Annotated in this window: 48 protein-coding genes, 1 pseudogene and 1 riboswitch (1 of these 50 only partly in view); of the genes and pseudogenes, 22 read left to right on the top strand and 27 right to left on the bottom strand. The window is 71.5% G+C overall.

The window, feature by feature from the left end; translation table 11 throughout:
* Positions 1–160 precede the first annotated feature (160 nt).
* From ASG60_RS09875 to ASG60_RS09840, 8 genes are all read left to right on the top strand, one after another.
* Positions 161–1,693, top strand: a complete 1,533-nt coding sequence (locus ASG60_RS09875; RefSeq protein ID WP_082531683.1) for a UbiA family prenyltransferase — start codon at positions 161–163, stop codon at positions 1,691–1,693.
* On the top strand, positions 1,690–2,121 hold the full coding sequence (locus ASG60_RS09870) for a GtrA family protein (RefSeq protein WP_056385271.1): 432 nt from the start codon (positions 1,690–1,692) through the stop codon (positions 2,119–2,121). The genes ASG60_RS09875 and ASG60_RS09870 overlap by 4 nt, the downstream gene beginning before the upstream one ends.
* Complete coding sequence (locus ASG60_RS09865) at positions 2,118–3,452, top strand: FAD-binding oxidoreductase (protein WP_056385268.1); 1,335 nt, start codon at positions 2,118–2,120, stop codon at positions 3,450–3,452. Before ASG60_RS09870 ends, ASG60_RS09865 begins: the two co-directional genes overlap by 4 nt.
* Positions 3,453–3,504: 52 nt before the next feature.
* Positions 3,505–4,260: an SDR family oxidoreductase gene (locus ASG60_RS09860; RefSeq protein ID WP_056385267.1), complete on the top strand. Its 756-nt coding sequence runs from the start codon at positions 3,505–3,507 to the stop codon at positions 4,258–4,260.
* Positions 4,261–4,426: 166 nt separating this feature from the next.
* Positions 4,427–8,053, top strand: coding sequence for an AsmA family protein (locus ASG60_RS09855; RefSeq protein ID WP_056385265.1), 3,627 nt, complete (start codon positions 4,427–4,429; stop codon positions 8,051–8,053).
* 95 nt (positions 8,054–8,148) lie between these two features.
* Positions 8,149–9,546: an ethanolamine ammonia-lyase subunit EutB gene (locus tag ASG60_RS09850; protein WP_056385263.1), complete on the top strand. Its 1,398-nt coding sequence runs from the start codon at positions 8,149–8,151 to the stop codon at positions 9,544–9,546.
* Positions 9,543–10,355 carry an ethanolamine ammonia-lyase subunit EutC gene (gene eutC, locus ASG60_RS09845; protein WP_056385261.1) on the top strand — a complete coding sequence of 271 codons (813 nt, stop codon included), beginning with the start codon at positions 9,543–9,545 and terminating at the stop codon, positions 10,353–10,355. Before ASG60_RS09850 ends, eutC begins: the two co-directional genes overlap by 4 nt.
* A 90-nt stretch (positions 10,356–10,445) precedes the next feature.
* The gene (locus ASG60_RS09840; protein ID WP_056170618.1) at positions 10,446–10,883 is read left to right on the top strand and encodes a hypothetical protein; all 438 of its coding nucleotides are present in this window, start codon (positions 10,446–10,448) and stop codon (positions 10,881–10,883) included.
* 77 nt (positions 10,884–10,960) lie between these two features.
* Here ASG60_RS09840 and fabI read toward each other — a convergent pair whose 3' ends face one another.
* The 3 genes from fabI to fabA form a co-directional block, all read right to left on the bottom strand.
* Positions 10,961–11,791 carry an enoyl-ACP reductase FabI gene (fabI, locus tag ASG60_RS09835; RefSeq protein WP_056170615.1) on the bottom strand — a complete coding sequence of 277 codons (831 nt, stop codon included), beginning with the start codon at positions 11,789–11,791 and terminating at the stop codon, positions 10,961–10,963.
* A gap of 409 nt (positions 11,792–12,200) precedes the next feature.
* Positions 12,201–13,427, bottom strand: coding sequence for a beta-ketoacyl-ACP synthase I (gene fabB, locus ASG60_RS09830; RefSeq protein WP_056170612.1), 1,227 nt, complete (start codon positions 13,425–13,427; stop codon positions 12,201–12,203).
* An 87-nt stretch (positions 13,428–13,514) separates the two neighbouring features.
* On the bottom strand, positions 13,515–14,081 hold the full coding sequence (gene fabA, locus ASG60_RS09825) for a 3-hydroxyacyl-[acyl-carrier-protein] dehydratase FabA (protein ID WP_056170607.1): 567 nt from the start codon (positions 14,079–14,081) through the stop codon (positions 13,515–13,517).
* 334 nt (positions 14,082–14,415) lie between these two features.
* On the opposite strand from fabA, the gene irr reads away from it, so the two are divergent.
* Positions 14,416–14,922: a Fur family transcriptional regulator Irr gene (gene irr, locus ASG60_RS09820; protein ID WP_056170762.1), complete on the top strand. Its 507-nt coding sequence runs from the start codon at positions 14,416–14,418 to the stop codon at positions 14,920–14,922.
* Between the two features lie 85 nt (positions 14,923–15,007).
* On the opposite strand, the gene ASG60_RS09815 is transcribed toward irr, so the two are convergent.
* Positions 15,008–15,622 carry an SH3 domain-containing protein gene (locus ASG60_RS09815; RefSeq protein ID WP_056385259.1) on the bottom strand — a complete coding sequence of 205 codons (615 nt, stop codon included), beginning with the start codon at positions 15,620–15,622 and terminating at the stop codon, positions 15,008–15,010.
* A gap of 291 nt (positions 15,623–15,913) precedes the next feature.
* Between ASG60_RS09815 and ASG60_RS09810 the strand changes: the two genes are divergently transcribed.
* Together ASG60_RS09810 and ASG60_RS09805 are read left to right on the top strand one after the other, a co-directional pair.
* On the top strand, positions 15,914–16,918 hold the full coding sequence (locus tag ASG60_RS09810) for a D-glycerate dehydrogenase (RefSeq protein WP_056170601.1): 1,005 nt from the start codon (positions 15,914–15,916) through the stop codon (positions 16,916–16,918).
* A gap of 228 nt (positions 16,919–17,146) precedes the next feature.
* On the top strand, positions 17,147–18,193 hold the full coding sequence (locus ASG60_RS09805) for a PAS domain S-box protein (protein ID WP_056361245.1): 1,047 nt from the start codon (positions 17,147–17,149) through the stop codon (positions 18,191–18,193).
* Between the two features lie 109 nt (positions 18,194–18,302).
* Here the strand turns inward: ASG60_RS09805 and ASG60_RS09800 are convergent, their stop codons facing one another.
* Complete coding sequence (locus tag ASG60_RS09800; RefSeq protein ID WP_056170594.1) at positions 18,303–19,994, bottom strand: flagellin; 1,692 nt, start codon at positions 19,992–19,994, stop codon at positions 18,303–18,305.
* 248 nt (positions 19,995–20,242) lie between these two features.
* On the opposite strand from ASG60_RS09800, the gene ASG60_RS09795 reads away from it, so the two are divergent.
* Positions 20,243–20,656 (top strand): flagellar biosynthesis repressor FlbT, encoded by a 414-nt coding sequence (locus ASG60_RS09795; RefSeq protein ID WP_056385257.1) that lies wholly within the window; start codon positions 20,243–20,245, stop codon positions 20,654–20,656.
* A 24-nt stretch (positions 20,657–20,680) separates the two neighbouring features.
* Here ASG60_RS09795 and ASG60_RS09790 read toward each other — a convergent pair whose 3' ends face one another.
* The 6 genes from ASG60_RS09790 to ASG60_RS09765 form a co-directional block, all read right to left on the bottom strand.
* Complete coding sequence (locus ASG60_RS09790) at positions 20,681–21,460, bottom strand: molybdopterin-dependent oxidoreductase (RefSeq protein WP_056385256.1); 780 nt, start codon at positions 21,458–21,460, stop codon at positions 20,681–20,683.
* Entirely contained in the window at positions 21,457–22,098 is a 642-nt protein-coding gene (locus tag ASG60_RS09785; RefSeq protein WP_056385254.1) for a cytochrome b/b6 domain-containing protein, read from the bottom strand. The genes ASG60_RS09790 and ASG60_RS09785 overlap by 4 nt, the downstream gene beginning before the upstream one ends.
* Positions 22,099–22,188: 90 nt before the next feature.
* Positions 22,189–22,788: a hypothetical protein gene (locus ASG60_RS09780; protein WP_056385252.1), complete on the bottom strand. Its 600-nt coding sequence runs from the start codon at positions 22,786–22,788 to the stop codon at positions 22,189–22,191.
* A gap of 102 nt (positions 22,789–22,890) precedes the next feature.
* Entirely contained in the window at positions 22,891–23,499 is a 609-nt protein-coding gene (locus ASG60_RS09775) for a hypothetical protein (RefSeq protein WP_056385249.1), read from the bottom strand.
* Between the two features lie 121 nt (positions 23,500–23,620).
* The gene (locus ASG60_RS09770) at positions 23,621–24,481 is read right to left on the bottom strand and encodes a universal stress protein (RefSeq protein WP_056170577.1); all 861 of its coding nucleotides are present in this window, start codon (positions 24,479–24,481) and stop codon (positions 23,621–23,623) included.
* Between the two features lie 50 nt (positions 24,482–24,531).
* Positions 24,532–25,641 (bottom strand): acyltransferase, encoded by a 1,110-nt coding sequence (locus ASG60_RS09765; protein WP_056385323.1) that lies wholly within the window; start codon positions 25,639–25,641, stop codon positions 24,532–24,534.
* A 188-nt stretch (positions 25,642–25,829) separates the two neighbouring features.
* Here ASG60_RS09765 and ASG60_RS09760 point away from each other — a divergent pair, with 188 nt between their 5' ends.
* Positions 25,830–26,525, top strand: coding sequence for a DUF4142 domain-containing protein (locus tag ASG60_RS09760; RefSeq protein WP_056170753.1), 696 nt, complete (start codon positions 25,830–25,832; stop codon positions 26,523–26,525).
* A gap of 294 nt (positions 26,526–26,819) precedes the next feature.
* On the opposite strand, the gene ASG60_RS09755 is transcribed toward ASG60_RS09760, so the two are convergent.
* The 3 genes from ASG60_RS09755 to ASG60_RS09745 form a co-directional block, all read right to left on the bottom strand.
* Positions 26,820–27,515 (bottom strand): carbonic anhydrase, encoded by a 696-nt coding sequence (locus ASG60_RS09755; protein WP_056260858.1) that lies wholly within the window; start codon positions 27,513–27,515, stop codon positions 26,820–26,822.
* Between the two features lie 14 nt (positions 27,516–27,529).
* Entirely contained in the window at positions 27,530–28,078 is a 549-nt protein-coding gene (locus tag ASG60_RS09750; RefSeq protein WP_056385247.1) for an NUDIX domain-containing protein, read from the bottom strand.
* Positions 28,079–28,220: 142 nt separating this feature from the next.
* Positions 28,221–28,985, bottom strand: coding sequence for a DUF429 domain-containing protein (locus ASG60_RS09745; protein ID WP_244476624.1), 765 nt, complete (start codon positions 28,983–28,985; stop codon positions 28,221–28,223).
* Positions 28,986–29,153: 168 nt separating this feature from the next.
* On the opposite strand from ASG60_RS09745, the pseudogene ASG60_RS09740 reads away from it, so the two are divergent.
* Together ASG60_RS09740 and ASG60_RS09735 are read left to right on the top strand one after the other, a co-directional pair.
* A pseudogene (locus ASG60_RS09740) lies at positions 29,154–30,111 on the top strand (DMT family transporter).
* Between the two features lie 341 nt (positions 30,112–30,452).
* Positions 30,453–32,117, top strand: a complete 1,665-nt coding sequence (locus ASG60_RS09735; RefSeq protein WP_056385245.1) for an OFA family MFS transporter — start codon at positions 30,453–30,455, stop codon at positions 32,115–32,117.
* Positions 32,118–32,325: 208 nt separating this feature from the next.
* Here the strand turns inward: ASG60_RS09735 and thiC are convergent, their stop codons facing one another.
* Complete coding sequence (gene thiC / locus ASG60_RS09730; RefSeq protein WP_056385243.1) at positions 32,326–34,242, bottom strand: phosphomethylpyrimidine synthase ThiC; 1,917 nt, start codon at positions 34,240–34,242, stop codon at positions 32,326–32,328.
* Positions 34,243–34,318: 76 nt separating this feature from the next.
* Positions 34,319–34,427: riboswitch (TPP riboswitch) on the bottom strand.
* A gap of 698 nt (positions 34,428–35,125) precedes the next feature.
* On the opposite strand from thiC, the gene ASG60_RS09725 reads away from it, so the two are divergent.
* Entirely contained in the window at positions 35,126–35,845 is a 720-nt protein-coding gene (locus ASG60_RS09725; RefSeq protein WP_056385241.1) for a BA14K family protein, read from the top strand.
* 89 nt (positions 35,846–35,934) lie between these two features.
* Here the strand turns inward: ASG60_RS09725 and ASG60_RS09720 are convergent, their stop codons facing one another.
* Both ASG60_RS09720 and ASG60_RS09715 read right to left on the bottom strand, forming a co-directional pair.
* Entirely contained in the window at positions 35,935–36,189 is a 255-nt protein-coding gene (locus tag ASG60_RS09720; RefSeq protein ID WP_056260944.1) for a hypothetical protein, read from the bottom strand.
* Positions 36,190–36,284: 95 nt separating this feature from the next.
* On the bottom strand, positions 36,285–37,058 hold the full coding sequence (locus ASG60_RS09715) for a site-2 protease family protein (RefSeq protein WP_056385239.1): 774 nt from the start codon (positions 37,056–37,058) through the stop codon (positions 36,285–36,287).
* 143 nt (positions 37,059–37,201) lie between these two features.
* Here ASG60_RS09715 and ASG60_RS09710 point away from each other — a divergent pair, with 143 nt between their 5' ends.
* From ASG60_RS09710 to ASG60_RS09700, 3 genes are all read left to right on the top strand, one after another.
* The gene (locus ASG60_RS09710) at positions 37,202–38,044 is read left to right on the top strand and encodes an alpha/beta hydrolase (protein WP_056385236.1); all 843 of its coding nucleotides are present in this window, start codon (positions 37,202–37,204) and stop codon (positions 38,042–38,044) included.
* Positions 38,045–38,054: 10 nt separating this feature from the next.
* Positions 38,055–38,429 carry a hypothetical protein gene (locus ASG60_RS09705; protein WP_056170534.1) on the top strand — a complete coding sequence of 125 codons (375 nt, stop codon included), beginning with the start codon at positions 38,055–38,057 and terminating at the stop codon, positions 38,427–38,429.
* 134 nt (positions 38,430–38,563) lie between these two features.
* A complete protein-coding gene (locus tag ASG60_RS09700) occupies positions 38,564–39,670 on the top strand; it encodes an acyltransferase family protein (protein ID WP_056385233.1) in 1,107 nt (368 codons plus the stop codon).
* Here the strand turns inward: ASG60_RS09700 and ASG60_RS09695 are convergent.
* Positions 39,655–40,521, bottom strand: coding sequence for a type 1 glutamine amidotransferase (locus ASG60_RS09695; protein ID WP_056170528.1), 867 nt, complete (start codon positions 40,519–40,521; stop codon positions 39,655–39,657). The genes ASG60_RS09700 and ASG60_RS09695 overlap by 16 nt on opposite strands.
* A 211-nt stretch (positions 40,522–40,732) precedes the next feature.
* Between ASG60_RS09695 and ASG60_RS09690 the strand changes: the two genes are divergently transcribed.
* Positions 40,733–42,928, top strand: a complete 2,196-nt coding sequence (locus ASG60_RS09690; protein WP_056385231.1) for a transglycosylase domain-containing protein — start codon at positions 40,733–40,735, stop codon at positions 42,926–42,928.
* A 91-nt stretch (positions 42,929–43,019) separates the two neighbouring features.
* Here ASG60_RS09690 and ASG60_RS09685 read toward each other — a convergent pair whose 3' ends face one another.
* Complete coding sequence (locus tag ASG60_RS09685; protein WP_056385229.1) at positions 43,020–43,859, bottom strand: aldo/keto reductase; 840 nt, start codon at positions 43,857–43,859, stop codon at positions 43,020–43,022.
* Between the two features lie 242 nt (positions 43,860–44,101).
* Between ASG60_RS09685 and ASG60_RS09680 the strand changes: the two genes are divergently transcribed.
* Positions 44,102–45,175, top strand: coding sequence for an adenylate/guanylate cyclase domain-containing protein (locus tag ASG60_RS09680; protein ID WP_056170519.1), 1,074 nt, complete (start codon positions 44,102–44,104; stop codon positions 45,173–45,175).
* A complete protein-coding gene (locus tag ASG60_RS09675; protein ID WP_082502575.1) occupies positions 45,172–45,723 on the top strand; it encodes a YaiI/YqxD family protein in 552 nt (183 codons plus the stop codon). Before ASG60_RS09680 ends, ASG60_RS09675 begins: the two co-directional genes overlap by 4 nt.
* A gap of 57 nt (positions 45,724–45,780) precedes the next feature.
* Here the strand turns inward: ASG60_RS09675 and ASG60_RS09670 are convergent, their stop codons facing one another.
* The 8 genes from ASG60_RS09670 to ASG60_RS23435 form a co-directional block, all read right to left on the bottom strand.
* On the bottom strand, positions 45,781–46,047 hold the full coding sequence (locus tag ASG60_RS09670) for a BrnA antitoxin family protein (protein WP_056304557.1): 267 nt from the start codon (positions 46,045–46,047) through the stop codon (positions 45,781–45,783).
* A gap of 23 nt (positions 46,048–46,070) precedes the next feature.
* Entirely contained in the window at positions 46,071–46,301 is a 231-nt protein-coding gene (locus ASG60_RS09665; protein ID WP_056088527.1) for a hypothetical protein, read from the bottom strand.
* Between the two features lie 377 nt (positions 46,302–46,678).
* Positions 46,679–47,608: a DMT family transporter gene (locus ASG60_RS09660; protein WP_056385227.1), complete on the bottom strand. Its 930-nt coding sequence runs from the start codon at positions 47,606–47,608 to the stop codon at positions 46,679–46,681.
* Between the two features lie 77 nt (positions 47,609–47,685).
* On the bottom strand, positions 47,686–48,954 hold the full coding sequence (locus ASG60_RS09655) for an arsenic transporter (RefSeq protein WP_056385225.1): 1,269 nt from the start codon (positions 48,952–48,954) through the stop codon (positions 47,686–47,688).
* 54 nt (positions 48,955–49,008) lie between these two features.
* Positions 49,009–50,133, bottom strand: coding sequence for a metallophosphoesterase (locus ASG60_RS09650; RefSeq protein ID WP_056385223.1), 1,125 nt, complete (start codon positions 50,131–50,133; stop codon positions 49,009–49,011).
* 10 nt (positions 50,134–50,143) lie between these two features.
* Positions 50,144–51,481, bottom strand: coding sequence for an MFS transporter (locus tag ASG60_RS09645; RefSeq protein WP_056385221.1), 1,338 nt, complete (start codon positions 51,479–51,481; stop codon positions 50,144–50,146).
* Between the two features lie 185 nt (positions 51,482–51,666).
* Complete coding sequence (locus ASG60_RS09640; RefSeq protein ID WP_056385219.1) at positions 51,667–53,220, bottom strand: hypothetical protein; 1,554 nt, start codon at positions 53,218–53,220, stop codon at positions 51,667–51,669.
* A gap of 7 nt (positions 53,221–53,227) precedes the next feature.
* On the bottom strand, positions 53,228–54,683 hold the 3' portion of the coding sequence (locus tag ASG60_RS23435; RefSeq protein ID WP_056385217.1) for a WecB/TagA/CpsF family glycosyltransferase. The gene runs 557 nt beyond the window's last position; the window shows 1,456 of its 2,013 coding nt (coding positions 558–2,013); the start codon falls outside the window, past its right edge — the gene reads right to left on this strand; it ends in the stop codon at positions 53,228–53,230.

The following is a 54,683-nucleotide window of genomic DNA, read 5'->3' as shown; positions in this document are numbered from 1 at the left end:
AGGCCGCCCCACAAAAGGGCGGCCTGTTCGCGTTCGGGCGACCGTTTTCATCCGCGGCGCCGGGCGTGCGCCCGCACCCGACCCTTCGCCTGCAACTGTTACGATCCCTTAAGGCTCCTGGGCGAAAGCTGTTCCGGAATCCGGACTCGAGCGAGCGCGCATGGACAGGGTATCGCCCAACCCGGCATTCGGGCTTCCCGGCGAGGACAGGCAAGCCCGTCTTCGGATCCGGAGGTCCGAGGTTGCGCGCGCGCCGCGTCGCGCGGCCGACACGGGCCTGCCCCTCGTGGTCGACCTCGACGGCACCCTGATCCGCAGCGATCTCCTGGTCGAGAGCTTCTTCTCAGAGATCGGTGGCGCGCCCCGCTCCGTCCTCGCCCTGGCGCGGGTGGTGCCGGGCGGCAAGGCGGCGATCAGGCATCACCTCGGCGGGGCCGACCTCGATGTCGGGCGCCTGCCCTACGATACCGAGGTGCTGGGCCGCATCGCCGAGGCGAAGTCGTCCGGCCGGCGGGTCTACCTCGCCTCGTCGAGCAATGCGGCCCTGGTCGAACGGGTCGCCCGCCATCTCGGCCTGTTCGACGGCTGGTTCGCCTCCGACATACACCGCAATCTCTCCGGTGCCGCCAAGGCGGAGCGCCTGGTCGCGGCGTTCGGGGAGGGCGGGTTCGACTACCTCGGCCATGACGGCGACGATCTGCCGGTCTGGGCCCGGGCGAACCGGGCCGTCGCCGCGCGCCCCGCGCCGGCCACGCGCCGGCGGCTCCTGGCGCTGGCGCCGGACGCCACTTTCCTGTCCGAGAGCGGGACCGGATGGGCGCAGCGGGCGCGGATCTGGGCCCGGCTCCTGCGGGTCCACCAATACGCCAAGAACACCCTGGTGTTCGTTCCTGCACTCATGGCCCATCGCTTCGACGGGCCGGCTTTCCTCGCCGCGCTCCTCGCCTTCGTGGCGTTCTCCCTCTGCGCGTCGAGCGTCTACCTCGTCAACGATCTCATCGACCTCGAGGCCGACCGGGCGCATCCGACGAAGCGCCACCGCGCCCTGGCCGACGGCCGGGTGCCCCTGCGGGCGGCCATGGGCGCGGTGCCGCTCCTGCTCGCCGCGGCCCTCGGGGTGAGCCTCGCCGTCTCGACGGCGTTCGCCGGGGTGATCCTCGGCTACTTCGCCCTCACCCTCGCGTATTCCCTCGTCCTCAAGCGCAAGATGCTCATCGACGTGGTGACGCTGGCCGGGCTCTACACCGTTCGGGTGGTGGGCGGCGCCGTCGCCGTCGGCGCCGTGGTGTCCGATTGGCTGCTCGCCTTCGCGCTGTTCATGTTCATGTCCCTGGCGCTGATCAAGCGCTACACCGAACTGACGGCGCGCCTCGACCGCGGGCTGCCGAGCCCGGCCAACCGCGATTACGAACTCTCCGACCTGCCCATCGTCGCCGCCCTGGCGGCGGCTTCCGGCTACAATGCCGTGGTGGTGCTGGCGCTCTACCTGTCTTCGGACGCGGTGACTCAGCTGTATTCGCGGCCCAAACTGCTGTGGTGCGTCGGACCGGTGATCCTGTACTGGATCTCGCGCGCGCTGCTCCTCGCCCATCGCCGGATGATGCACGACGATCCCATCGTCTTCGCCCTGCGCGACCGCGTCAGCCTGATCGCGGCGGCGACCGTGGGCGCCCTGGTGCTCGCCGCCATATGAGCGCCGCCGCCGCCGTCGCCCCCGCGCCCTTCGTCCTCGGTCTGCGCTATCTCGGCTTCGCGGTGCTGGCCACGGCGGCCAACCTGCTGGCGCAGGAAGCCACCGTCCGGATCGCCCCGGCGGCGCCGCTCCTGGCCTCCCTCGTCATGGGCACGGGCGTCGGGTTCGTGGCCAAGTACCTCCTCGACAAGCATTTCGTGTTCTTCGCCGCCTCGCGGACCCATACGGAAGAGGCCCGCAAGGTCGCGCTCTACGGCCTGTTCAGCGTGGCGACCACCCTGGTGTTCTGGGCCTTCGAGTTCGGATTCTTCGCGGTCTGGGGCACCGCGCAGGCCAAGTATGCGGGCGCCCTCGTCGGACTCGGCCTCGGCTACGCGGTGAAGTACGGCCTCGACCGCCGCTTCGTGTTCGGGCCGCGCGCCCCATGAGCACGCAGGAGCTGGCGGGCTGGGGCCGCACCCCGCGCCGGGCGACGCGGCTCCTCGCCGTGCGGGCATCGGGCGACGTGGCGCCGATCCACCGGGCCGAGACCGGGTTCATCGCCCGCGGCAATGGACGGGCCTACGGCGACGCCGCGCTCGGCTGCACCACCACCCTGGCGCTCCGCGGGCTCGACCGGATGATCGCCTTCGATCCGGAGACCGGGCACCTCGCCGTCGAGGCCGGGGTGCTGCTCGCCGACATCGTCGACGCCTTCCTGCCGCGCGGGTTCTTCCCCGCCGTGGTGCCGGGCACGCGCTTCGTCACCGTGGGGGGCGCCATCGCGGCCGACGTCCACGGCAAGAACCACCACGGCGCCGGGGGTTTCGGCGCCCACCTGCGCGACCTCACCCTGGCCCTGCCGGACGGGACGGCTCGCACCTGCGAGCCGGGCTCGGACCTGTTCGCCGCCACCATCGGCGGCATGGGGCTGACGGGCACGATCCTGCGCGCGACCCTCATCCTGCGCCGGATCGAGACTGGCTGGATCCGCCAGAGGACCATCGCGGCGCCCGACCTCGACGCCGCCCTGGCGGCCCTGGAAGCCGCCGACCGCTCGACCTACGCCGTCGCCTGGATCGACGGCCTCGCGCGCGGGGCGGCGCAGGGACGGGCCCTGATCTATCGCGGCGAGCATGCCACCCTGGCCGACCTCGCGGATTTGGCCCCCGATGCACCGCACCTGCCGCCGGCGCGGCGCTGCGCCCTGACGGTGCCGTTCGACCTGCCGGCTCGGACCCTCAACCGCTGGAGCGTCGGAGCCTTCAACGCCCTCTACTACGCGCGCGGCCGTGCCGGCGCTGGGCCGGACCGCCTGGTCGGCTGGGCGCCGTACTTCTTCCCCCTCGACGGGATACGCGACTGGAACCGCATCTACGGTGCGGGCGGCTTCCTGCAGCACCAATGCGTGATCCCGAAGGCGCGCAGCCGGGACGCCCTCGCGGCGATCCTCGACCGGGTCTCCCACGCAGCGCCCTCGTTCCTCGCCGTGCTGAAGCTCCTCGGACCCGGGGGCGGGCTGATGTCGTTCCCGCTCCCCGGCTACACCCTCGCCCTCGATTTTCCGGCCAATCCCGCCAACCGCGCCCTCCTCGACAGCCTCGACGCCATCGTGCGGGCGGCGGGCGGGCGGCTCTACCTCGCCAAGGACGCCCGCCAGAGCCGCGACACCTTCGAGGCGGGCTACGGCGCGGCCGCGACGCGGTTCCGCGCCCTGCGACGGCAGATCGATGCCGAGGGCCGGATCGCCTCCGCCCTGTCGCGGCGCCTCGGCCTGTGAGCGGGGTTCCGCCGGGCCGCCGTACTTCCCCGTCCAGCCCGTCCGAGGCCGCATGACCCAAAGCTCTCCCGCCAACAAAGCCATGCTCCTTGTCGGCGCCACGTCCGACATCGGCCATGCCACGGCCCTGGCCTATGCCGGGGCCGGATGGGACGTGATCCTGGCCGCCCGCGATGCGGCGGGCGCCGCCCGCAACGCCGCCGACCTCACGGCGCGCACGGGCTGCCCGGTTCCCTTCGTCGCCCTCGACATCACCGACACAGCGGCCTTCCCGGCCTTCGTCCGCGATCTGCCGCGCCTGCCCGACACGGTGGTGAGCGTGGTCGGGCTGCTCGGCGATCAGGCGCGGGCGCAGTCCGATCTGGCGGACGCCGCCCTTGTGATGCGGTCGAACTTCGAGGGGCCGGCCCTGCTGCTCGGCCTGTTCGCCGAACACTTCGCCGCGCGGGGCTCCGGCACCCTGGTGGGCGTCTCCTCGGTGGCGGGCGAGCGCGGGCGGGCGTCGAACTACGTCTACGGCGCGGCCAAGGCCGGGTTCACCGCCTTCCTGTCGGGCCTGCGCAACCGCCTCGCCGCGCGCGGCGTCCACGTGCTCACGGTCAAGCCCGGTTTCGTCCGCACCCGGATGACGGCGGGGATGCCGCTGCCGAAGCCGTTGACCGCCGAGGCCGCCGAGGTCGCCGCCGCCCTGTTTCGCGGCGCCGAGGTGACCCGGCGCGACGTGGTCTATGTCCGCCCGGTCTGGGCCCTGGTGATGATGGTGATCCGCGCCATCCCCGAGTCGGTGTTCAAGCGCCTGAAGCTGTGACGCGCCGGCGCCGACGCCGCGTCCCGGTGGGGCGGCGTCGGGAGCGGGCGCCTGCACCCGCCACGGGTACGCACAAGCCCGGCGGGTGTGGTATGCCGCCCCTCGGACGGGACGTGGATCCCGTGGAACGGCCCCGCCTCCGGGGGCGCTGCGGAACGAGACGCGCGTGCGTGACATCCTGACCGCGCTGGCGGGACTCATCGTCCTCCTCCTCGTCGCGGCCCTCGCGATCCCGCCCTTCGTGGCCTGGGAGGGGCAGCGCAGCCTCATCGACGGCCTGGTGTCCCGGTCGCTCGGCTTGCCGGCCCGCAGCGCCGGCCGTCTCGAGGTCCGGCTCCTGCCCTCGCCGCGCCTGCGCTTCGACCGCCTGCGCCTCGGGCAGGCACCGAACCGGCCCGCCCTCGACCTGCATTTCGTGAAGGCCGAGGTGGCGCTCACCCCGCTGATCACCGGCGCCGTGCGGTTCACGGAGACCCGGATCGGCCGGGCCGAGATCCGCCTGCCCGTCACCGAGGGCGAGGCGATCCTGGTGCCGGCCGATCTCACGGGCGGGCTCGGCGACCGCGACCTCGCCATCGAGGACCTCCAGGTCCGCCAGCTCCTCATCACCACCCAGGTGCCGGCGACGGGCCGCACCGACCAGATCTACGCGGAAGGCGTGCGGGTCTCCGCCCCGCGCCTCACCGGTCCGTGGCGGGCGGAGGGCACCAGCCGGGGCGTGCCGTTCCGGGTCGCCACGGGCGAGCCGACGCCGGAGGGCGTCCTTCCGGTCAAGCTCTCGGCGGGCGGCGACACCCAGCCCTATGCGGAGATCGACGCGAAGTTGTCCCTCGCGGAGGCCGGCGCGGAGGCCGCGGGGCCGGGCGAGCGCGCCGTGATCCCGCAGGCCGAGGGCACGGCCCGCCTCGTCATCGGTCCGCCCGCCCAGGCGGCGGGCGCCTACCTGCCGGTGTCGCTCGCCGGTGCGTTCACGGCGCGGGGCACCACCGCGCGGTTCAAGGCCCTCGGCCTCGACATCGATCCGGGTGGCCGCGCCCTGCGCCTGTCGGGCTCCGGCAGCGTCGATGCCCGCAACGGCCGCGCCGCCCTCTCGCTCGGGGCCCGCCGCCTCGACCTCGACGCGTTCCTGCTCTCGGCCGCGGGCCAGGCCCTCATCGCGCGGGGCCCGCCGAAGGCCGGGATCAGCCTGCCGGTGAGCGTCGATGTCGAACTCGCCATCGACAGCCTGTCGCTCGGCCTCGACGACTGGTCGAACCTCGCCCTGGCCGGCACCTTCGAGCGCTCGGGCGGCCTCCTCCTGAAGCGATTCTCCGTCACCGCCCCGGGGGCCGCCGCCCTGACCGCGTCGGGCGAGATCGACGCCGATCCGGGGCTCCGCTTCACCGGGCGCCTCGGTCTCGACGCGCCGGCCTCGGAGGCCTTCGGGCGCTATCTCGGCAAGCTCGGCGTGGAGGGTCCGGGCGTCGCCCTCATGGACGGGCGCCCCATCGTCGCCTCCGCCGACCTCTCGGCCGCGCCGCTCTCCGTGTCCCTGCGCAATCTGCGCCTCGACCTCGGCACCGCACGCATCACCGGCAACGCGCGCTACCGCGCCGCCGAGCCCGGCGCCCGCGGGCGCGTCGATGCGCAACTCGCCGCGCAAGGCGTCGACATCGCCGCCCTGCCGTCGTTCAGCGGCACCCTGGCCGACCTCCAGGGCCACGATTTCGGCCTCGTGCTCCAGGCCCGCGACGTGCGCTACGGCCCGGCGGGCGTGGCCTCGGGCAACGGCACCATCGCGGCGAGCATCCAATCGGACGGGGCCAGTCTCGCCATCGACAGCCTCGACGTGACGGATCTCGCCGGTGCCAACGCCAGCCTGTCCGGCCGGATCGACGCCGACGGGGCCGGGCGCATCGCCGGCCGCGTCTCGGCCCCCGTGGCCGCGCCGCTGATGGCCCTCCTCGACCGGGTGTGGATCGCGGAAAGCCGGCTCGTCCCCCCGGCGTTTCGCGACCGCGCCCTCGATCTCGACCTGACCCTGCAGCGCGACGCGGGCGCCCCCGACACCCTGCGCACCACCGCCAAGGGACAGGCGGCGGGCGGCAGCCTCGACCTCGACCTCGTGAGCCGCGCCGGCCGCATCGCGAGCCTCGACCTCACCCTGGCGGCCCCGTCCGCCGCCACCTGGTTCGGCCGTGCCGACCTTCCGGCGCTGGCCCGGCCCGCCCGTCTCCATCTCGCCGGCACCCGCGCCGCCGGCCCCGAGGGCGAGGCTGCCGGGCTCGTCCTCTCGGTGACGGGAACGGTGGCCGACCTCACCCTCGCCACCACCCGGCCGATCCTGCTCGGACCCGAGGCCGGGGCCGGGGCCGGGTACGGCGCTGCGCGGAGCGGCGAGATCCGCCTCGGCAGCCCCGACATCGCCCCCTTCGTGCCCCTCGTCTCCGGTACCGCGCCCCTTCCCATCGGCCTGCCGGCCGACCTCACCGTCGCCCTGTCGCGGGCCGGCGACGAGGCCCGCCTGGGCGTGACCGGGCGGCTCGCCGGAACCGCCGTCTCGGCCGAGATCGGGATCGCGCCGGAGGGTCAGATCTCCGGGCGCGCCAAGCTCGGGCGCCTGTCCCTGCCGGCGCTCGCCGCCGCCCTGGTGATCCCCACGGAGGTGAAGGCCGGTGCCGACGCGGCGTTCGTGCGCTTTGCCGCCCCGCCGCCCGTCCGCCCCCGCATCGACCTCGCCCTCGCGGTGGACAGCCTCGACCTCGGACGCGGCCACGTCGCCACCGGCACCACCCTCACGGCGCGCTGGGAGGACGGCACCCTCGGCCTCACCGACCTCGCCGGCACCCTGGCGGGCGGGCGGCTCACGGGCGCCGTCACCCTGTCGCGCCAGGGCGGCGCGGCCGCCGTGGCGGGGGAGGGGACCCTGAGCGAGGCGGGGCTCGCCGGCCTCGTCGGCACCGGTCCGGTCTCCGGGCGCCTCGGCGCGACCCTGCGGTTCGGCACTTCCGGCGAGACCCTCGCGGCCCTGGCCAACAACCTCGGGGGCAGCGGCACCCTCACCCTCGCGGACCTGACTCTGCCGGGCGCCGACTCCATGGGCCTGACCCGTGCCCTCGACCGGGCGCTCGCCGAGGACGACCCCTTGCGCGAAGGCCGTCTCCAGGCCCTCGTCACGGAGGAACTCGGAAAGGCGCCGCTCATCGCCCCCGGCCCCGTCACCACGCCCGTCACCCTGGTGGGCGGGACCCTGCGGGGCGGCCCCCTGACCCTCGATCTCGGGCCCGCGCGCTGGAACGGCACCCTCGGCCTCGACCTGCGGACCGGCCGCCTCGACGCGCGCGGCACCCTCACGGCGGCGTCGGCCCCGAAAGCCTGGACCGCAGGACCGCCGGCGATCCAGCTCGGCTTTTCCGGGCCGGTGGCGAACCCGGAACGCCAGGTCGATGCGGGTCCCTCGACCAACGGTCTCGCCACCCTCGTGCTGCAACGCGAGCTCGAAAGCATCGAAGCGATGGAGGCCGACCAGACCGAGCGCCAGCGCCGCCGCGCCCGCGTCGAGATGGACCGGGCCCGTGCCGCCGCCGAGAAGGCTTATGCGGACAAGCTGACCGCCGAGAAGGCGCTGGCCGAGAAGCTCGCGGCGGAGGAAGCCGCCCGTCAGGCCCGCCTCAAGGCCGCCGCGGAGCGCGCCGCCGAGGCCGCGCGTCAGGCCCGCGCCCGCGAGGCCGAGGAAGCGGCCCGACGCCAGGAAATCGAGGCGGCCCGGCGCCAGGAGCCGGCGGTCGAGCCGGCGCCCGCCCCGCAGCCCTGAAGCCGCGCGCGCCGGACGCACGGGATCGCGTGGGGCGACCTCGACACCCCGCCCGGGTTGTGGCTTCGTACGGTCTCGGCGCGGGGGAAACGGCCATGGCCTACCGGTGCGATCTCGGCGGCGAGCGCCACACCTTCGCCGACCTGAAGCAGGTGCTCGCCGCCGCCTCGCCCCTGCGCTCGGGCGACGAGCTGGCCGGGTTGGCGGCCACCAGCGATGCCCAGCGCATCGCCGCGCGGCGCGTGCTCGCCGACCTGCCGCTGCGCGTGTTCCTCGCCGAGGCCCTGGTGCCCTACGAGGCGGACGAGGTCACCCGGCTCATCCTCGACACCCACGACGCGGCGGCCTTCGCCGCGATCGCGCACCTCACCGTGGGGGGCTTTCGCGACTGGCTCCTGTCCCATGCGGCCACGCCCGAGATCCTCGCCGCCCTGGCGCCGGGCCTGACGCCCGAGATGGTGGCGGCGGTCTCGAAGCTCATGCGGGCGCAGGACCTCATCGTGGTGGCGCGCAAGTGCCGGGTGGTTACGGCGTTCCGCACCACCCTCGGCCTGCCCGGCCGCCTCGCCACCCGGCTCCAGCCGAACCACCCGTCCGACGACCCGCGCGGCATCGCGGCCTCCGTCCTCGACGGCCTGCTGTTCGGCGTCGGCGACGCCTGCATCGGCATCAACCCGGCCACAGACAGCGTCGAGAACGCCCGCGACTTGATGGTGATGCTGGACGAGCTGCGCCAGCACTACGACATCCCCGCCCAGACCTGCGTGCTCACCCACGTCACCAATGCCCTGCCGATCCTGGAGCGCGGCGCGCCCGTCGACCTCGTGTTCCAGTCCGTGGCGGGCACGGAAGCCGCCAACCGGGGCTTCGGGGTCGATCTCGCGGTGCTGGCCGAGGCCCACGACGCGGCGCGCGGCCTCAAGCGCGGCACGGTGGGCGACCACGTGATGTATTTCGAGACCGGCCAGGGCGCAGCGCTCTCGGCCGACGCGCATCACGGCGTCGACCAGCAGACCGTGGAGGCCCGCGCCTACGCGGTGGCGCGCGCCTTCCGGCCCCTCCTCGTCAACACCGTGGTGGGGTTCATCGGCCCGGAATACCTCTACGACGGCAAGCAGATCGCCCGCGCCGGCCTCGAAGACCATTTCTGCGGCAAGCTGCTCGGCCTGCCGATGGGCTGCGACGTCTGCTACACCAACCACGCCGAGGCCGACCAGGACGACATGGACGGGCTGATGACCCTGCTGACGGTGGCGGGCTGCAGCTTCCTCATCGCCGTGCCGGGCTCCGACGACATCATGCTCAACTACCAGAGCCTGTCGTTCCACGACGTGCTAACCTTGCGCGCCACCCTGGGCGTCCGGGCGGCCCCCGAATTCGAGGCGTGGCTGGACCGCATGGGCCTGACCACGCCGGAGGGCGGCATCCGCGAACTCGAACCCCGGCATCCGAGCCTCGCCCGGCTCATGGACCGCGCGAGCCGGGTCGCGTGAGCGACGACGCGCCCGTCCCCGCCGGCGATCGCTGGGCGACCCTGCGGGCGGCGACCTCGGCCCGCATCGGGCTGGGGCGCCGGGGCGACGCGATGCCGTTGGACGCGGTCCTCGATTTCCAGCTCGCCCACGCGAAGGCCCGCGACGCCGTCCACGCCGCCCTCGACACCGAGGCCCTGGCGGCGGCGTTGCAGCCCCATTCCGTCTTGCAGGTCCGCAGCGCCGCGCCCGACCGGGCGACCTACCTGCGCCGGCCCGACCTCGGCCGGATCCTCGACCCCGACACGCCCCTCCGAGGCGGGGCGGGTCCGGTCGATCTCGTCTTCGTGGTGGGCGACGGCCTGTCGGCGATCGCGGTGCAGGCCCAGGCCGCGCCCCTGGTCCAGGCCTGCCTCGCCCGCCTCGACGGGGTGTCGGTGGGGCCCATCGTGGTGGCGTGCCAGGCCCGCGTCGCCCTCGGCGATCCCATCGGGCAGGCGCTTGGCGCGCGCCTCTGCGCCGTCCTCATCGGCGAGCGTCCGGGCCTCAGCGTCGCCGACAGCCTCGGGATCTACCTCACCCACGCGCCACGGCCGGGCCGCCGCGATTCCGAGCGCAACTGCATCTCCAACATCCACGGCCGGGGCGGCCTGTCCCCGGAGCGGGCGGCCGACACCCTGGTCTGGCTCGTCCGCGAAGCCCTGCGGCGCGGGATGACGGGCGTCGCCCTGAAGGAGAGCGCTGCCCTCGCAACCGGACCGAGCAAGGCCCCCGCGATTTCACCTGTGGCGAACGGCGACCCCCCGGCCTCGGAACCGACGGAGGGCTGAAAACTTGAGACGGGGTAGCGTCCTTCGAAGGACGGACGCCGCAACAGATCACCTGAGGGGGTGGTTTGCTCAACCTATGGTCTACGCTCCATGATCCTCTCCCGTACCGCTCCGTTCGCACTCCTGGCCGCGCTGGCCCTGCCCGCGACCCTGGCCTCCCCCGCCACGGCACAGCCCGCCGCCGGCCTCGACCGCCCCTTGCTGGTCCACGGCAACTATTGCGGCCCCGGCAACAACGCGCCGCTGCCGCCCATCGACGCCCTCGACGCGGCCTGCGCCCGCCACGACGCCTGCACGCCCTCCGGCGGTCTGCCGTCCCGGGCCTGCAACGTCCGCCTGGAGCGCGAGGCATCCGCCGTCGCCCGCGACCCGCGCCAGACCGACGAGCTCCGCGCCATGGCGGGTCTCGTTTCGGCCAGCATCACCCTGATCCCGTCGGACGATCTCATCCGGCCCGCGGCCCATCGCTCGGTCGTGACGCTGCCGGCGGCCCCGACCATCGAGCGTCCGTCCGACGCAGAGGACTGAGCGGGGGACCGGACCACGTCCCTGTTCCCCCTTTGCAGGACAGGGGCCGAGTTCCGCGACCTCCCGCTGAACCGAGCCTAGACGGCGTCGATCAGGCCGGCCTCGTCCTGGGCCTGAAGCACGTCGGGGCGCGGCATCGAAATGATGTTGTAGCCGGAATCGACGAAGTGGACCTCGCCGGTGACGCCGCCGGAGAGGTCCGACAACAGGTAGACGGCCGAGCCGCCGACCTCCTCCTGGGTCACCGTGCGGCGGAGCGGGGCGTGGGCCTTCTGGTGGTTGAACATCAGCCGCGCATCGGCGATGCCGGCGCCGGCGAGCGTCCGCATCGGGCCGGCCGAGAGGGCGTTGACCCGGATCCCGTCGGGCCCGAGATCGCCCGCGAGGTAGCGCACCGAGGCTTCCAGAGCGGCCTTGGCCACACCCATCACGTTGTAGTTCGGCATGACCCGGGTCGAGCCGCCATAGGTCAGGGTCAGGAGCGACCCGCCGCGCGGCATGCGCTTGGCCGCGCGCTGGGCGATCTCCGTGAAGGAGAAGCACGAGATCGTCAGGGTCCGCGAAAAATTCTCGCGGGTGGTGACGTCGACGTAGCGGCCCTTGAGCTGGTTCTTGTCGGAGAAGCCAATGGCGTGGACGACGAAATCGATGCCCTCGGGAAACCGCTTGTCCAGGGCCTCGAACACGGCGTCGACGGAGGCGATGTCCTCGACGTCACACGGGATCACGGTGTCCGAGCCGAGGGAGGCTGCCAAGGGAGCCACCCGGCGGCCCAGGGCCTCGCCCTGATAGGTGAACGCCAATTCGGCGCCATGCTTGTGCAGGGCGGAGGCGATCCCCCAGGCGATGGAGTGATTGTTGGCGACCCCCATGATGAGGCCGCGCTTCCCCGTCATCAAACCCGTCATGCGTTTCCCCGTGGGCGTGGCCCGTTCCGGCCGTCGCTCTGATCCCTGTCACGGGAGCTTAGAGCGTTTCGCGGTCCGGTGGACCCGACGAACGTGGGGAAAACGCGGCCACCCAACGACAAAGAGCCGATTCCGTCGTCACGGAAGCGGCTCTCACGGGAAAATATGAATTTGGGTCGCCGTGCGCCGAGCGAACGCGGCTAGAAGTACCCGTTGGTGTCGGCGCGCGCCCAATCGATCAGGGCCTGCTTGGCGTAGACGGCCGCCAGACCGGTGACGGCCAATCCACCGACGGTGCCCAGGGTGAACCACAGCATGCGTTTCGTCCTTGCGTGTTGCAGGGAAAACGCAGTCCGACTCTTTCGGTTCCCGGACGTTGGAACTCCGACATCCGGGGGACGGCGAAGTGTCAGGCGTCGACGTTCTTCAGCACCAGAGTGGCGTTGGTGCCGCCGAAGCCGAAGGAGTTCGACAGGACGTGGCCGAGCTTGGCCCCGTCCCGGCGCTGGCGCAGGATCGGCATGTCAGCGAAGGCCGGGTCGATCTCGTCGATATGCGCGCTCTCGCAGATGAAGTCGTTGTTCATCATCAGGAGCGAGTAGATCGCCTCCTGCACGCCCGTGGCACCCATGGAATGACCGGTCAGCGATTTCGTCGCCGAGATCGGCGGGCAGGCCTCGCCGTTCCCGAAGACTTCGCGGATCGCCTCGATCTCCTTGGCGTCGCCCACCGGCGTCGCAGTGGCGTGCGGGTTGATGTAGTCGATGGGGGCGCCCTTCAGGCCGCCGATGGCCTGCTGCATGCAACGCACCGCGCCTTCGCCCGACGGCGCGACCATGTCGTGCCCGTCCGAGGTGGCGCCGTAGCCGGCGATCTCGCCGTAGATCGTCGCGCCGCGTGCCTTGGCGTGCTCGTATTCCTCCAGCACCAGCACGCCGGCCCCGCCCGCGATGACGAAGCCGTCGCGGTTGACGTCGTAGGCGCGCGAGGCCCGGGACGGGGTGTCGTTGTACTTCGACGACATGGCGCCCATGGCGTCGAACAGCACCGACAGGGTCCAGTCGAGGTCCTCGCAACCGCCCGCGAAGATGATGTCCTGGCGGCCGCCCTGGATGATCTCGGCGGCGTTGCCGATGCAATGGTTCGAGGTCGCGCAGGCCGAGGCGATGGAATAGTTCACGCCCTTGATCTTGAACCACGTCGCCAGGGTCGCCGAGGCGGTGGAGGACATGGCCTTGGGCACCGCGAACGGGCCGACGCGCTTCGGGCCCTTGTCGAGGGCGATGGCGGCGGATTCGACGATCACCTTCGTCGACGGGCCGCCCGACCCCATGATGATGCCGGTGCGGTCGTTGGAGATGTCGCCCGGCTCGAGGCCGGACTGGCGGATGGCCTGATCCATGGCGACGTGGTTCCAGGCGGTGCCGCCACCGTGGAAGCGCATGGCGCGGCGGTCGACCACGCCTTCGGGGTCGAGGCTCGGCCGACCCTCGACCTGGCTGCGGAAGCCGTGCTCGGCATAGGACGCCGAGTGCCCGATGCCGGACTTGGCCTCGCGCAGGGAGGCCAAGACCTCGTCGGTGTTGTTGCCGATGGACGAGACGATGCCCATCCCGGTGATCACGACACGCCGCATGGACCGCTTCTACTCCGCCGGTGCTTCGGTCGGCACCCTGTTGATGGTCAGTTAAGACGGGGCCGCCCCGATCTCAACGGGAAGGCGTCACGCGGCGGCCGAGCCCTGCGCCTGGAACAAGGCGACGCGCAGGTCCTTGGCCTCGTAGATCCGTGTGCCGTCGGCTTCGAGCCAACCGTCGGCGATGCCGAGCACCAGCTTGCCGAGGCGCACCCGCTTGATGTCGATGCCGTAGACCACCTTGGTGACCGTGGGGAGCACCTGATCGGTGAACTTCACCTCGCCGACGCCGAGCGCACGGCCGCGTCCGGGGGCGCCGAGCCAGCCGAGGTGGAAGCCGACGAGCTGCCACAGGGCGTCGAGGCCGAGGCAGCCCGGCATCACCGGATCGTTCTTGAAGTGGCAGCCGAAGAACCAGAGGTCCGGCCGGATGTCGAATTCCGCCAGGACGTGGCCCTTGCCGTGGGCGCCGCCCTCGGAGCCGATGGAGACGATGCGGTCGAACATCAGCATGGGCGGCAGAGGCAGCTGGGCGTTGCCGGCTCCGAACAGCTCGCCGCGCCCGCAGGCCAGCAAGTCCTCGTAGGAGTACTGCGTCGCCCGGGCGGGGGCCGGGGTGCCGGTGGGGGCGGTGGGATCGGAGACGGAAGACATGATGAGGGGATCGGTCCTCGAGGATGGGGTGTCCGCCGGGCGCGACGCGCAGCCTCGCGAGGCCGGACCGGGCAGGAAGGCGGCGCTTCGTTAACACAGCGTCACAGCGCCTCAAAGGTGCGTGCGTCCCCCATGCGGATTTCGCCGGCCCGGGGCGATCCCGCGTGCAGCCGGGCTCGGGTCAGGGCGGCTCCGGGCTGCCCCGTGCCCGTCATGCGTCCACAGCTTGGCCGGCGTGGAGCGAACGCTGCGGCTTCGGGTTGCGGCCCTGACGCGGGTTCCGTATAAATGACTCTGCGAAGACCGAAGTTTGGGTGAAATGTCAGCCACCGCGATTCCCAACATGCTGCCGCTGCAGGCCATGCTGAACGCACGGACCTCCAATCCGTCGGGCGATGTCGCCGGACGGCGCGGCTGCCCGCTCTCCGACCTGCGCGATCGCCTGCGCCGGGCCGGCCTGCGACCGACCCGCCAGCGCCTGTCGCTCGGCTGGCTCCTGTTCGGGCGCGGCGACCGCCACCTCACGGCGGAAATGCTGTACGACGAGGCGATGCGCGCCAAGGTGCCGGTGTCGCTGGCGACCGTCTACAACACCCTGCACCAGTTCACCGAAGCCGGCCTCCTGCGCCAGCTCGCCCTCGACGGGTCGAAGGCTTACTTCGACACCAACCCGAGCGAGCACCACCATTTCTTCCTCGAGGACGAGGGCCAGGTTCTCGACATGCCCGATTGCGGCATCACCGTCGATTCGCTCCCCGACGCCCCCGAGGGCATGGAGATCGCCGGCGTCGAGGTGATCGTGCGCCTGCGCCGCCGCGGTCCGGTCGCCCGCAAGGCCTGATCGGTTTCAGGCATCTTTCCCGTTCACGAAAAAGGCCCGGTTCGCCGGGCCTTTTTCGTTGGCTGTCCGTAGGTCGTGGCTGGGCCTACTCCACCTTCTCGTAGGGGTAGACCCCCCACAGCCGTTCCTGGCGGACGTAGCCGTCGACGTTGCCGCCCTTCTGGGGCAGGGCGACGACGACGCGGCACCACGCGCCGGTGCAGCTCTTCACGCTGCCGATGACGCCGGCCTGCAGGCGGGCCTGCTCGCCGGACGCGTCGTCGGCGCGGGCGTAGAGGGGCGTCTCGGGCCTGGTCTCGCCTTTCGCGCCCGCTTTGGCCGCCGTGACGATGGAGGTGCGCCGCCCCGACAGCAGCGAATGCAACACCCAGCCCTCCGTGCCCTCGGAGTCGCGGATGCGGCGCCAGGTCTCGAATTCGGCGACGATCTCCACGGGCAGGCCGGCGCGCTGGAACACCCACAGGGTGCGGTGATCCTTCGACGGGCCTTCCCGCAGGTTCACCCGGTCGGTCTTGAGACTGGCGTAGCGCGGCAGGGGCAGGCCGGTCTTCGAACCGACGCCGGCGCCCGGCGTGGGCGGTGGCGGCGGTGCCGCGTTGGCGCTTCCGGCCGCGAGTGCGAACCCGAGGAGCAGGGCCGGGGCGAAAGCACGGGCCGGCGTGTTGGAAAGCGTTCTGAAAAGGGTCTCGGCAGGCGCCATCGTCCATGTCCTCGAACCGCGCGGACGGGGCCGGGCCGACGCCCCCGGCCGCCGTGGCGCGCATTGTGTTCCGTCGCCTCTCTGGTAGAGAGGCCGTCGGGGCTGGAGAGCGGGTTGCCGCCCATTCCAACCCCCGTCGCGTCTATCCGTCCGGATCGATACGTGGTTCTGGCCGATGCGTGGTTAACGCGCGGTAAGCCGCCACCCCGGTGCCGGGCCGGAACATGGACGAGCCGACCCGACCGGACCCGAGCAGGGCGCGCCGGGGATCGCTCGCATCGAGGAGGGTGCATGCAGTCGCTCAAGCGCAAGCCGCTGGTCGTGATCACCCGGCGTCTCCCGGAGGTGGTGGAGACGCGCATGCGCGAACTCTTCGAGATCCGTCCGAACACCGACGACAAACCCCTGAGCCACGAGGCCCTCGCGGCCGCCCTGCGCGAGGCCGACGTCCTCGTGCCGACGGTGACCGACGAGATCGATTCGGGGCTCCTCGCCCAGGCCGGCCCGAACCTGCGCCTCATCGCGAATTTCGGCAACGGCGTCGATCACATCGACGTGGCCGCCGCCCTGGAACGCGGCATCACCGTCACCAACACCCCCGGGGTGCTGACGGAGGACACCGCCGACATGACCATGGCGCTGATCCTGGCGGTGGCCCGGCGGGTCACCGAGGGCGCGCGCATCATCCCCGACGACGCCTGGGATTCGGGCTGGTCGCCGACGTGGATGCTGGGCCGGCGCATCACCGGCAAGCGCCTCGGCATCGTCGGCATGGGCCGCATCGGCCAGGCGCTGGCACGCCGCGCCAAGGCGTTCGGCCTGCAGATCCACTATCACAACCGTCGCCGGGTGCCGGGCACCATCGAGCGCGACCTCGACGCGACCTACTGGGAATCCCTCGACCAGATGCTGGCGCGCGTCGACATCGTGTCGGTGAACTGCCCGCACACGCCGGCGACCTACCACCTCCTGTCGGCCCGCCGCCTCAAGCTGCTCAAGCCCGAGGCCATCGTGGTCAACACCGCCCGCGGCGAGGTGATCGACGAATCGGCCCTGGCCCGCCTCATCGAGGCCGGCGACGTCTCGGGGGCCGGCCTCGACGTGTTCGAGCAGGAGCCCGCCGTCAGCCCCCGCCTCGTCAAGCTCGCGCGCGCCGGCAAGGTGGTGCTGCTGCCGCACATGGGTTCGGCTACCCACGAGAGCCGCACCGACATGGGCGAGAAGGTGATCATCAACATCAAGATCTTCATGGACGGCCACCGCCCGCCGGACCGCATCCTGCCCAGCATGCTCTGAGGCCCCCGGGGCCGGACCTGCCGTTCGGCGCTTCTCTTGCAAGGGCCTCTCTTGCAAGGGCCTCTCTTGCAAGGGCCTCTCTTGCAAGGGCATCTGCAGGGGCTTTCCCGTGTTCGACGGGGACAACCGCCGAACCCGCAGGGCGAATCGGAACGGGGCGGGGGACGGCACGTTGACCGGCGTCTGGCGCGTGGTGGGGCCAGTGTGCAACGGTAGATCGGGACGAACATGGCCGCGGACACCCCGTTGAGCGAGGCAGGGCCGGGCCACGCGGTGGCGGGCGACCCTTTCGGACGCTTCGCGGATTTCGTGCCTCTGATGATGTGGCGCACGGACACGCGGGGCCACGCCGTCCACCACAACGAATCCTGGCTCGCCTTCACCGGCCGTGACGCGGCCGAGGAGCGGGGCCGGGGCTGGCGCCGCGGCCTCCATCCGGACGACGAGGCCGCCCACGCGTCGGTGTTCGAGACGGCGCTCGCCGCCCGGGACCCGTTCACGGTGGAGTTTCGCCTGCGCCGCCACGACGGCGCCTATCGCTGGCTCCTCGACACCGGCCGCCCGCTCCACCGCGACGGGGCGTTCGAGGGCTACATCGGTACGAGCTTCGACATCACCGAGCGCAAGGAGGCGCGGGAGCATTCCGAGCGCGCCCTTGTGGAGAAGGAGGCGCTCCTCGCGGAGGTCTACCACCGCGTGCGCAACAATCTGCAGGTGATGGTGAGCCTCATCGGCCTCTACGGACGGGCGGCGCCGCCCCCCTGCCGCGGCAGCTTCGAGGCCCTGGGCCAGCGGGTGCGGGCCATCGCCCTGGTCCAACAGCACCTGCACGAGGCGCCCCACATCGCCTCCATTGACCTACGCGACTATCTCCACCGCCTCGCCTCCGGCCTTGGCCAGCTGCGGCGCGCCGGGCGCATCGGCGTCACCATCGGCGGAACCGGCACCAGCCTCGTCGAGCCGCGCACTGCGAACGCCCTCGGGATGATCGTCGCCGAGGTGGTGTCGGAGTGCCTCGACACCACGTCCGAATCCGTCGCCTGCGCCATCAGCCTCGCCATCGACGCGCCGGTGGGCGGACCCGTTCGGCTGACCATCGTCTCCGGCAGCAACGCCGAGGGAGCACCCTCGGGCAAGGTCGAGGTGCCGAACCTCGGCCCCCGCCTCATCGCCGCCTACGCCGCCCAGGCCGAGATCGCCGCGCGCGGCCTCGGCACCCGGGACGACCCGCTCCACCTCCAACTGCCCGAGGTGCTGGTGTCGCCGGTGGAGTAGGCGGACTTTTCCGTCGACGCCGGTCCTCGAACGCGAAAAGGCCGGGGCGCACCGCCCCGGCCTTTCGTCGTCGTCCGGACCGCCGGCCCGAAGGCCGGTGGCGTTTGGCTTAGCGGAGCAGCTGCAGGATGCCCTGCTGGGCCGTGTTGGCGAGCGAGAGCGCCGAGATGCCGATGGACTGGCGGGTCGACAGGGCCTGGGAGTTGGCGGCTTCCTCGTTGAGGTCCGCGTTCGTCAGGTTGGCCGAGCCGGTGTCGAGGATGTTGATCAGCTGCTTCGAGAAGTCCTGACGGTTCTGCACGACGGTGAGGTTCGAGCCGAAGGTCGAGGACTGGGTGCGGAGCGCGGCCGAAGCGTTCGTCAGCTGGGTGAGGGACGCCTTGATGTCGTCGTCGCTGGCGAACCCGCCGGAGACGCTCTGCAGTCCGAGGCCCGTCGCGTCGAACTTGACGCCCTTGATGTCCAGGGAGCTCGTGTCCTTCTCGTTGAACGACAGGTGCAGGGTGTTCTCCTTCGCGTCCGAACCGGCGCGATAGAGCAGGTTGACGCCGTTGTAGCTCGAGTCCTGTGCCTGCTGGGTGATCTGAGTCAGGAGTTCGTTGAACTGCTGCGCCAGGGCGGTACGGGCATTGGTTCCGTTCGCCGAGGTCGAGCCGGTGCCGGATGCGGTCACGCCCGTGCTCGGCGCTGAACTGGTTCCGGTCCCGAACCCGATATCGGTTGCGCCGATGGACTTCACCGTCACCTTCTGCTCGGGACCGCTATCCGTCGACCGGATCGTCAGCTGGTTGTTCGTCACGCTTGCGGTCAGCTTACCCTTGAGGCCCACATCGGCAGCAATCTGGTCGTTGATCTGGGTGACCAACTGCGCGCCGGTCTGTCCGGTGCCGGTGAAGGTCAGGGTCTTGGCCGGGCTGTTGCCGAGCTGCACCGTGATGCCCGAAGTGGCACCGGCGACACCGGCGCCGCCCAATGCAGCCACCGCCGTGCCGGTCGCGCGCGCCTTCGTGGAGCCGTCGGTCGGATCGACACCCGTGGCGACCGTCGCGGCGCTGGCGGTGGTGCCAAAGCCGATGTCGGTATCGCCGGGGACGGCACCCGTGGTGATCGTCACCTTCGAATCGCTGCCCGTCGCGGTCGAGGTGAAGTTCAGGCGACCGTCCGTCGTCAGCGACGCCTGAACCTGGGCGCCATTGCCACCGGCTGCGGTCAGCTGGCTGTTGATCTGCGTCAGGATCTCGCCGGCGCTGACCTTGGTCAGGTCGCTGACCGTATTGCCGAAATTCGCAGCGTTGAGGGTGATGGTGGTCTCAGCATTCGTTCCGTCCTTGACGACGAAGACCGAGGAATGGGAGCCGGAGAAGTTGTGCGTGCCGTCTGCTGCGGCACCGGTGCCGCCGCCGGCGCCGGCTGCAGCCGTCGCGGTGGAGGATGTCAGGGAAGCCGCTGCGGTCGCGACGGCGCTGGTCGCGCTGGCGCCGGTTGCGGTCGACTTGGTGGAAAGGGCCTGACTGGCGGTGGATTTTGCCGAGTCGACAAGCTTCTGGATCGAGGTGATGCCCTGGTTGGCGGCCTGGATCGTCTGGACGCCGTTCGAGATGCTGTCGAGGAGGCCGCCGAGATCCGACGAGCGGTTGGTCAACGCCTGGGACGTGAAGAAGCTGACGGGGCTGTCGAGGGCCGAATTGACCTTCTTGCCCGTCGAGAGGCGGTTCTGGGTGCTGGACAGGAGGTCCGCGGTGCCCTGCAGCGAAAGCAGGTTCTGGCGGGTCGCGGCGGTGAGGGTGACGCCTGAAGACATTGGTTTCGATCCATTCTGATCGGTGCGTCTCCGTTTTTGGAGACAGCGCCACAGAACCACGCCCCCCTTGCGATCCTGTTAAATGTTGTGATGAACACGGCGTGTCGTGCGTCGGTCGAATGCCGTGGACCTGGATGAATCCATCGATCCATCAAAGGTTTAGCCGGATCGGCGTGGCGGCGCCTTCAGGCTTTGTTAACCATGATCGCCGAGGAAGGAGGTTGACACCCCGCCGCCCGTGAGACGCCATGCCCCTCAAGATCGAACTGAAACCGTTCGAGCGCCTGCTGATCGGCGGCACGGCGATCCGCAACGGATCGCGGCGCTCCTCCTTCGTCATCGAGACGGTGACGAACTTCCTGCGCGGGAGCGACATCATCCTGGAGAGTGAGGCCGACACGGCCTGCAAGCGCCTCTACCTCACCTTGACGGTGCTGTACCTCGCCGAGCCGACGCCGGAGGCCGAGGACATCTTCGTGCGGCAGGCCAACGCCCTGCTGGAAGCGGTGCCGACGACGGCGCCGTACATCCGCGACATCCACGAGTTCGTGGCGGCCCGCGAACTCTATCGCGCGCTCAAGCGCTGCAAGGACCTCATCCAGTACGAGCAGTCGCTCAGCGACCGCCTCGCCCAGCCGCCCGCCACCGGCGGGACGACGTGACGGGAATCCGCTCGTACGCTCGGCTCAGATCCCACTGAACCAATTGTAGCCCTGGTCCTCCCAGTACCCGCCCGGATAATCGTTGGTGACGAACACGCTTGCGATGTATTTCGGGCTCTTGAACCCGAGCTTCGTCGGCACGCGCACCCGCAGCGGGTAGCCGTATTCGGGGCTCAGTTCCTTGCCGGCGAAGTCGAGGGCCAGGACGGTCTGGGGGTGCAGCGCGCTCGGCATGTCGAGGCTGCCGTAATAGCGGTCGGCGCATTTGAAGCCGACGTATTTCGCCGTCAGATCGGCGCCGATCCGCTCCAAGAACGCCCGCAGGGGGACGCCGCTCCATTGGCCGATCTGGCTCCAGCCCTCGATGCAGACGTGGCGGGTGATCTGGCTCTCCTGCGGCAGGGCACGGAGCTTCTGCAGGGTCCAGGGGGTCTTGTCGGCGACGAGGCCGGTGACCTCGAGCTTCCAGTCGGCGCCCTCGACCTCGGGGATGTTGTCCGGCGGGTAGTAGGCGTTGAACCGGAACGGGGTGTCGATCATCGCGGCCGGGTAGGTCGGCGCGAGCTTGGTCGGGTCGAACAGCCAGCCCTGGACCCGGTCGTTGAACTTCGACATGGCCCACAGCACCCGGTCGGCGGCGTTGCCGTTGGAGCCCGTGGAGAGGTCGCAGCCCGTGAGCAGCGTGAGGGCGCCGAGTGACAGGCCCGAGCGCAGGAGCGCCCGGCGCTCCAGTTTCACCAGCTCGGGCTGCAGGTCGGCGCGCAGGGCCTTGAGGCGGGCGGCGGTTTCGGGGTCGCGGGTCATGCTTGCGTCTCCGAAGGGGTCACGCGGGCGCGACCGGTGATCATCGCCCGGAGGGTGCTGGGCACGACCAGCACCAGGGCGAGGTGCAGGACGATGAAGCCGACGAGGCCCGCCATGGCCCCGAAATGCACCCAGCGCGCCCATTCGTAGCCACCGAACAGGGCGGCCAGCCCCTGGAACTGCACCGGCTTCCACAAGGCAAGGCCCGAGGCGAGCAGGAGGGCGCCCAGCAGGAACGCCACCGCGTAGGCGAGGCGCTGCACGGCGTTGTACTGCCCGAGCCGGTGGGCGAGGCGGAAGGTCAGCGCGGCCTTCGCGTCGCGCCACACGGCGCCGGGGCTCAAGGGCAGGAACGTCCGGGCGACGTGCCGGCTCGCCAGCCCGTAGGCGACGTAGACGAGGCCGTTCAGGGCGAACAGCCACATGGCGGCGAAGTGCCAGGCGATGGCCCCGCCGAGCCAGCCCCCCAGGGTCGCCCATTTCGGGAAGGCGAAGGGGAAGAGCGGCGACGCGTTGTAGATCGCCCAACCGCTGAACAGCATGCAGAACACCGCCACCGCGTTGATCCAGTGGGTGAGGCGCACCACCAAGGGGTGGATCACCACGACGCGGGCGGGGGGCTCAGGAACCAGGGTCATCGGGGGCTCGGTCGACAGGACAGGCCGCGCTCGGTGACGCGGAGCGCAGGTCCCTCCCCCCTTTGCGGGGGAGGGTTCTACGTTGGTGCCTCACATGGACGGCACGGTGCCGTTGCGGCCGACGATGAGGATCGGGGCCGTGAGGGTGCCGTCTGCGCCCTTCTTGGTGAAGGCGACGAGCTTGGAGCCGGGCACCAGGTTGCTCTTCTCGCCGGGGTCGACGAGGGTCACGGGCACGTCTTCCGGCACCGTCACCTTCTTCTCGCCGCCCTGGTACTTGACCAGGAGGGTGCGCCCCTCGGTGCCCGAGAGGGTGCCCACCGCGCCGTTGGTCATGGTGGAGTTGGTGCCGAGATCCCACGGGTAGTGGCCGTCGGCGGTGCCGCGCAGGGAGGAGGCGAACACCGTCACCTGCAGGGCCTTCTGCGTGCCGTCGGGCTGCGGGATCGCGGCGGTGCCGATGTAGCTCTCCGACTTGATGTCGGCGAGCTGGCCCGTGGTGGCGGCGAGGATCTTGGTGTCGTTCGCGAAGGTCACGGTGATCGAGTCGCCCGTGCGCGGCTTGATGGTGAGGGTCGATCCCTCGACCTTCTCCAGGGTGCCGCGGTAGCGCACGATGTCGTCGGCGCGCGCGGTGGTGGCGGCCATCGTCAGGGTCAGGGCGAGGCCGGTCAGCAGGCTCTTCATCATGGCGTGTCTCTCCTGTTGTGGTTCTTCTTCACGTCCGGGCGCGCCACCGGCGCGCCCGCCTTCGATCCGACCTCACGTCGATCCGACCTCACATGGGCGGACTCACATGGGCGGAACGGTGCCGTTCTGGCCCACCACCATGCGGTCGGCGACCGCCGTGCCGGAGGCATCGGCGCGGGTGAAGGCGACGACGCGGGCGCCCGGCTTGATCAGGCCGGCATCGGCGGGGGCCAGGGCCACCACGGGCACGTCGTCCGGCACGGTGATGACCTTCTGTCCGCCCGCATACGTCACCGTGATGGTGCGGTTGGTCGTCCCCGTCACGGCGCCGACGGCGCCGTTGGTCATGGTGTTCTCCTTCTCGAGATCCCACGGGTAGTGGCCGTCGCCGGTGCCGCGCATGCTGGGCGCGAACACCGCGACCTCGAGGGCCTTCAGGGTGCCGTCGGCCTGGGGCGTCGCGGCGGTGCCGACATAGCTGTCGGGCAGGATGTCGGTGATCTTGGCCGCACTCGCACCCGCGACCCGGACGCCGTCGCCGAGGCGGACCAGAATGGCGTCGCCGACGCGCGGCTTGATGGTGATGGCATTGTCCGTCACCGACGCGATGGTGCCGCGGATGCGCACCACCGGCGCTTCCGCCCGGGCCGGGAGGCTCAGGGCGAGGCCCGTGGTGGCGAGGAGTACGGCGGTACGTACGGTTCTGATCATGTGGAGCCTTTCCCATCGACCGGTGGCCGATTCCGGCCGCGACCCTGCCCCGCCTCCGGATCGTGCGCAAGTCAATTGCGCGCGATATGGATACGCTTGGCCGGCGCGGGCTCCGGCCCCGTCAATGCGCCATCAGCATCGGGATGCCCGCATGGGTCAGCAGGTGGCTCGTCGGGCCGCCGAAGATCATCTGGCGCAGGCGGCTCTGGGTGTAGGCGCCCTTGATGAGGAGGTCGCAACCGAAGGTTTCGGCTTCTGCGAGGAACACCTCGCCGGGCGTGCGCCGCCCGGCCGAATGGGCGCGGTGATCGGCGTCGATGCCCTCGCAGGCGAGCGCACGGGCGAGCTCCTCGGCGGTCGGCCCCGGTACGGTGCCACCCTCGACGCTGATCACCCGGATGCGCTGCGCCTGGCGCAGGAACGGCATGGCGAAGGCCACGGCGCGCGCCGTCTCGGTGGAGCCGTTCCAGGCGATGAGGATGGCGTCGCCGAGGGTCGCGGGGGCGATGGGGGGCGCGAGGAGGATCGGCCGCCCGCTCTCGAACAGGGCGGTCTCGAAGGTGGTCATGCGCGGCGCACCGTCGTCGGTGCCGGGGCGCCCGACCACGGTGGCGGTGAACAGCCGCGCGTACTGGCCGAGGAACGCGTCGCCCGCCGGCACGTCCGGGCGCCAGCGGTAGCGCGGGCCCGCCGCGCCGATGCCGGCCGGGGTGCAGGGCCCGTCGGCCATGAGCGGCACGCCGGCCTGCTGCATGAAGGTGACGAAGCGCCCGCCCGCGGCCTCGGCCTCGGCCTTGTCGGCCTCCTCGTCGCGCAGCCAGGTCATGCCGCCGACCATGTCGACGGGGACGTATTCGGCGAGCGCCGGGCGCAGGGACACGCCCTCGACGAGGCTGCCGAAGCGACGGGCGGCGAGGATCGCCGTCTCGAACACCGAGGGCAGGCTGTCGTGCAGGGCGACGGGAACCAAGAGCGTCTTCATGGCGGCGGGGCCTTCGCAGCGGGGTCTTCGATGGCGCGAGACACCGGAGGCTAATGCGATTTGGGCGCGCGGCAAACTCCGCCCGGCGGGCCGTCACACGGTTTTTGAACGGTTCCGGCACCGGCCCCGGGGTCGAGCCGGTGCCGGACGGCCCGGGTCATGGGCCTCTCCACGAAGCGGGCGACCACCAGGGACGCGGCCACCGACAGGGCGAGCATGAGGCCGAGCGCCCCCCACGGGCCGACGAGTGCCGCGAGCCCCAGCCGCGTGATCGCCTCGCGGGTGGCGCGCAGGACGAAGGGATGGATCAGGTAGAGGGCGTAGGACGCATCCCCCAGGGCGACGAGCGCCGGACCGAGCCGCGTCCCGCGCCCCGGCGGCGGCTCGCGCCCGAGGGCGGCGGCGGCCACCAGCAGGAGCGCCGGCCCGCCATAGGCGAGGGGCCGCAGGGCCTCGCCGGGCTCGCCCGCGACGGCGAGGCCGGCGAGGCCGGTGGCGGCGAGCGCCAGCCGGGCGGCATCGGGCAAACGCAGGCCGTGCGCGCGGGCGAGGCCGAGGCCGGCGCCGAGGGCGAATTCGAGGACGATGGGGCTGCCCCAGAACGCGAGCGGCGTCGGCGGTTCGGGCACCAGGCGGCCGAGGGCGACGAGGCCGGCGAGGGCGAGGGCGAGCCACAGCACCGCCCGGCCCCGGCCCCAGCCGAGGCCGACGGCGAAGACCGCGTAGAAGAACATCTCGCAGTTCAGGGTCCAGCCGAGGCCGTACAGGGGCTGGGGAATGCCGTCCGGGCGCAGGGCCGGCCAGAACAGGAACGAGGCGGCGACGTAGCCGGGCGCGGGGGAATCCGCGCCGTTGAGGAGCGCCGGCACGGTGAGGACGAGGGCGAGGTAGAGGGCCGTCACCAGCCAGTACAGCGGCACCAGCCGGGCGATCCGGAGGGCGAGAAAGCGCGCTCGTCCCCCCGGGCGCCCGTAGAGGGGGGCGCTCGCGTGGACGATGATGAAGCCCGAGATCACGAAGAACACGTCGACGCCCGCCGACCACGCCAGCCCGGTGCTGGGGCCGAAGGGAAGCCCGGCGCGCAGGGCCAGGGCCGCCGCCTCGACCTGCCCGTGATGGACCACGACGAGGAGGGCCGCGAAGGCGCGCAGGCCCTGGATCGCGCCAAGCTTCACGCGGGTCTATTCCAAGGATCGCACCCGATACGATCGTCATGCCGCGAAGATAGCCTGGAACAGATCAGGTCTTCCCCCGTTGTCCCGCCGAAGGCGACAGTCACGGACCTGTGCGGGCACAAGTGCCTCTGGGTCCGTTCTTGTATGTCGCTGCAGCCATATTGAGGATGATCATGATCAACAAGTCGATTGCCCTGGGTGTCCTGGTGACGGCCCTCGCGACCCCCGCCTTCGCACAGGACATGGGCGATTTCCGCCTCGCCGCGATGCAGTCCAACGCCTTCGAGGTGCAGTCGAGCCAGATCGCCCTGTCGAAGAGCCGCAATCCGCAGGTCGTCCGCTTCGCCAAGGAGGCCGTGCGCGATCACCGCGCCGCCAACGTCGCCCTGGCGGGCGGTGAAGCCAACGTGATGGCTCGCAACGACGGCCTCGGCGGTCTCGTGACCGCCCCGCTCGCCATCGCGGGCGGCGCCGTCGGCGCGGCCACGGGTGCGGCGACGGGTGTCGTTGGTGGAACCCTCGCGGGTGGTCCGGTGGGCGGTCTCGAGGGCCTCGGCGCGGGCGCCCGTCGCGGTGCCGCGACCGGCGCGATGGTGGGCGATGTCGACACCACCGCCGGCACCACCCTGGTCCAGCCGAACCCGCAGCAGCAGGCGATGCTCGCCGAGCTGTCGCAGACCCCGGCCGGCCCGCGCTTCGACCGCCTCTACGGCTCGATGCAGGTGAAGTCGCACGAGATGGCTCTCGGGATGTACCAGTCCTACGCCTCCAACGGCCCGAACCCGGCCCTGCGCGCCCACGCCCAGCAGGCCCTGCCGGTGCTGGAGCACCATTACCAGGAGGCCCGCCGCCTGCCCGGCGCGCGCTGAGCCGCACGGTCGCATGGTCCCCGGGCGGAACGCCCGGGGAATACACGAAAAAAGGATGCCGCGCGAAAGCCCGGCATCCCTTTTTCGTGGCTGATGGACGGCCTTTCCCGAGGACAGCGCTTTTCCTGTTCGGCGCGGCGACGTTGGTCACCCGGTTCGGCGCAGTTGCGCGATCCCCCCGAGCTGGATGCATTCATGAGAATAGGGTGACTCGGCGGCCCTTCGAATGCGAGGACCACGCGAGCCACCCTTCCACATCGTGCATCCCCGATTGCGTCGGGTGAGGCGTGCGTCCTACGCCTCCTGGCAGTTGATCAGCGCGGTCTGGCTAATGGATTTGCCGGCCATGTCGACGGCGGGCCGGAAGTCGCCGGTCTCGGGATCGCGCACGAGGAGTTCGCCGCGCTCGATGCCGAAGTGGGCGCCGTGCAGTGTCAGCGTGCCGGCCTCGACGCGTTCGCGGACGAACGGGAAGGTCATGAGGTTCTTCAGGCTCTCGCCGACCATCGCGTATTCGAGGCGGGTGAGGTAGTCCGGCCCGTTCTGGTCCTCGACGTTCTCGGCGGCCGACTTCACGAGGGACACCCATTTGCCGATGAAGTCGCCGTCCGACAGGGGGTTCGACGGGCTGGCGAAGGCCTTGATGCCGCCGCAGGTGGCGTGACCCATCACGACGATGTGCTTCACTTCCAGGCCCTGCACGGCGAACTCGATGGCCGCCGACGTGCCGTGGAACTCGCCGCCCTGCTCCTCGCAGGGGGGCACGAGGTTGGCGACGTTGCGGATCACGAACAGTTCACCCGGACCCGCGTCGAAGATCACCTCGGGCGAGACGCGGCTGTCGCAGCAACCGATGAGGAGGACTTCGGGGGATTGCGACTTGGCGAGGCCGGAATAGCGCTTGGCCTCGTCGGGAAGGCGGCGTTCGACGAAGGACTGGTAGCCTTCCTTGAGCTTCTCGGGGAACGTACCGGTGCGGGGGGTGGTCATCTCGGATCGGCCTTTCATCGGGTGCCGTGCCAGTTCAGGGCCACGGGCGTTGCGGGAAGGGTGCCACCCAGGACGGCGCGCGCGACGCGTGCCAGCCCGGCGGGTTCGATGCGCTCGGACGTCGCGTCGAGTTCGTCGAGGGTCCACCAGCGCGTGCCGAGGACGGGGTTGTCCTCCGTCTCGGCGAGGCGCCGAGTGTCGATACGGTCGTCGGGCAGCCGCACCACGAAGTAGCGCTCGCGGGCATCGCGCGACGTCCGGAACAGGTGGAAGGGCCCGTCGCAGCCTGCGACCTGCGGACCGATGGGCGCATCGGCAACGCCGATCTCCTCTTCGAGTTCACGCCGGCAGGCCTCGACATGGGATTCGCCCGGCTCCAGTCCGCCCCCCGGCATGAACCAGAAGGTGCGGTCGTCGGGATTCGCCGGATCGATGGGCCGAACGGATTCGTAGGCGATGAGGAGCAGGCGCCCGGCCGGATCGAACACGAGGGCGCGGGCGACCTCGCGAACCGGCGGGTGCACGGTGTCGGGTGCGCTGGGCGCGGAGGTCGGTGCTGTCATCGGGTCATTCCGAAGTATTGTGCGGCATCCCAGCATCGAGAAAAATATTTTAATCCGTCGGACAAGGATATTTTCTTCGATCGCGTCGGCTTTCACCTGTCGGGACCGTCATTTAGCGTGAAATGGCCGGCACGCTAGTGTTTTACGACACGTCGCCGGGCGCCCAGATCACGATGGGGAGATCGAACCCGTCGCGCCCCGGCGGATCGGGCATCGGTACGGCGCGGCCACACGCGAGGTCGCGGGCCACCACCAGGGCCGCGAGGGCGTCGAGGTGGTCGTCGGCGCCGATGCCGGCGGGGCGCGCCGCGACCAGGGCCTTGGGCAGCCCGGCGCCGAGAAGCAGCGCCCGACGCGCGGCCTGCCCGTCCGGCGTCTTCTTCGAAGCCGCAAGGGCCCGGTCCCGGTTGAGGCGCCGGAACGCGACCTCGGGATGGACCTCGTGCAGGCGGTCGCACAGATCGGGCCGCGCTCGGAGCAGGCCATCGACCTCCCGCACACTCCGAAAGATGTTCCAGCCCTGGATCGAGGGTGCGAAGGGCGGGTCGCTGCCCGCCCGCGACAGGGCCTTGGCGGTCTCGTAATCGGGCGCATGGACGGCCGCGCGCGGCGGCATCGGAAACACGCTCGCCCGCCCCTGGCCCAGATAGGCCCGCGCCGCGCGGTCGGCGACGCGCCCGCCATCCGTGATCCGGTCGGGCAGGCCGATGGGGATGTCGATGCCGACGAAGGCCGGCGCCTCGGGGGCGTCGACGAGGTCGGCCACGGTTGCGAACCGGGCGGCGCGATGGCGCCCGTCGTGGAGGTTGAGCAGCACCCCAGCCCAGGCGCCGCGACACCCGTCGAGGCCGGCGATCCAGGGGGAGGGGGCTTTCGCTGGGGCCGGGGGCATCGGTGTGTCGGACATGCTGACGATCGTCGGGGCTTGCGGGAGACCGCCATCGTTCGACGGCCCTTCGGAGGCGGTCTGGAATCGACAGCAGACGGAGGAGTCAGGAGGATTCGAGAGCAAGAAACGGGACGCCCGTCACCCGGGCGAAATCATAGGACGGGTTGAACTCGCAAAGGATCCGTCATGCCGCCCGCCGTGAACCATACGATGTCCGCGCCTGAATGGGCGATGCTCCTCTGCCTCTCCGTGCTCTGGGGCGGATCGTTCTTCTTTACGCAGGTGGCGCTCGAAGCCCTGCCGCCCGTCACCCTCGTCACCCTGCGCGTCGGCCTCGCCGCGCTGATCCTGAACGCCGTCGTGCCTCTCTCGGGCCTCGCAATGCCGCGCGGAGCCCGGGTTTGGTCCGCCTTTCTCGGCATGGGCCTCCTCAACAACGCCGTTCCCTTCTGCCTCATCGTGTGGGGCCAGACCCACATCGCCTCCGGGCTCGCCGCGATCCTGAATGCGACCACGCCGCTGTTCACCGTCGTCGCGGCCCATTTCCTCACCGCCGACGAGCGGATGACCGGCAGCCGGATGGCGGGGGGGGCTCGTCGGCCTCGCCGGCGTTGCCGTGATGGTCGGACCGGCCGTCCTCGCCGGCCTCGGGGCCGACCTCCTGGCACAAGTCGCGGTCCTCGGCGCGGCCCTGTCCTACGCCTGCGCCGGCCTCTTCGGGCGACGTTTCCGGCGGATGGGCATTCCGCCCCTCGCGACGGCCGCCGGGCAGGTCTCCGCCTCTACGCTCATCCTCGTGCCCATCGCCCTCGTAGTGGATCGGCCGTGGACCCTGCCGATGCCGGGTGCGGCAGTGGTGGGCGCGGTTGTAGGCATCGCGGCCCTGTCGACGGCCCTCGCCTACGTGCTGTATTTTCGAATCCTGGCGACGGCGGGGGCGACGAACCTCCTCCTCGTGACCTTCCTCATTCCGGTCTCGGCCATCCTCCTGGGTGCCGTCGTGCTGGGTGAGCGCCTCGATCCGCGGCACATCGTCGGCATGGCACTGATCGGTTGCGGACTCGCGGCCATCGACGGACGCCTCCGGGCCTTCGGCCGGACGCGGCGCCGCCTTCCGCCCGAGATCCAGGGGCGGGACATCTGAACGGCGTGCCGGTGCCCGCTCGCGGATGGTCGTGAGCGGGCGGAGGGGGATGCTCGCGCGAATCCCTATCCACCGCCCGGGAGCGGATCGACCCGAACGCCCCGCACCGGGCCACTCTTGCCGTCTTCGAAACGCTGCCGGCGCGACGGGGCTAGGAGGAGATCACCCCCGTCGACGATGGTCCCAGATCGACGATGCGGCGCGACAGGGCGCCGGCATAACGGAGGTGGACATCCTTTTCGGGCGCCTCAATAAGAAGCGATTGTCCAGTGGACGCGGTGTTTGACCTGCGCCGATCCCATGAGCACGGGTCCATTCGGCAGGTCAGGGGAGAAGCCTGAATGACCGTTCGTGTCGATGTCGCGCCCGCGATGGATGAAGGCTCGCCACGTTGGCTCTCGCGGGAGAGGATCGTCGCCAAGGCCGGCTTCAACCGTTGGCTGGTTCCGCCAGCGGCGCTCGCCATCCATCTCTGCATCGGAATGTCCTACGGACTGTCGGTGTTCTGGCTGCCGTTGTCGCGGGCCCTGAGCGTCGGGCAACCGGCGCCGGCCGCCTGTCCCGACATGGACCTCGCCACGGCCCTGTTCACGACAGCCTGCGACTGGCGCGTCAGCGACCTCGTCATCGTCTTCTCCACCGGCATCGTCATGCTCGGCCTGTCGGCGGCGGTGTTCGGCGGCTGGCTCAAGCGCGCCGGCCCGCGCAAGGCCGGCCTCGCGGCGGCCGCGTGCTGGGGCGGCGGCTTCCTGATCGGTGCCCTCGGCGTCTACCTGCACCAACTCTGGCTGATCTGGCTCGGCATGGGGCTGATCGGCGGCCTCGGCCTCGGCCTCGGCTACATCTCTCCGGTCTCGACCCTGGTGAAGTGGTTCCCCGACCGGCGCGGCATGGCCACCGGCATGGCCATCATGGGCTTCGGCGGCGGCGCCATGATCGGCTCTCCCCTCGCCACCCTGCTCATCAACACCTTCAAGACCCCGTCGTCGGTCGGCGTCTGGCAGACCCTGGCGGTGATGGGCGGCCTGTACATCCTGGCGATGCTCTGCGGCGCCTTCGGCTATCGCGTGCCCCCCGCCGGCTGGCAGCCCGAGGGCTGGACCGCACCAGCCTCGAAGAGCGCGATGATCACCTCCGGCCACGTTCACCTCGACCGGGCGCACAGGACCCCGCAATTCTGGCTGCTCTGGGCCGTGCTCTGCCTCAACGTCTCGGCGGGCATCGGCGTGCTCGCGCTCGCTTCGCCGATGCTTCAGGAGATCTTCGGCGGCGCGCTCATCGGGCAGCCGGACCTCGGCTTCGGCCAGCTCGATCCCGGCCAGAAGACCCAGATCGCCGCCGTGGCGGCCGGGTTCGTCGGAATGCTATCTCTGTTCAACATCCTCGGCCGCTTCTTCTGGGCCTCGATGTCCGACAGGATCGGGCGTAAGGTCACCTACGCGACCTTCTTCGCCCTGGGCTGCGTGCTCTACGCGGCGGCGCCCTGGGCCGCCGGCATCGGCTCAAAAGCGCTGTTCGTGGCGTTCTTCTGCGTGATCCTGTCGATGTACGGGGGCGGGTTCGCCACCATCCCGGCCTACCTTGCCGATGTCTTCGGCACGCAGTTCGTAGGGGCCATCCACGGGCGGCTCCTCACCGCCTGGTCCACGGCGGGCGTGGTCGGTCCGCTCGTGGTGACGGCGATCCGCCAGGCGCAGGTGGATGCCGGTATCCAGGGCGCCGAACTCTACACCCGAACGATGTACATCCTCGCGGCCTTCCTGGGGGCGGGCTTCGTCGCCAACCTCCTGGTCCGTCCCCTGGCCGCACGCTGGTTCATGACGGAAGCGGAACTCACCGCCGTGACCAAAGGCGGCGTCGGCGTGGGGGCGGCTGGAGCCGGTGAACGCGGGATCGGTCGCGGAGGCCTGACCCTCGGCGCCCTGTTGGCGTGGCTCGCTGTCGGCGTTCCCATCGCCTGGGGTATCTGGACCACTCTGACGAAAGCCCTGATTCTCTTCGGCTGAAACGCGAGACGGGCAATTCGACGAGCCTCGGCTTCGCGACATGGGACCGGATGCGGATCCCATGTCCGCATCCGTCCGTCATCGAACGTCGATGTCGGCGCATCGGGCTGGAACAGGAGTGCGCCCTCTCCCCGCGGGTGGAAAGAGGGCACGCACCTCGTCATCGCACGGGCCCGGCCGAGGCCGGACCCGAGGGGGCTCGTCCGTTCTACTCCGCCGCGTCCACGTAGAGCTTGCCGCCCTCGGCCTGGAACTCGGCGGATTTCGCCGCCATGCCGGCCTCGCGTTCGGCCTGGCTCATGGGGGTGGCCTCGCCGAGAACCTGGCCCGCCGCCTCCATGGCGAGCACCTCGGCGCGGAGATCCTGCGTGATCTTCATCGAGCAGAATTTCGGGCCGCACATGGAGCAGAAGTGCGCCACCTTGTGGGCGTCCTTCGGCATGGTCTCGTCGTGGTAGGCGCGCGCCGTGTCGGGATCGAGGGAGAGGTTGAACTGGTCCTCCCAGCGAAAGTCGAACCGGGCGCGGGAGAGGGCGTCGTCCCGCAGTTGCGCCGCCGGATGGCCCTTGGCGAGGTCGGCGGCGTGGGCGGCGATCTTGTAGGTGATCACGCCTTCCTTCACGTCGTCGCGGTTGGGCAGGCCGAGATGCTCCTTCGGCGTGACGTAGCAGAGCATGGCGCAGCCGAACCAGCCGATCATGGCCGCCCCGATGCCCGACGTGATGTGGTCGTAGCCGGGCGCGATGTCGGTGGTCAGGGGCCCGAGGGTGTAGAACGGCGCCTCGCCGCACTCCTCCAGCTGCTTTTCCATGTTCACCTTGATCTTGTGCATCGGCACGTGGCCGGGGCCCTCGATCATGGTCTGGCAGCCCTTGTCCCAGGCGATCTTCGTCAACTCGCCCAGCGTCTCGAGTTCCGCGAACTGGGCCGCGTCGTTTGCGTCGGCGATGGAGCCGGGGCGCAGGCCGTCGCCCAGCGAGAACGACACGTCGTAGGCCCGCATGATGTCGCAGATCTCGTCGAAGCGCTCGTAGAGGAACGATTCGCGGTGCCCGGCGAGGCACCAGCGCGCCATGATGGAGCCGCCGCGCGAGACGATGCCGGTGACGCGCCGCGCGGTGAGCGGCACGTGGGCGAGGCGCACCCCGGCGTGGATGGTGAAGTAGTCGATGCCCTGCTCGGCCTGCTCGATGAGGGTATCCTTGAACACCTCCCAGTCGAGTTTCAGCGGATCGCCCCCGACCTTCTCCAGGGCCTGGTAGATCGGCACCGTGCCGATCGGGACCGGCGAGTTGCGCACGATCCACGAGCGGATGTTGTGGATGTTGCGGCCGGTGGAGAGGTCCATCACCGTGTCGGCGCCCCAGCGGGTCGCCCAGACCAGCTTCTCGACCTCTTCCGCCGCCGACGAGGTCACGGCCGAGTTGCCGATGTTGGCGTTGATCTTGACGAGGAAGTTCCGGCCGATGGCCATCGGCTCCACCTCGGGGTGGTTGATGTTGGCCGGGATGATGGCCCGGCCGCGCGCGATCTCTTCGCGGACGAATTCGGGGGTGATGAAGGCCGGCAGCGCCGCGCCGAAGCTGTTGCCGTCATTGAGCGCGGCCTGCGCGCCCTCCAGCATCGTCTCGCGGGCGAGGTTCTCACGGTGGGCGACGTAGATCATCTCTTCCGTGATGATCCCGGCCTTCGCGAACTCGTACTGCGTCACCATCTGGCCGGGGCCGGCCTTGCGGATGAGGCGCTGCGCCGGACACGGGGCCACGAGCTTGTCCTCGGGCACGAAGCCGTTGTCCTCGGGCTTGACCGCGCGCGGCGTCACCGTGGCGTAGCCGCGCTTGGCGATCCACGGATCGCGGATCAGCGGCAGGCCGGCGTTGAGGTCGATGTTGGCGTCCGTCTGCGTGTAGGGGCCCGACGGATCGTAGACCCGCACGGGGGCCTCCTTCGGGTCGCTCAGGGTCACCTCGCGGAACGGCACCCGGATGTCGTCATGCCCGGCCACCGCCGCGTAGACCTTGTGCGACCCCATGATCGGGCCAGTGGTCACCGCCTGGGGCGAGCCTTTGGGAAGACCTTGCGGAAGATCGTGGGGGAGATCCTGGGGCAAAACGGGCTTGTTCATCGGGCGTGCTCCTGGCGTGGGAGGCGACCCGGATTCGTCAGGAACAGCATTGGGTGGGGGACACCACGCAATGGCGCGGCGAAAGCATTCCCGTCCCTCCGCCGGTACGAACCGGATCAGGTTCAAGGGTCAGGGCGTCGCGCCCAATCTCAGCTCCCGGTCTCGGAGCCCCCCTCGGAATCGTTCCAAGTTCGACGCCTGCGCCCGATTTGTCAATCGCCGCAGCCGTACACGGGCGTTTCCGCCGAAAGTCCCGCCACGGTCGGTCCGCCGAGTCCTGCGACTCGGCGGCGTCGTCAAAGTCGGTTCGGCGCGGCTGTCGCGCCCATGGTGTTCAGCACTTGCTTCGGCAGAAGTCGCCGGCCTGCTGCGCCGCGATCAGGCATACCTGCTTCCCGGTCGGGTTCGGGATGGCGTTGCACGCCGCTTCGGCCAGGCCCTGGGCGGCATTGCAGGCCAGCGTACAGAAGATCGAATCGAGCTGCTGCGCATCGGCGGTCTGCGTCTTGTCTCCGACGATATTGTGATCCTGCTTGAAGATCTGAGTGATGATCGTACGAATCTTGTCCCGCTCTTCGCCCGTCAGGCCGTTCCAGTCGGAATCATTGACTTCGATGTCCTTGTGATCCCGGTCTCTGCGGCCGGTCCACCCAAGAAATATATAACTTAAGGTTTATCAATCCATCTATTATAAACCCAAGGTAGCATTTTCGTGAGCGGAGTTCCATTGGGACCCCAGGGTCAGCCCAGACCCCGTCCGGGACCGAGCCGTCGACGGATGGAACGAACGCCAAGGTCACGGTTCGAACCTTGCGTTGACGGCAGCGTTGATCCTCCAAACGCGCCTCCGTTCCGGACCGGCGCTGCAACGCGGATCATCACCATGAATCGCATTCTCCTCGCATCGGCCGCCATGGTCGGGGCTCTCATTCTCATTCCCGCCCAGGCCGACGCGCGCGGCGGGGGCGGATTTCGCGGCGGCGGTGGCCATATGGGCGGCTTCGACGGGGGCGGCCGTGGCTTCGGCGGCGGCGGCTTCGCGGGCGTTGGTGGGTTCCGCGGCGGCATGATGGGCGGTGGGCGCGGCGGCTTCGGCGGCCAGGGCCTAGCCGGGCGCGGGTTCGGCGGCGGTCAGGGCTTCGCGGGGCGCGGCTTCGGCGGCGGCCGTGGTCTCGGCGCGACGGCGGCCGGGTTCGGCGGCGGCGCGGCGCTTGGCGGGTATCGTGGCGGCGTCGGCGGGTTCAACCGGGGCGGCTACCGCGGCGGGTTCGCCGATTACCGGAGCGGGCGCGGCTACGGCTACCGCCGCGGCTACGGCGGCCTCGGCCTCGGCGTCGGCCTGGGGCTCGCCGGTGCGGGAATCGGTTACGGCCTCGGCAGCGGCTTCTATGGCGACGATTACTACGGCGGCGGCTACGCCCCGGCCTATTACGGCGGTGGCTACGGTGCCTATGACGGCGGCTATGCGCCGGCCGGCTACGCCGTCGAGACAGAAGTCGCCCCTCAGCGGGACGACGCCTACTGCGTCCGTCGCTTCCGGTCCTACGACCGCCAGTCGGGCACCTATCTCGGCAATGACGGCCAGCGTCACGCCTGCCCGTAGGTGACGCACGATCGAACGAAGAAAGCCCCGGCGCTCACCGCGCCGGGGCTTTCTTCGTTTCAGAAGCCCGCGTTTCAGGAACCCGCGTTTCAGGAGCCCTGGAGACTTTCCGCGAAATCGTCCGGCACCTCGCCGAACTGGGCCAGGATGGCGGCGCTCTCGAGTTCGCCGGTCTCGTCGTCGGCCACCACCCGAATGGCGGCCGTGCCGGGGAAGCGCCCCGCCATGGCCTCCGCCTTCTTGAGGGCGCCGCTCTCCGTGGGCGCCACCTCGCGGTCGCCCGGCACGAGGCGCTTGCGCTTGATCACGAAGGTCTGGACCAGGAACGTCGTCTTGAGGGCCATCACGGTCTCCACCGGGCGGGATCGCCTCCGGACAGGGACGCCGCCTTAGCACGAAACCCGCGCGCGCGCGGCACGCGGACGGTGGTGGGCCCGCCTCACCACAGGCGGATCAGGCGGTATCCCGCCACCACGTCGGCGGGGTCGACGCCCATCAGGGTGGTGAGCCGCAGGCTCGTCCGGAACAGAAGCCGGCTGAAGGCGCCGGAGAACAGGAACAGCACCGTCAGCACGAGGCCGGCATGGCGGGCACCCGCATCGCCCACGGCCTGCCATGCGGCGGGCACCCACGGCCGCACGGCGGCGTAGCCGTCGAGGCCCGGGATCGGCACGAGGTTGAGGACGAGGGCCATCCCTTGGAACAGGGCCGAGACGGCGAGCACCGCCCGCAGGGTGTCCGAGTCCGGGCTCGCCAGATGATAGAGCAGCACGAAGCCGAGCAGCGCCGCGCCCGTCATGGCCGGTCCCGCGAGGGCGACGGCGCTCGGCCACAGGCGGCCGCGCAGGGCCGACAGGTCGATGCGGACCGCCCCGCCGGGGAAGCCGATGCCGCCGAGGATCGTGAACAGGACCGGCAGCACCAGGGTGGTGACGGGATCGGCGTAGCGGCGCGGATCGAGGGTGAGGGTGCCGGCCTGTTCTACGCTGGCATCGCCGCCCCGCCAAGCCGCGTAGGCGTGGCCGAACTCGTGCAGGCACAGGCTCAAGATCCAGCCCGACAGCACGAAGGCGAACCCGGCGCCCGATCCGGCGATCCAGCCGACGCCGATGGCGAAGCCGAGCCCGCTGACCAGGAGCACGATGAGGAGGAAATTGGCGCTGGCGCCGGGGCCGGTCCGGCCGAGGCTGTCCCGCGACGTGGTCTGCTGCATTCCGTTCCCCACGCCGCCCGCGATCCGTGACTCATCCGCCCCGCCATCGCGCGACGCAACATCGCTGGTGACACCGGGATGTCCAGTCCCCACCTTGCAGGGAGTTTCTTCCTCCGCCGCACCACCCGGCACGCCGGACTTCCATGCGACTTCTCCTGCTCAGCGTCCTCCTCGGCGGCCTCGGCCTCTGCGCCGCCATCCTGGGGGTGCTGGCGGTGTTCCAGCGCCACCTCATCTATCCGGGCGCGTTCTTCCCTCGGCCGGCGGAGGCCGAGGCGCGTCTCGCGCCCCCGGGCACCACGGCCCTCACCCTGACGACCCCGGACGGGGAGCGCCTCATCGGGTTCTGGCGCCCGCCCGCCCCCGGCTGCGGCGTGGTGCTGAGCTTCCACGGCAACGCCTCGGCACCCGAGCCCCTGGCACAGCGCTTCGGCGAGGGGCCGTGGGCGGGCTGGGGCGTGCTCGCCATCGCGTATCGGGGGTATCCGGGCTCGACAGGGCATCCGAGCGAGGACGGCCTCGTCATGGATGGTCTCGCCGCCCACGCGGCCGTGGCGGACCGGGCGCCGGGGGCGCCGATCCTGCTTCACGGCCACTCCCTGGGGGCCGCCGTGGCGGTGGCGGTGGGGGCCCGCGCGCCCCATCTCGGCCTCTACCTCGAAGCGCCGTTCGATTCGCTCCATCACCTCGTCGGCCTGCGCTATCCCTTCGTGCCGCGTCTGTTCCTGTTGGACACCTACCGCTCGGACCTGCGCGTCGCGGACACCACCGGCCCGGTCTTCGTGGTGCACGGCCTGCAGGACGGGGTGATCCCGGTGAAGCTCGCCCGGCGCCTCGCGACCCTCGCGGGCCCGCGCGGGCATCTCGAAGCGATCCCCGGCAATCACGTCTCGATCCTGGGCGCGCGCGACGCGGCGGCGCGGGCCGTGTTCCAGCCGCTCATCCCCGGCGACGCGTGCCACGCGACAGCCGCCGCGACCCCCTGAGAGGACGCATATGGGACGACGCGAACGGCGCTGGCAGGCGGACGATCCCTCCACCCACGGGCCGCCCGTCCGCGCGCCGGTGATCTGCCCCCTGTGCGAGCGGCCGATCCCGCCCCGCGCCAAGTCGAGCCTGCATCACCTCACGCCGAAGCTGAAGGGCGGGGCCAAGGCCGGCACCGTGCGCCTGCACCAGATCTGCCATTCGGCGATCCACGCCCGCTACAGCGAGGCCGAGATCGCCCGGCGCCTCGCCGATACGGACGCGCTGCGCCAGGACCCCGAGATGGCCCGCTTCCTCGCCTGGGTGCGGACGAAGCCCGATGATTTCCACGCGGCCACTCGCCTGACCCGCACCCGCAAGTCCGCCCGGCGCGAACCGTCCTGACCGGGTTTCGGGGATTCTCTTAACCCGGCCTTCGCCACGATCTGAGGCGCCCAGAGGCGTCGCCGCCGCCGGTATCCGGGCCTTTACGAATGCGGCGGGAGGATCGCACCGATTTGCTGGGAGCGCGCGGGGCTATGGAGCAGGGGGCAGGTGCCGGGCGGCTCGCCTGGGTCGATGTCGCCAAGGGGCTGTGCATCGTCCTCGTGGTGATGATGCATTCCACCCTGGGCACCGGCGAGGCCATGACGCCGCCGGATCTGGCCGCGGCGGGACTCGCGAGCGAGGGCTTCCTCCACCACGTGGTGGCCTTCGCGAAACCGTTCCGCATCCCGGATTTCTTCCTGCTGTCGGGCCTGTTCCTCGGGCGGGTGATCGACCGGGACTGGCGCCTGTTCGCCGACCGCCGGGTGGTGCACTTCGCCTACTTCTACCTCCTGTGGGTGGTGATCCAGTCCCTCGCCAAGTACGGCGCCATCACCGAGGGGGCGGGTCCGGGCACCTTCGCGCAGCACCTCGCCCTGGCCCTCGTGGAGCCGTACTCGACCCTGTGGTTCATCTACCTGCTGGCGGTGTTCTCCGTGGTGACGAAGCTGCTGCGGCGGGTGCCGTGGCCCCTGCTCCTCGGGGCCGCCGCCGCCCTGCAGGTCGTGCCGGTGCACACGGAGAGTTACCTCCTGGAGGAGTTCTGTTCGCGCTACGTCTGGTTCGTCGTCGGCTACTTGTTCGCCGAGCGGATCTTCGGGTTCGCCGCCCGGGTGCGGGCCCATCCGCGCGCAGCCCTCGCCGGTCTCGGGCTCTGGGCCCTGGTCGAGGGCGTGCTGGTCTTCACGCCCTCGGGCGGCACCGCTCACCCGACCCTCGCGAGCCTGCCCGGCCTGAGCCTCGTCCTGGGCGGCGTCGGGGCGCTCGCCATCGTGGCCGGCGCGTCGCTCCTGACCCTGGCCGGTGGTCCGGTGACGGCGGCCCTGCGCGCCTGCGGCAGCCGCTCCATCGCCATCTATCTCGGGTTCTTCCTGCCCATGGCGCTCACCCGCACCCTCATCGTCAAGACCGGGGCGATCACCGATGTGGGCTGGGCCAGCCTCGTCGTCACCCTCGTCGCCGTGCTGGTGCCCCTCGGCCTCGAGCGCCTGGTCCGGCACACCCGGCTGTCGTTCCTCTTCCGCCGCCCGGCCGCCTTCCACATCGTGGCCGAGCGCGCACCGGTCCGGTCGGGGCTGGCGCCTCAGGCGGCGGCCTGACGGGGCATCGCGATCAGGTCGAGGAAGTTGCCGATCTCGCGGCGACGGTCGGCGTCCTGCAGGATCTGCGCGTCGAGGCGGTGGCGGGCGAGGATGTCCGGATGCCCGGCGCGGTCGGCGTGGAGGCGGGTGAGGTCGTCGGCGAAGGCCGCCACCGCCGCCTCGTCGGCGCACTGGCCGTCCGCGATCATCTCCGCTGCGCTCATCCGCAGCATGATGCCGAGGACGTCGAGGTCGGTCTCGGGGTGGTACTGCGTGCCCCAGAACACGCCCGGCCCGTGCGCGATGGCGATGGCCTGGATCGAGCAGGCGTTGCTGGCGAGCAGGGTGGCGTGGGCGGGCAGCCGCAGCACGGCGTCGCCGTGCACCGCCGGGGCGTCGAAGCGGTCGGGCCGGCCGGCGAGCAGCGGGTGGGCGCGCCCGGCCGGGGTCGGCGCGAGGTCGCGGGCGAAGCCGTACTCGCCGCCCTTCGGGTTGGGTCCGGCCTCGCCCCCCGTCGCCACGGCGGCGACCTGCATGCCCCAGCACGAGCCGAAGACCGGAAGGCCGGCGGCCAGAGCCGCCCGCATGAGGTCGATCTGGCGGGTCACCGCCGGGGAGCCGTCGGCGAGCTTGAGGGTCGAGCCCGTCATCACGAGACCGGAATAGGCGGAGAGTTCCGTGCCCTCGGGCAGGGCCGCATCGGCATCGGCCGGGCTGACGAGCGTACAGGTGCAGGCCGCCCCGCCGCGCGCCCGGGCGATCTCGCCGAGGATCGCCGCGTAGGATTCGGCCGAGGTCGACCCGGTGGCGTCGGTGTGCCGGGCACGGCCGTCGCGGTCGTTGCCGTCGGCGACGAGGAGGTTGAGCATCGCGGGGTCCTGGCCGGAAGGACACGGAAAACGGCGCGCGGGCCGGGCCGTTCCGGTTCGGGGACCGGGCGCGTCGCCGCACGCCCGAGCGGACCCGGGGGGCAACCGTCGCCATTCCGGCAGCGCTAAGGAACCCTTAAACCCGCCGTATTTACCGTGCGGAACCGGGGCACGCCCACGGGTGGGATTGTTCGGGACTGAAGCGGGGCGCATGGCGAAGGGACGCGGACGCGACGGGCGGGGTGAGCCGAACTTCGACGTGCCCGAGGGGCGCGCGTCGGACCCGGCCAGCCTCGACCTGCGCCTGTCGCGGGCCGATCGCGCAGGGGGCGGCGTGGCACGACGGGCAACCGAGACCAAGGGACGGCGCGCCGAGGCACCGGAGCGCGCCGCGGCGCCCGCGAAGGCGCGCCCGCGAAAAGCCCGGCGGCGCTCGCTGCTCGGCCGCTTCGTCTATGCGGGCGTGGTGCTCGGCCTGTGGTCCTGCATCGGCATCGCCGGGCTCGTGGCCTACCACGCCTCGCAGCTGCCCCCCATCGACCAGCTGGCGGTGCCCAAGCGCCCGCCCAACATCGCGATCCTGGCGAGCGACGGCTCGCTGCTCGCCAACCGGGGCGAGACCGGCGGCCGGGTGGTGGGCATCAAGGAATTGCCGCCGTACCTGCCGCGCGCGTTCGTCGCCATCGAGGACCGGCGCTTCTACGCGCATTTCGGCGTCGATCCCGTGGGCATCGCCCGGGCGATGGCCCAGAACATCACCCGCCGGGGCGTGTCGCAGGGCGGGTCGACCCTGACGCAGCAGCTCGCCAAGAACCTGTTCCTGACCCCCGAGCGCTCGGCCTCGCGAAAGATCCAGGAGGCGATCCTGGCCCTGTGGCTGGAGCACAAATACACCAAGGACGAGATCCTCGAACTCTACCTGAACAGGGTCTATTTCGGCGCCGGCGCCTACGGCGTCGAGGCGGCGGCGCAGCGCTACTTCGGCAAGCCCGCCAAGGCCGTGACGCTGGCGGAGGCCGCGATGCTCGGCGGCCTCGTCCAGGCGCCGTCGCGACTGGCGCCGAACCGCAACCTGCCCGCCGCCCAGGCCCGTGCCGCCCAGGTGCTCGCCGCCATGGAGGATCTCGGGTTCGCCAAGCCCGCGGACGTGAAGGCGGCGCTGGCGCAACCGGCCCGGCCGGCGGGCGCGCGGGGCGGCGGTTCGGCCAATTACGTCGCCGACCTCGTCATGGACGTGCTCGACGACTTCCTGCCGAAGTTCGAATCCGACATCGTGATCGCCACCACCGTCGACACCACCCTGCAGGCGGCGGGCGAGAAGGCCCTGGTGGACGAGCTCAACCTCAAGGGCGCGAAGTTCAACGTCGGCCAGGGCGCCCTGGTCTCCCTGCGGCCGGATGGGGCGATCCGCGCCCTGGTGGGCGGGCGGGACTACGCCCAGAGCCAGTTCAACCGCGCCACCACGGCCAAGCGCCAGCCGGGCTCGGCCTTCAAGCCGTTCGTCTACCTCGCGGCTTTGGAGCACGGCCTGACCCCCGACACCGTGCGGGAGGACGCGCCGGTCAACATCAAGGGCTGGAACCCCGAGAACTATTCGCGGGACTATCGCGGGCCCGTGACCCTGCGGGACGCCCTGGCGCTCTCCCTCAACACCGTCGCCGTGCGCCTCGGCCAGGAGGTCGGCCCGAGGACCGTGGTGCAGACGGCCCAGCGCCTCGGCATCGCGTCGCCGCTCCAGGCCAACGGCTCCATCGCGCTCGGCACCTCGGAGGTGACGCCGCTGGAACTCGTGGGCGCCTATGCGACCTTCGCCAACGGCGGCACGGGCGTGATCCCGTACGTCATCGCCAGCGTGAAGGCGGCCGACGGCAAGGTTCTCTACAAGCGGAAAGACGGCGGCCTCGGCCGGGTGATCGAGCCGAACGCCGTCTCGATGATGAACGCCATGATGCACGAGACCTTCGTGACCGGCACGGCGAAGAAAGCCGAGGTGCCGGGCTGGGATCTCGCCGGCAAGACCGGCACCAGCCAGGACTTTCGCGATGCCTGGTTCGTCGGGTACTCCGCCACCCTGGTGACGGGGGTCTGGCTCGGCAACGACGACGGCGAGTCGACCAAGAAGGTCTCGGGCGGCAACCTGCCGGGCGAAGTCTGGAAGGCCTTCATGACCACGGCGCTCAAGGGGCAGACGCCGGTGATGCTGCCCGGTGCCAAGAGCTGGCGCAACCGCGCCCCCGCCGAGGCCCCGGCCACCACGGGCGCCACCGGGGGACCGGGCGGCGTCCTCGGCGCCCTGCTGGGCGAGCCCCAACCCGCCCCGCGCGTCGCCGCCGCCGCCCCGCGTCGCGCCGGCCCGAGCCAGGACGACCGGAACTTCCTCGAGAAGCTGTTCGGGGTCGGGGAGTAGCGGGGGCGTCCGGCACCCTGTCGATGGGGATCACGATAGCGAAGAACCGGCGTCCCCGGGGTGCATTCCATGCGCCCTTTCTCCACCGACCTTACAGCATCGGCAGATGGCGCGGGCGGGGCCCGCGCGGGAACGCGGCGTCGAGGGCGGCGATCTCGGGGGGCGAGAGCACGAGGTCGCCGGCCGTCGCGTTGGCGACGGCGCGCTCGCGCGAGGCGGTCTTGGGGATGGCGAAGACGCCGTCGTGGCGGGTGAGGAAGGCGAGGGCCACGGCATGCGGGGTCGTGGCGTGGGCCTCGGCGATGCCGGCGAGCACCCGGCCGCCCCGGCTGCCGGGATCGGGGAAAGCCCCGCTGCCGAAGGGCGAGTAGGCCACCAGGGCGACGCCGTTGCGCCGGCACCACGGCGCGACGGCGTGTTCGATGGCGCGCTCCTGCAGGTGATACAGCACCTGGTTGCACGCGATGGCCCCGGGGCCCGCGAGGTGCAGCACCGCATCGAGGCCGTCCACGTCGAAGTTGCTCAGGCCCCAGGACAGGATCTTGCCGCTCGCCTTCAGGGTCTCGAACCCCGCGATCGTCTCCTCCAGGGGGTGGGAGCCCGGCCAGTGCAGGAGATAGCCGTCGAGGCGGTCGGTGCCGAGCCGCTGGAGAGAGCGCTCGCAGGCCGCGATGGTGCCGGCGCGCGAGGCGTTCGACGGCAGCACCTTGGAGACGAGGAACACGGTCTCGCGCCGGCCCGCGATGGCTTCGGCGACGAGGGGCTCGGCGTCGCCGTACATCTCGGCGGTGTCGATATGGGTCATGCCGGCATCGAGCCCGGCGCGAAGGGCGGCCAGTGCCTGGGCGCGGTCGTCGTCGTCGAGGCGCCAGGTGCCCTGGCCGATCACCGCCACGTCGCGGCCCGTGCCGCCGAACCCGCGTTGCCTCATCGTCCCGACCTTTCCCCGTTGCGTCCATTCCCAACGCGGCCGGGCGGCATTCGACGCAGCCGAGGCGGCGCGGCCATACTGGCGCCATCATGCGACGGTGTGCAGGGGGCGTACGGTTCCGCTTCGACAGCGCCGCCCGCGTGGCGCCGGCACCATCGCGAGGGATGTCCCGTGGGCAGTGCCGCTCCGTTCCCGTCCCGCGCCGAATCCCGCCACACCTCCCGCATCCCGGATCACGCCTGATGCTGCCGCAGCACCGCTGGTTCTGGGTTCTCATCCTCGTTGCCTGCGGCGGGGCGGGCCTGCTCTACAACGTCCTGTTCGCCGGTGGCGCGACGCCGCTCGCCGGGCTCGCCTACGGCCTGTGCGTCGGCGCCACCACCCTGGCCTTCGACCGGGGCCTGATCCTCGGCGGACTCCAGGTGCGGATGCGGCGGTTGCCGGCGAAATTCTACGTGCCGGCCGCCGAACTCGCCTACGTGCTCATGATCGCCGCCGGCATCGCCCTAGGCGGCCTCGTGGTCTGGTCGCTCGGGCTCACCGACGACGATCTCTCCCATGCGATCAAGATCACCCCCCGGGTGCTGGCCTACAGCCTCGCCGTCTCGGCGCTCCTCGTCTTCGTGATCCGGATGCGCGACCTCATCGGCGGCGAGGTGTTCGTGAACTTCCTCGTCGGGCGCTACCACCGCCCGGTGCGGGAGGAGCGCATCTTCCTGTTCCTCGACGTCGTCGGCTCGACGGCGTTCGCCGAGACCCACGGCGACCTGACGGCCCAGGCCTATCTCGGCGCCGTCTTCGCCGCCATGGCCGAGCCCGTGCGCCGCAACAGCGGTTCCACGGACGACTACATCGGCGACATGGCGATGATCACCTGGCCCATGGCGCGCGGCCTCAAGAACGCGCGCTGCGTCGCCTGCGTGTTCGACGTGATGGACCGGATCGAGTCGGAGGCCGAGGCGTGGCGGGCGCGATTCGGCACGGTGCCGCGCCTGCGGGCGGCGCTGCACGGCGGCTCCGTGGTCACGGCGGAAGTCGGTGTCGACCGCCACAAGATCGCGTATTTCGGCGACGCCGTGAACGTCACCGCCCGCATCGAATCCCTGTGCCGGCCGCTCGGCACCGAGATCCTCGTGTCGGACGATCTCCTGGCGCGCCTGCCCTACCTGCCGGCCGGCATCGCCGCCCGGTCCCTGGGGGCGCACGCCCTGCGCGGACGCGGCCAGCCCATGAACGTCTCGACCCTGGAACGCATCGTGCCGGTGACGCGGACGGAACCGGTCGTCCTCCCCCGCCGCACGGTGGCGGCCCGATGAGCGACGCGCCGGAGAACGATGCCCCGAAGAACGGAACTTCGGAGAACGGGACTTCGGAGAACGAGGCCCGTACGATCGTGGTCTACATCGATGCCGATGCCTGCCCGGTCAAGGACGAGACCTACCGGGTGGCGGGGCGCCACGGCCTCACCGTGGTGGTGGTCGCCAACAGCTTCCTGCAGGTGCCGCGGGAACCCTGGATCGAGCGCGTGGTGGTGAGCGACAAGTTCGACGCCGCCGACGACTGGATCGCCGAGCGGGCGCGGCCCGGCGCCATCGTGGTCACGGCCGACGTGCCGCTCGCCGCCCGGTGCGTGAAGGCCGGCGCCGAGGTGATCGCGCCGACGGGAAAGCCGTTCAGCGAGAACTCCGTCGGCATGGCGCTCGCCACCCGCAACCTGATGCAGGATCTGCGAGAGGCCGGCGCCATCACGGGCGGCCCGAAGCCGTTCGCGGCCCGCGACCGCTCGGCCTATCTCGGCACCCTCGACCGCGTCGTGATGCGGCTGAAGCGCGGCGGGTTCGGCCAGGGCCCGGCGTCGGCCTAAAGAGGCCGAAGGCAGCCTTCACAAGCCGACGGTAACCTAAGAGGCCGACGGCAACCCTCAGAGACCGACGGCGGCCTTGAGGGCGGCGTTGACGCGGTCCTGCCAGCCGGGGCCGTCCTTCTGGAAGTGCTCCAGCACGGCGCGGTCGAGGCGCAGGGTCACCATCTCGCGCGCACCCGGCACGGCCGGGCCTGCCTGGGACGTCGGGGCGGGGCGGGCCGGTGCGGCGGGCGCCGCCTCGGGGGCCTTGGTGGTCGCGGCCTTGAAGGCGGCCTCGGCCGCCTGACGGGGGTCGCTCGGACGACGGGAGCGCTCGAATGCCATGGGTCGATCCTCCGACGCGGGTCTCAGGACGAGCGCTTGCGCTTCGGCGGCGCGGCGGCGGCCGCCGCGGCCTTGGCTTCCGCGTCCGCGGCTTCCTTGGCGAGGCGCAGGGCGCGCAGTTTGACGGTGCGCTCGTCGACGGCTTTGACGGAGGCGATATGCTCGGCCATGGCCTCGGCGCCTTCCTTGGCCATCCGCTCGGCCCGCTCGGCACGCTCTTCGGATCGGGTCCGGGCGTCGGTCTCGTCGCTCATTGCATTCCTATCCTCGACCCCTCCTGAAGGATCGCGCACGGCTGCGAGGGCGGGCCGCAGCGCGAGGAACGCGCGCGGCTCTGCGACCGTCGAGGCCACGACACGCACCGGATGGACCGCGCATGGGCGACGGTCGCGCGGCGGAGGGGCTAGTCCACACACCTTCGCGCGGATCGGCTTCAGGCGGGATGGTTCCGTTTAGCACGGTGCGGCCGGAAAAGGCCAATGGTCCCGGTGCTTATCCGCACTTAAACCGCACGTTCGGCGACGAAAACAGGACGAATCTGCGTGATCCGCCCGCCCTTTCGCGCTTCCCGGTCTGCGGCAGGCGCGGCCGGGCACGGGCCGCGCCTGCCGCTCGACCGGGGGCGTCCCGGTCAGAACAGCGAGATGAGGACGATGCCCGCCACCATCAGGGCGGCGCCGCCGAGCCGCGACGGCCCGGCCTTGACCTGGCGCATGCCGACCCAGCCGAAATGATCGAGGGCCACCGAGGTCAGGAGATTCGCCGTGATGAGCAGGCCGTTGAAGGCGCCGGCCCCCACCTTGTCGACGAACAGCAGGCCGCCGAACACCGCCACCGCGCCGGTGATGCCGGCGAGCGGCATCCACCAGCGCACGCCGGCGACGTCCTCCCGGGTCGGCAGAGGGGTGGGCCGCAGCAGGAAGACGAGGGCGAACACGAACACCACGGGCAGGAACGACACCGTCGCGGCGAGCCACGGGTTCACGAGGGCGCCGCGCAGCCCGGCGTTCCAGACGACGCCCACCGCCTGCAGGATGCCGGCGCCGACGATGAAGGGATAGAGCAGCTTCGGGTTGAGGCCGTGCCCCTCGGCCTTGCCGCCTTCCTTGTCCGCCGTGGTGCGGGCGATGAACACGACGCCCACCGCCATCAGCAGCCCGCCGAGCCAAGGCATCACCTTGAACCCGCCGGCCTGGAGCCCGAACAGCCCGAACGCGTCCATGGCCAGCGACGCCAGGATGTTGGCCGTCAGCGTCAGGCCGTTGAAGGGGCCCGCCCCGACCTTGTCGATGAAGGCGAGGCCGCCGAACACCGCCACCGCGCCGGCGACGCCGCCGAGCGGCGCGTACCAGGGCATCTTACCGAGGGTCTCGAGGGTCGGGAGCGGCGTCGGCATCACGAGGAACAGGGTCGCGAACACGAACACGATGGGCAGGAACGACACCGTGGCGGCGAGCCACGGGTTCACCAGCCGGCCGCGCAGCTGCGCGTTCATGGAATTGCCGAGCGCCTGGAGGACGCCCGCGAAGAGGATGAAGGGATAGAGGAGGGCGGGGTTCACGGGCGGCCTTGGGGCGGGAGTTCGAGGAAGCGGAAGGCGGTCGGACGAGCCGAGGCCGTCCCACAGGACGCAGGCCATCAGACGAGCAGGAGGCCCGCGAGCGCCAGGATCAGGGCCGGCGGCATCACCAGCAGGCCGAGCTTGAGGAAGCGCCAGAAGCTCACGTCCTGGCCCTCGCGGCGGATGGCGGTGAGCCACAGGATGGTGGCGAGCGACCCCGTGACGGAGAGGTTCGGGCCGATGTCGATGCCGATGAGGATGGCGCCGGCGATCCGCTCGGACACGTCCGCCGCCTGGACCGCAGCCCCCGCGATGAGGCCGGCGGGCAGGTTGTTGACGACGTTGGACAGCACGCCGACGAAGAGGCCGCCGCCCCAGGCCGCCTGTCCGGGCGAGGCCTCGGCCACCGCCTTCAGCCAGGCGACGATCATCGCCAGCACGCCGGTCTTTTCCAGGGATTCGACGAGGATGAACAGGCCGGCCACCAGGGGCAGCACGCTCCACGACACGTCCTTCACCACGTCGACGGCGCCGCCGCGCTTGATGGCCAGCACCACCAGGGTGGTGGCGAGGCCGGCGCAGAAGGTCGGCAGGCCGAGTTCCAGGCCGTAGGCGGAGGCGGCGAGCAGGACGCCCGCCGTGGCGACGATGCCGGCGCCCGCGACCTTGCCGGTGCCCGACAGCCGCACCGCCTCGACGTCCCGCGCCACGGTCTGCGCCTTGAGCGCCGCGTTCTGGGTCAGGCGCAGGACCGCGTAGGTGGCGAGGATCGCCAGGGCCGACGGCAGGGCGAACCGGGCGAGCCACTGCATCAGCGGCGGCATGTGGGTGGCGTAGACGACGAGGTTGGCCGGGTTCGAGATCGGCAGGACGAAGCTCGCCGCGTTGGCGATGAAGGCGCAGATGAACAGGTAGGGCAGAGGGTTCTCGACCCGGGCCGCCTTTGTGGCGGCGTAGACCGCCGGGGTCAGCACCACCGCGCAGGCGTCGTTGGAGAGGAACACCGTCACCACGGTGCCGACGAGGTAGACCAGGAGGAACAGCCGGGTGGCCGAACCCCCGGCGGCCCGCACCGCGATCCTCGCCAGCCAGTCGAACAGTCCCTCCTGCCGGGCGACCTCCGAGATCAGCATCATGCCGACGAGGAAGAGGTAGACGTCGGTGCCCTTGCGTGCGCCCTCCCAGGCGGTCTCCGGCGAGATCAGGCCGAGCAGCACGAGGGCGGCGGCCCCCAGCACCGCCCAGACGGCCTCGGGCCACGCGAACGGACGCACGATCACCCCGAGGGTGGCGAGCCCGGCGATGATCCAGGTGGCGAGATGGGGCGTCATCGGTAGAGCGAACATGATCGGGCTGGTCCGTCGAGGCACTGGGAGGCGGCGTGGGGGTCGGGCGGGTGCCTACCAGGGCCGGCCGTTGCGGTTGGGACCGAGCTGCGTGCCGAGGATCCCCTTCTCGGGCCAGGCGCCGACGGCGTCGGCATCGCTGCCGAGGCCCTTCGAGACCGGGATGCCGGCCGCATCCCGGGCGGGCTCGACGGCATCCTCGTCCGTGCCGCCGGCCGCGTCCTCCGCCCGCACCACGAGGCGGCGGGCGTGGTGGGGGAAGGCGATGCGGGCCCGGTAGCGCCGGTCGCCCTCGGCCCGAACCATCGCCTGCCAGGGACCGCCGTCGACGCTGACGCTGCAGGCGGCGACTGGGGCCGCGCCGAGGACGAGGGCGCGGACCTCGAGGGTCTCGCCGACGATGTGCTCGGGATGCGCCGCGTCGTGCGCGAGGCGGCGGTCGGCCGGGGCGGTGACGAGGACGAACGGCCAGGGCCGGGCCAGGTCCTTGAAGCGCCAGCTCACCACGCCCCGGTCGATGGCGGCGACGGCGTAGCCCACGGGGCCTTCTTCGATCTGTCCGGTCGAACGGGTGGCGGCGAACACCGTTCGACCGTCGTTGGCGAGCTCGTTGTAGTGGGTGTGGCCCATCTCGACGAGGCGGACCCGCCCGTTCGAGACGAGGTGCGCCACGCGCTCCGCCTCGCCGTCGCCCGCGAGGTCGGCCGGGTAGGTGTGCATGAACAGGGCGCAGTCGCGGGCCTCCCGATCGGCCTGCACCAGTTCGTGCTCCAGCCAGGCGAGCTGCGCTTCGCCGAGGCGGAAGTCGGGTCCGCCGGAACCGGGGCCGCTCATGTCGAGGAACAGGCAGCGGAGGCCCGACACGTCGATGGCGTAGGGCAGGGGCCGCGCGTCGAGGCCGGCATGGAACGCGTCGAGGCTGCCGCCCTCGACGTCGTGGTCGCCGGTGATCACGTGGACCGGCAGACGCAGCCGGTCGAGGCCCGCGCGCACGAGGGCGTATTGCGCGGGCGTGCCGTTGTCGGCGTTGTCGCCCGGCAGGTAGACGAAATCGAGCCCGTCGGCGGCGTTGATCTGGTCCACGATGGCGGTGAAGTCGCGGGCGTTGGGCGCGTCCGCTTCGGTGAGGTGCAGGTCGCCGATATGGGCGAAGGCGAGGAGGTCGTCGCGGGCCGACATGGAAACCCGCCTAGACCGCCGCGGCCGGCACGGGCGCCGCGCCCCCGCCGGAGGCGTCGTGGCGGCCGGGCTCGTAGCCGTAGGTCTCCGGCATGGCGAAGAGGTAGAGGGCGAAGCCCGCGGCCGCGATGGCGGCCAGCGCCAGGAAGGCCGTGGAATAGCCCGCCGAGACGATGATGACGCCGGCCAGCGTCGCCGAGAGGGCGGCGCCCAGGCCCTGGGCCGTGGCGACCGCCCCCTGCGAGACGTTGAACCGCCCGGTGCCGCGGGTCAGGTCGGCGACCACGAGGGGGAACAGGGCGCCGTAGATGCCGGCCCCGATGCCGTCGAGGAGCTGGACGCCGACGAGGTAGAACGGGTTGTCCGACAGGGTGTAGAGCACGCCGCGCACCGCGAGCACGCCGAAGGCGGCGAGAAAGATCGGCTTGCGGCCGATGGCGTCGGCCTTGGCGCCGACGAACACCGCCACCGGCACCATCACGAGCTGCGCCGCCACGATGCAGATGGCGATGAGCGAGGTGGCGTTGTCCTTGCCCGAGAGCTTGGTCAGCAGCTGGCCGACGGAGGTCAGCATCGCCGCGTTGGAGAGGTGGAACAGGGCCGCCAACACCGCGAACAGCACGAGGTACTTGTTCTTCAGGAGCGCGGTGAAGCCCGAAGGCTCCTCGCCAGCGGCCTCGGCCTTGCTCGACTTGGCTTTGCCCTCGCCGTGGTCGAGGCCGCGGGCGAGGTCGTCGTCGATGGCGTCGGCCGGCACCATCAGCATGGCGCCGATGCTGCAGAATGCCAGGATCGCCATGAGCCAGAACACCACGATGGGGCCGAAGAAGTAGGCCGTGCCCCCCGCGATGGCCGCCGAGACGGCGTTGCCGGCGTGGTTGAAGCCCTCGTTGCGGCCGATGCGCTTGGCGAACATCTTCGGGCCGACGACGCCGAGCGTGATGGCGGCGAGCGCCGGCGGGAAGATCGCCCCGGCGATGCCGGCCACCGACTGGGTCGCGGCCACGAGGTAGAAGTTCGAGATGAACGGCAGGAGGAGGCAGCTCGCCGTCACCGCGATGGCCCCGGCGATGACCACGGCGCGCTTGGCGCTGGTCCGGTCGATGAGGGCGCCGGCCGGCGTCTGCGCGATGAGGCCGGCGATGCCCGCGATGGTCATGATCAGGCCGGTGGTGGCCTCGTTCCAGCCCTGGTCCGGCCCCCGCACGGCGATGAGGTAGATGGCGAGATACGGCCCGAGGCCGTCGCGCACGTCGGCGAGGAAGAAGTTGAGGGCGTCGAGTCCGCGCAGGGATCGGGCCGAGGGCGTGCGCACGACGGTGCCGCCGGAGGTGTGCGGCTCTGACATGATGAGCCCTTCCTGACGTCGCGGACGTCGTGAGTTCGTCGGGGGGCGGGGCACGGTTCGGCGTGAGGCCGAGCTTGACCAGCGCTCGCAAATCCCGCGGTGACGAATTCGGTTCCGGGGCGGCGGATTAAATTATCGTGTGTTTCGTACACCCGGGAGGCCTGGCCGCGCGCGGCCGGCCCGACTCACGACGACCGGGGCCTGAACCAGCGGCGCGGCGCGGCGCCCGATCCGTCGACGAATTCGAAGTCGTCGGTGCGGTTGAGGGTGTGGAACCGGTGGCCGGGAAAGCCCGCCCCGGCCCGCAGGGTGGTCTCCACGGTCTGGGCATAGCCCGCCATGTCGAGGCGGTCGATGCGGGCCAGCGACAGGGCCTCGCCGTAGCCGCGCCGGCAATCCTGCGCCGGGCGGATCAGGGCGCCGTCGCGCAGGACGATGCGGCCGGCCGGGCGCGCGGCCCCGAAATCGATGAGGACGGGGTTGCGCGGATGCGGTGTCCACGGCCCGCGGAAATCCGGCGCCGACCACAGGTGCAGCGCGTCAGAATAGGCGCCGCGCGCCGCGCGCGGGGGCTCGCCGGGGCCGTGCGCGCGCGCGCTGGCGAACAGCCACCACCGCCCGTTCCGTTCGAGGAGGGTCGCGTCGCTCGCGGTCACGCCGGAGATCAGGGTCGCGTGCTTGATCCAGCCGCTGGGAAACGCGGTGGCCCGGTAGAGGTCGACGGTGCCGTTGTCCCCGCTCTCGGGGATCATCCAATGGGCGCCGTCGCGTTCGAACACGAACGGGTAGGAGAGGTGGTGGGCCTCCTCCAGCACCCGAACGGGCACGCCCTCGGGGCCGTCCGGGCCGAAGGCCACGGCCGAGACGACGCCCTTTCCCGTGGCGTGGGGGTATTCCTCGAGGAACAGGATCGTGCGGCCGCGATGCACCAGGGGGAACGGATCGGCGTAGAAGCGCAGGCCGTCGTCGGGCAGGTCGCGCCAGCCCCCCGGCACCTGGCGCAGATCGACGAGGTCCGGGCCGGCGAGGGGGCGCCAGGCGACGCGCCAATGCGGCGCCCGGTAGCACAGGCGATGCAGGTGCCCCGCCACCGCGCGGGCGAGGAGACCGCCGGCGCGGGCCCCGATGGCGGCGACGGTCAGGTCAGTCGGAGCCGGCGGCTCGGGGATCCGGAGCGACGCGCCGGGCGCGCAACCGCTCTCGCCCAGCGCTTCGTCGATCAGCGCCGCGCGGATCAGGTCGACGGTGCGAATGAGGCCGTCCTCGAACGCGGTGCGCATCACCGTGAGGGATTCGGTGCCGAGGCACCCGGCGGCGACGACGCGCTCCGTCTCCCTCAGGGCGGCGACGGGCGCGCGCCCGGCCAGCAGCGCGGCGAGGAGGGCGGCTTCCCCGCAGGCCCCGTCGAAGGTCAGGCGCCAGATCCGGCGCCCCGGTGCCGGGGCGACGTCGCCGCAGAGGTCGAGGACGAGGCCGGTCGGCCCGAGATCCGGATAGGCCGCGAGGGCGGCGAGCGGAACCGGCGCGGCGGGGCCGCCGCCGGGCAGGCGCCGAAGGCGGGCCTCGACGGCGAACAGCAGGGCGGCGTTGTCCGGCAGGCCGCCCGGTCCCGGCGCGCGGGAGACGGAGAGGTCGAGCCCCGGCAGGGCCGCGAGGGCGTCGAGGAGGCGCAGGTGCCAGCGGCGCGGCGCATGCCCGTCGAGGCGAACACCGACGGTCCGGGCGATCGCGCGCGCCATCGCGGGCTCAGGCCGCGGTCACGGCGAGGGCGGTGCCTTGGGCGGCGCGGTGCCGGGCGAACAGCCGGCCGAGCCGGCCCGCGACCACGTGGGACGCGGCCCGGGCGTGGAGCGTCTCCGGGTCGACGCGCCCCTGGCGGATCGCGTCCCACAGCCGCACGAACCGCTCGGCCAGACGGTCCGCCGCGGCACTGGTATCGGCGCCGCGCTCCACTAGGAAGCCGCCGGTGCCGGCGTCGACGAGGGCCTCCACCGTTTCGAGGGCCTCCGACCCGGCCGGGCGCAGTGCCCCGAAGGGGCGTCCGCCGGCGAGTCCCGCGAGGAGCAGGCCCGGCCTGTCCTGCGAGAACGCGACGGCGAGGCCGGCATGGCACGGGGCCAGGATCCGGGCGATGCCGTCCGCGTCCGCCCCGTCGTGACGCCATGTGATGTCGCGGATGGCCGCAAAACCCGGCCAGGAGTCCGGGTCGCCGGTGCCGACGAGGTGGAGCGCCACCCGGCCTTCGAGGCGGGCGCGCAGGGCCAGGACCGTCGCGACGACCAGGGTGGGGTCCACGCCGGCATCGGGGGTGGCGGCGAACAGGCGGAACACGCCGTCGTCGCAGGCGAAGGGGTGGGCCCGGGGCAGGCATGGCTCGACCGCGCCGTCGAGGGGCTCGACCTTCGGCAGGTCCCCGGGAAACCGCGCGGCCATGCGCCGGGCCACGGCCGGGTCCGCGCACACGATGGCGGTGGCCCAGCGCAGGGCCAGGCGCTCGCCGAGGGTGCGGACGAAGCCGGACGACCGGTCCGAGGCCTCCCCCCGGTCTCCGCCGTGGATCGTCTGGATGGCGGGCAGGCCGAGGAGCCGCGCCAGGGGGGCGAGGCTGAAGCGGTGTAGGTCGGCGGTGGCGGGGCCCGGCCCGAGGGCGCGCCGGATCGCCCGGCGATGGCGCAGGGTGCCGAGCCCGACCCGCAGGGTGAGGCCCGGCCCCGCGGGCGCATCGTCGCCCCGGCTGCGCGCGACGGGGAGGAAGTCGAAGGGCCGCCCGTCGCGTTCGAGGGGCCGGACCACGCCGAGGGCGCAGTCGCCGACGGCGTCGGTGCCGACGAACAGCACCGAGACATCCGCCGGGCGGTGGCGCAGGATCCGGTGGATCCAGCCCGCGACACGGCCGGTCTCCGCACTGCGCGGGTCCATCGTGTCGATGATGCACAGGCGGTGGCGCGGTGGGCCGGTCGGGTCCGGGCCGTCGTCAGGCCCGTGGCCGAGGCCGAGCCTCCGCAGGGCCGGCTCGAGGGTGGTGAGGCTGAAGAGCAGGGCGGCGCAGCGCGCGTAGCGTCCGGTCAGGGCCTTCGGGGCATGCGCCAGCCGCCACAGCCATTCGAGGCGCGCCGTCCTGACGAGGCGCGGCGCCCGTACCTGGGCGCCGGAGAGGAAATCGAGGGCCGCGCCGACGCAGACGAGGCCGAGCCCTGGGTGG

It is taken from the genome of Methylobacterium sp. Leaf469, assembly GCF_001424745.1.
Lineage (GTDB): Bacteria > Pseudomonadota > Alphaproteobacteria > Rhizobiales > Beijerinckiaceae > Methylobacterium.
Note: the sequence above shows the minus strand (reverse complement) of the source record. Positions and strands in the feature narration are given on the sequence as shown.

Coding starts and splice junctions, on each gene's coding strand:
- ASG60_RS09790 (WP_056385256.1), bottom strand. CDS start 21,460: ATGACCCGCGACCCCGAAACCGCCGCCCGCCTCAAGGCCCTGCGCGCC.
- thiC (WP_056385243.1), bottom strand. CDS start 34,242: ATGAACAAGCCCGTTTTGCCCCAGGATCTCCCCCACGATCTTCCGCAA.
- ASG60_RS09805 (WP_056361245.1), top strand. CDS start 17,147: ATGGCCGCGGACACCCCGTTGAGCGAGGCAGGGCCGGGCCACGCGGTG.
- ASG60_RS09795 (WP_056385257.1), top strand. CDS start 20,243: ATGCCCCTCAAGATCGAACTGAAACCGTTCGAGCGCCTGCTGATCGGC.
- ASG60_RS09725 (WP_056385241.1), top strand. CDS start 35,126: ATGAATCGCATTCTCCTCGCATCGGCCGCCATGGTCGGGGCTCTCATT.
- ASG60_RS09870 (WP_056385271.1), top strand. CDS start 1,690: ATGAGCGCCGCCGCCGCCGTCGCCCCCGCGCCCTTCGTCCTCGGTCTG.
- ASG60_RS09645 (WP_056385221.1), bottom strand. CDS start 51,481: ATGTCAGAGCCGCACACCTCCGGCGGCACCGTCGTGCGCACGCCCTCG.
- fabB (WP_056170612.1), bottom strand. CDS start 13,427: ATGCGGCGTGTCGTGATCACCGGGATGGGCATCGTCTCGTCCATCGGC.
- ASG60_RS09710 (WP_056385236.1), top strand. CDS start 37,202: ATGCGACTTCTCCTGCTCAGCGTCCTCCTCGGCGGCCTCGGCCTCTGC.
- ASG60_RS09810 (WP_056170601.1), top strand. CDS start 15,914: ATGCAGTCGCTCAAGCGCAAGCCGCTGGTCGTGATCACCCGGCGTCTC.
- fabI (WP_056170615.1), bottom strand. CDS start 11,791: ATGACGGGTTTGATGACGGGGAAGCGCGGCCTCATCATGGGGGTCGCC.
- ASG60_RS09860 (WP_056385267.1), top strand. CDS start 3,505: ATGACCCAAAGCTCTCCCGCCAACAAAGCCATGCTCCTTGTCGGCGCC.
- ASG60_RS09685 (WP_056385229.1), bottom strand. CDS start 43,859: ATGAGGCAACGCGGGTTCGGCGGCACGGGCCGCGACGTGGCGGTGATC.
- ASG60_RS09865 (WP_056385268.1), top strand. CDS start 2,118: ATGAGCACGCAGGAGCTGGCGGGCTGGGGCCGCACCCCGCGCCGGGCG.
- ASG60_RS09735 (WP_056385245.1), top strand. CDS start 30,453: ATGACCGTTCGTGTCGATGTCGCGCCCGCGATGGATGAAGGCTCGCCA.
- ASG60_RS09875 (WP_082531683.1), top strand. CDS start 161: ATGGACAGGGTATCGCCCAACCCGGCATTCGGGCTTCCCGGCGAGGAC.
- ASG60_RS09695 (WP_056170528.1), bottom strand. CDS start 40,521: ATGCTCAACCTCCTCGTCGCCGACGGCAACGACCGCGACGGCCGTGCC.
- ASG60_RS09700 (WP_056385233.1), top strand. CDS start 38,564: ATGGAGCAGGGGGCAGGTGCCGGGCGGCTCGCCTGGGTCGATGTCGCC.
- ASG60_RS09785 (WP_056385254.1), bottom strand. CDS start 22,098: ATGACCCTGGTTCCTGAGCCCCCCGCCCGCGTCGTGGTGATCCACCCC.
- ASG60_RS09745 (WP_244476624.1), bottom strand. CDS start 28,985: ATGTCCGACACACCGATGCCCCCGGCCCCAGCGAAAGCCCCCTCCCCC.
- ASG60_RS09755 (WP_056260858.1), bottom strand. CDS start 27,515: ATGACCACCCCCCGCACCGGTACGTTCCCCGAGAAGCTCAAGGAAGGC.
- ASG60_RS09670 (WP_056304557.1), bottom strand. CDS start 46,047: ATGGCATTCGAGCGCTCCCGTCGTCCGAGCGACCCCCGTCAGGCGGCC.
- ASG60_RS09780 (WP_056385252.1), bottom strand. CDS start 22,788: ATGATGAAGAGCCTGCTGACCGGCCTCGCCCTGACCCTGACGATGGCC.
- ASG60_RS09800 (WP_056170594.1), bottom strand. CDS start 19,994: ATGTCTTCAGGCGTCACCCTCACCGCCGCGACCCGCCAGAACCTGCTT.
- ASG60_RS09850 (WP_056385263.1), top strand. CDS start 8,149: ATGGCCTACCGGTGCGATCTCGGCGGCGAGCGCCACACCTTCGCCGAC.
- ASG60_RS09770 (WP_056170577.1), bottom strand. CDS start 24,481: ATGAAGACGCTCTTGGTTCCCGTCGCCCTGCACGACAGCCTGCCCTCG.
- ASG60_RS09775 (WP_056385249.1), bottom strand. CDS start 23,499: ATGATCAGAACCGTACGTACCGCCGTACTCCTCGCCACCACGGGCCTC.
- ASG60_RS09720 (WP_056260944.1), bottom strand. CDS start 36,189: ATGGCCCTCAAGACGACGTTCCTGGTCCAGACCTTCGTGATCAAGCGC.
- ASG60_RS09750 (WP_056385247.1), bottom strand. CDS start 28,078: ATGACAGCACCGACCTCCGCGCCCAGCGCACCCGACACCGTGCACCCG.
- ASG60_RS09815 (WP_056385259.1), bottom strand. CDS start 15,622: ATGGCGCCTGCCGAGACCCTTTTCAGAACGCTTTCCAACACGCCGGCC.
- ASG60_RS09665 (WP_056088527.1), bottom strand. CDS start 46,301: ATGAGCGACGAGACCGACGCCCGGACCCGATCCGAAGAGCGTGCCGAG.
- ASG60_RS09640 (WP_056385219.1), bottom strand. CDS start 53,220: ATGGCGCGCGCGATCGCCCGGACCGTCGGTGTTCGCCTCGACGGGCAT.
- ASG60_RS09705 (WP_056170534.1), top strand. CDS start 38,055: ATGGGACGACGCGAACGGCGCTGGCAGGCGGACGATCCCTCCACCCAC.
- ASG60_RS09655 (WP_056385225.1), bottom strand. CDS start 48,954: ATGTTCGCTCTACCGATGACGCCCCATCTCGCCACCTGGATCATCGCC.
- ASG60_RS09650 (WP_056385223.1), bottom strand. CDS start 50,133: ATGTCGGCCCGCGACGACCTCCTCGCCTTCGCCCATATCGGCGACCTG.
- ASG60_RS09675 (WP_082502575.1), top strand. CDS start 45,172: ATGAGCGACGCGCCGGAGAACGATGCCCCGAAGAACGGAACTTCGGAG.
- ASG60_RS09680 (WP_056170519.1), top strand. CDS start 44,102: ATGCTGCCGCAGCACCGCTGGTTCTGGGTTCTCATCCTCGTTGCCTGC.
- ASG60_RS09715 (WP_056385239.1), bottom strand. CDS start 37,058: ATGCAGCAGACCACGTCGCGGGACAGCCTCGGCCGGACCGGCCCCGGC.
- ASG60_RS09840 (WP_056170618.1), top strand. CDS start 10,446: ATGATCCTCTCCCGTACCGCTCCGTTCGCACTCCTGGCCGCGCTGGCC.
- fabA (WP_056170607.1), bottom strand. CDS start 14,081: ATGTCTTCCGTCTCCGATCCCACCGCCCCCACCGGCACCCCGGCCCCC.
- ASG60_RS09690 (WP_056385231.1), top strand. CDS start 40,733: ATGGCGAAGGGACGCGGACGCGACGGGCGGGGTGAGCCGAACTTCGAC.
- ASG60_RS09760 (WP_056170753.1), top strand. CDS start 25,830: ATGATCAACAAGTCGATTGCCCTGGGTGTCCTGGTGACGGCCCTCGCG.